This window comes from Acuticoccus sediminis (genome assembly GCF_003258595.1).
Taxonomy (GTDB): Bacteria; Pseudomonadota; Alphaproteobacteria; order Rhizobiales; family Amorphaceae; genus Acuticoccus; species Acuticoccus sediminis.
The window spans coordinates 1,318,812-1,374,147 of the sequence record NZ_QHHQ01000002.1 but is presented as its reverse complement, the minus strand read 5'-3'; the positions used below and the strand labels follow the sequence as shown (position 1 = coordinate 1,374,147).

The window sequence follows — 55,336 nt, the reverse complement described above, 5'->3', positions numbered from 1 at the left end:
GCGAAGGCGCGGGACTACAACTGGCACCACGTCTTCGGCGTCTGGGCGCTCGTTCCGCTCGTCCTCGTCGTCGTCTCCGGCACGGTCATCTCCTACCCCTGGGCGAGCGACCTCGTGTACCGGGTCTACGGGGAGGAGCCCGTGCGCGGTCGCGGCGCACCGGGTGCCGCGGTGTCCGGCGGCGCCGGGGCGGCGGCCCGGAGCGGCGATCCCGACGCCGCCGACCCGCTGCCGCTGGAGCGTGCGCTGGAAGCGGCGAGCGATGTCGACCCGTCCTGGCGGACGATGACCGTCACCCTGCCGAGGTCCACCGACGACACGATTACCGTCACGCTCGACCGCGGCAACGGCGCACAGGCGGCACTGCGGCAGACGGCCGTGATCTCGCGCGCCGATGGCGCGGTGCTGTCGCTGACCGGAAACGAGTCCGCCACCCCCGGCCGCCGGGCGCGCACCTGGATGCGCTTCGTCCACACCGGAGAGGTTTACGGGCTGGCCGGCCAGACGGTCGCCGCGCTCGCGTCCCTCGCGGCGTGCTTCCTGGTATGGACCGGTCTGGCGCTCGCCTGGCGCAGGCTCGTCCAGCCGCTGCTGCGGCGGAGCCGGGCCGCTCGCCCGGTCCCCACCCGCGAAGGCCGGATCTAGTCCGCCGCCGCGCGGCCGGGCGCCCGCCGCGACGGCAGGAGACCCGCAGGCCGGGGCCGTGCGGGTCTCGGCGGTGCATGCGGCAGGGTGCGCCGGACCGACGCCGTGCGTCAGTTGAGCGTGATGCCCTCGGAGCGGACGATCTCGCCCCACACGTCGAGATCGCTGGCGATCTGCTCGTTCACGGCCTCCGGCGGGCCGGACAGGGAGAGGAGACTGTTCTGCGCCATCAGCGTCTTGATCTCCTCGGACTGCGTCGCCGCGTTGAGCGCCTCGTTGAGGCGGGTGATCACCTCCTTGGGGGTGCCCTTCGGCACCATCAGCGAATCCCAGAACGAGGTCTCCAGCATCGCGAAGCCAGCTTCCGCGACGGTGGGCGTCTCGGGGAGGTTCGTCATACGCTCCTCGGTCGTCACCGCGAGCATCTTCACCTCGCCCGCCTTCTCATGCTCGATGAGTGACGCAGGGGTGGAGAAGTTCAGCTCGTTCTGGCCCGCCAGCAGGTCGAGGATCTGCGCGTTGTTGTTGCGGTAGGCGACGGGGATCGTCTCCACCCCGGTCGCCTTGCCCAGCAGGATGCCGAAGAGGTGCGTGACGCTGCCCGGGCCGAGCGTGCCGTAGCGCAGCGGGCGGTTCTCGGCCTTCGCCCAGTCGACGAGACCCTTCATGTCGGTCACCGGGGTGTCGACGTTGATCGTGACCGTCAGCGGGCCCTTCAGCATCATGCCGACGGGCTCGAAGTCCTCGATCTTGTAGGGAAGGTTAGGACGCAGCAGCGAGTTCAGCGAGAGCGTGCCGCTGGCGCCGACCAGCACCATCGTGCCGTCCTTCGGCCCCAGCGCGACCGACTGCGTCGCCACGATGCCGTTGCCGCCGGGCTTGTCCTCGACGACCACCGCCTGCCCGAGCGTGCCGGACATGTGCTCGGCGATCTTGCGGATGATGCCGTTGACGGTGCTGCCGCCCGCGTAGGGGTAGATGATGCGAATGGTCTCGCCCTGGGCTGCGGCCGTCTGCGGCAGCATCGCCATGGCCACGGCGCCGGCGGTGGCCGCCAGAATCGTCCGCCTCGTGAAAACGCTCATGAGCTGTCCTCCCATGTTTGATTTGGGTCCGGCATGCGCGTGCCCGCACGTTCGGACCAACCTCAGCGTAGAGTCTGACCGGACGGTCAGTCAATAACGCCCGACACCGCTTGCGGCAGGGTGCGTATTTTGTTAGCACTGACTGACCGACCGGTCAGACAGTCATGAGGCTGCACAGCACCGGCGCACGACAAGCGGAGGAAGCATGAGCCAAGGACCAGTCGAGCTGGAGGTGAGCGACTACGTCGCGCTCGTCACCCTGAACCGGCCGCCCGTCAATGCGCTGGACCGTGCCACCCGCCGCGCCATCGTCGCGACCTTCGACGAGATCTCCGACCGGGACGACATCCGCGTCGCCGTGCTCACCGGAGCCGGCAAGGTCTTCTGCGCCGGCGCAGACCTCAAGGACCGCCCCGACGCCGAGCTGAAGGGCGACTTCCTCGACCACAACCGCATCACGCGCGAGACGGCGAACTCGATCCGCGAGTGCGCCAAGCCGGTCATCGCCGCCGTCAACGGCGCGGCCCTCGGCGCCGGGCTCGGCCTGATGGCGGCCTGCGACATCTATTTCGCCGCCGAGGAGGCCACCTTCGGCATGCCGGAGATCGACGTCGGCCTCGCAGGCGGCGCCTCGATGCTGAAGACACTGTTCGGCCGCTCGACGATGCGGCGCATGTTCTTCACCGGCAAGCGCCTCACCGCCGCGGAGCTCCACGAGAAGAACATCATCGAGGCCGTGACCTCGCGAGCCGACCTTTTGCCGACGGCGATGGAGGTCGCCCGCAACATCGCCGCGAAGAGCCCGCTCGCCATCATGTATGCCAAGCAGGCCTGCAACATGGTGGACCTCATGCCCCAGCGCGACGCCTACCGGTTCGAACAGAACTTCACCGTCGCCCTGTCCCGCACGGAGGACGCCCGCGAGGCGCGCATGGCGTTCCTGGAGAAGCGCCAGCCGGTCTTCAAGGGACGCTGAGGTGGCTGCCGCGCTGCCACTGGGGCAGGGGCTCGACGCCGTATTCCGGCCGCGCTCGATCGCCGTCATCGGCGCCTCGCAGGACGCCACCAAGATCGGCGGACGGCCCGTCCAGTTCCTGCTGAAGTACGGCTACGCGGGCCGGGTCTTCCCGGTGAACCGCTCGGCCGAGACCGTCCAGGGCCTCACCGCCTACGCCTCGGTCGACGCGCTGCCGGAGGTGCCGGACCTTGCCGTCGTCGCCGTCCCGACCGGCGGCGTCGTCGCGGCGGTGCGCGACTGCGCGGCGCGCGGTGTCGGTGCGGCGGTGATCCTCACGGCGGGGTTCGTCGACGCCGGCGAGAGCGGCGCCGCCGCTCAGGCCGAGCTGACCGCCATCGCCCGCGACAGCGGGATGCGCATCCTCGGCCCGAACTGCCTCGGCGCGGTCTCCGTCGCGACCGGCGTGACGGCGACGTTCTCGGTCAACATCGAGACCGCGATGCCGGAGCCCGGCGCCATCGGCATCGTCTCCCAGAGCGGCAATCTCGGCAGCTACACGATGCGCCGGCTGAGCGACGCCGGCGTCGGCATCAGCACCTTCCTCGCCACCGGCAACGAGTGCGACCTCGACGTCGCCGACGGCATCGCCTGGATGGCCGCCGATCCGGCGACGCGGGTGATCCTGTGCTGCCTCGAGACCTGCCGTGACGCCGGCAAGCTGATCGCCGCAATGGACCTCGCGCGGGACGCGGGCAAGCCGCTCGTCGTCCTCAAGATCGGCACGTCCGAGACCGGCGTCATGGCGGCGGCCTCCCACACCGGCGCGCTTGCCGGCTCCGACGCGGTGTTCGACGCCGTGCTGCGCCGCGCCGGCGCGATCCGGGTGCACAGCATGGAGGCGCTGGTCGACCTCGCACAGGCCGCCGCCATCGTCGGGCCGGACCGCCTGCCGCGCGGCAACCGGGTGGCGATCCTCGCCGCGTCCGGCGGCTTCGGCGTCATGCTCGCGGACGCCGCGACCGCTGCCGGCCTCGCGATCCCCCGCCTGTCGGAGGCGACGCAGGCGCGGATCCTGACGGCGGTGCCGTTCGCCTCGCCCCTCAACCCGGTCGACACCACCGCCCAGGTGTCGAGCCGCCCCGAGCTCCTGGTCGAGATGCTCTCCGCGGTGCTCGAAGACGGCGGCTGCGAGACGACCATCCTCTTCAGTTCGGCCGGCTTCCACCTCGAGCGCCTCAGCGCGATCTATATCGAGGCGCTGACCGAGATCCGCCGCCGCTGGCCGGACAAGCTGCTCGTCCTGTGCTGCGGTGGCCCGCCCGAGACGCTGCGCAAGCTCAACGCGCTCGGCTACGTCACGATCGAGGGGATCGACGCCATGTGCCGCACGGTCGCCGGGCTCGCCCGCATGGGCCGTCCCGCGCCCGGTTGCCCGGTGCCGCAGGTGGAAAAGGCGGCGAGACCGCTCCCGCCGAGTGCCTTCGCCAACGAGAACGCGTCCAAGCAGGCACTGGCGGAGGCCGGGATCGGCGTGCTGGCCGAGCGTGTGGCGCGCAGCCGCGCGGCCGCCCTCGCCGCCGCCGAGGAGATCGGCTTCCCGGTCGTCCTCAAGATCCTCTCGCCCGACATCGGCCACAAGAGCGAGGTCGGCGGCGTCGCCGTCGGCATCGAAGACCCGTCCGGGCTCGCCGCGGCGTACGACATGATGATGGAGCGCGTGCGCGCGGCCGCCCCGTCGGCTCGCCTCGACGGCGTCCTCGTCGCGCAGATGGCGCCACGGGGCGTCGAGCTGATCGTCGGCACCAAGACCGATCCGATCTTCGGCCCCGTCGTGCTCGTCGGTCTCGGCGGCATCTTCGCGGAGATCGCGGAGGACGTGGCGGTGCAGGTCGCGCCGGTCGGCGACGGCGAGGCGGAGAGCATGCTGCGCGCGCTCAAGGCCTTCCCGCTGCTCGACGGCGCGCGCGGCCGACCGAAGGCCGACGTCGCTGCCGCGGCGGCCGCCGTCGCCGCCATCTCCCGGTTCGCCGTCCGCCACGCCGACACCGTCGCCGAGATCGACGTGAACCCGCTCCTCGTTCTGCCGGCCGGGGAGGGCGCGGTCGCGCTCGACGCGCTGATCGTCCCGTCGGCGCGCCTCAAGTCAGAGATTGCAGCATGACCGTCCATCCCACAGCGGCCGTCGGGGTGCCGACCTCGGAACTCTCAGGCGACAAGCTCCGCTCCTACGTCCGGCGCTGGCTCGACGAGAACCTGCCCGCGCACTTCCGCGTCGACCGCCTGTCCGACCGCGCGCCGACGCTGGAGGAATCGAAGGCGTTCGAGGCGGCGATGTACGAGGCCGGCCTCACCGGCGTCACCTGGCCGACGCAGTTCGGCGGACGCGGCCGGACGCTGCGCGAGCACCTCATCGTCAGCCAGGAGATCGGCCGCACGCCGATGCCCGAGAGCGTCAACTCCATCGGCAAGGAGCTGGTCGGCCCGATCGTGCTGGGAATCGGCACGCCGGAGCAGAAGGCCGCGCTCCTCCCGGCGATCCTCGAAATGCGCGAGGTCTGGTGCCAGGGCTTCTCCGAGCCGGGCGCCGGCTCCGACCTCGCCGGCCTGCGCACCCGCGCCTGGCGCGAGGGCAACGGCTGGCGTGTCGACGGCCAGAAGATCTGGACGAGCGGCGCGGCCCGCTCGCAGCGCTGCCTCCTCCTCGCCCGCACCGGCGTCCCCGAGGACCGGCACCGGGGCCTATGCCTCTTCGCCGTGCCGCTGGACCGGGCGGGGATCGAGGTGCGCACCATCCGCTCGATGGACGGCAAGGACAACTTCTGCGAGGTCTTCTTCGACAACGTCGAGCTGACCGAGGACGAGGCGCTCGGCGCTCCGGACGAGGGCTGGAGCGCGGCGCTGCGCGTCCTCGCCATCGAGCGCGCCACCAACCGCATGCACCGCGCCTGGCGCTTCGAGAACGAGCTGACCCACCTCGTCGACGCGGCGATGACGGATCCGGGCCTCCGCGCAGCGCTCGCCGACGGCGCAGTCGCCCGGCAGATCGGGACCACCCGGGTCGCGATCGAGGTGCTGAAGGCGCATGTCGAGGGTGCTGTGTCGGCGATCACCGAAGGCGAGACCGTCGGCGCGCGCGGCAGCCTCTCCAAGCTGCACTGGAGCGAGGCCCACCAGCGCTTCGCCGCCGACGCCATCGCGCTCCTCTCGAGGGCGGTCCTGCCGCACGGCGTTGCCGTCCGCGCCGCCCTCGAGCGCTTCCGCAGCATCTATCTGCAGGCCCGCGCCGAGACGATCTACGCTGGAACCACGGAGATTCAGCTCGGCATCATCGCCGACCGGGTCCTGCGGCTTCCGAAAGGCTGACCGCATGAGCTTCGACACCGAGACCCTCACCCCCGACGATTTCGCCGACAGCGCCGCCGCCGTGATGGACGCGTGCGCCGGGCGCGACCTCGGCGAGGCCGCCGCCGCACTGGGCGAGGCCGGCATGACGGGCATCCTCGCCGGCGAGGCGGTCGGCGGGCTCGGCCTGCCGATGCGCTACGCGGTGCCGGTCCTGACGACCGCCGGCGCCCGCCGGCTCGAGGTTCCGCTCCTCGAGGCGCTGCTTGTGGCCCGTGCCCTCGAGAGCGTCGACGCGGCGCTGGCGGCGGACGTGGTGACGGGCGGCACCGTCGCCACCGTCGCCTGGGACGGCGCTCTTTCGCTCCGGCCGGGCGGCGCGTTCCGCGTCGACGGATGCGTCGGCGGGGCGATCGCGGCGACCCGCTGCGGTGTCGTCCTCGCCGCGACCGAGGACGGGGCCGGTGTTCTCCTGCGAACCGGTCAGGCCGGCGTCACGGTGGAGGAGCACCCGTCGCTCGACGTCGACCGGCGGGCCTGCATCGTCACGTGCGACGGCGCGGACGTCCCCGCCGGGCGAATCGTTCCGGCCGAGGCGATGACACGCCTCGCCCTCGACGCCTCGATCGGGCGGGCGGCCATCGCCATCGGCTGCGCGGACGCCGCGATGGCGATGACCGTGGAGCACACGACGACGCGCAAGCAGTTCGGCAAGACCCTCGCCGCCAACCAGTCGCTCCGCCACGCCCTGGCCCGGCAGCTCATGAACATCGAGGGCGCGCGGGCGCTCCTGCGGATGGCCGCCGCGCGCGACGCCGCCGACCCGACCGAAGCGCGTGCCGCCGAGGTCGAGGCGCTGCGTGGCGCCGTCGAGACCGTCGAGAAGGCCATCCAGCTCCATGGCGGCATGGGCTTTACCTGGGAGGTGCCGCTCCACCGCTACCTGCGCTGGGTCCGGGACCTTCAGGCGCAGGGGAACGTCGACGCCGCGCTGCTGGCGCTCGGGACGGACTTCATCGCCGCGCGGGCCGCGGCCTCGGCAGCCGCTCCGGCGGCGCTCTAGAACGCAAGAATGAGGCTTGCCCGCGCGAAGGCGAGCCGACGTGAGGATACGCCATGTCGCTGAAACTGGACGGGAAGAACGCCTTCGTGACGGGTGCCGGCAACGGCATCGGTCGCGCGACGGCGCGCAAGCTCGCCGCCGCCGGGGCGACCGTCGCCGTCAACGACCTGAAGGAGGAGTTCGTCGCCGCGACCGTCGAGGAGATCCTGCGCGCGGGTGGCCGCGCCGTCCCGGTGGTGAAGAACATGGCGACGCGCGAAGGTGTCCACGAGGCGATCGCCGGCTTCGCCGAGACCGCCGGTCCGCTCGACGTCCTCGTCAACAACGCCGCCTGGGTGCGCTACCAGGCGGTGCCGGACATCGCGCCGGAGACCATGGACCGGATGCTCGACATCGGCTTCAAGGCCGTCGTCTGGGGCATCCAGGCCGCGGCGAGCGTGATGGAGGAGGCGCGCGGTGGCGCCATCGTCAACGTCGCGTCGACCGCCGGCTTCCGCTCGGCCCCGCGCAGCATCGTCTACAGCGGCATCAAGGCGGGCGTGATGGGCATCACCCGCGCCGCCGCCGCGGAGCTCGGACCCCGCGGCATCCGCGTCAACGCGGTCGCGCCGTCCGCCGTCCCGACCGAGGGCACCCAGCGCAACCGCAACGAGGAGCGCGACGCCAGGCGCATCGCATCGACGCCCCTCGGCCGCCTCGGCACCGTCGACGACATCGCCGACGCCATCGTGATGCTGTCCTCCGACTACGCGCGCTTCATCACCGCCGAGGTGCTCTACGTCGACGGCGGCATCACGCGGACGAACCTCTAGGCCGGCGGGAGGGCGTGACGATGACGCGCGCGGGGCAGGGTGTGCTCGTGACGGGAGCGGCGAGCGGAATCGGCTGGGCGACGGCCCGCCGCCTCGCCGCCTCCGGCGCGCGCGTCATGCTGGCCGATATCGACGGCGCCCGCGTCGAGGCGCGCGCCGCCGAACTCGGGCCCGGGCACAGTGCATTCGCCGTCGACCTCGCCGACACCGCCGCCGCGCGGTCGATGGTCGGTGCCTGCGTCGAGGCTTTCGGGCGCATCGACGTCCTCGTCAACAACGCCGGCGTCACCGACAGCAGCGGGCGCACCCTGGAGGAGCAGTCCCCGGCGGCGTTCGCCCGGCTGATGGCGATCAACCTCGAGGCCGCGCTCGCCGCGAGCCGCGAGGCGCTCGTGCGGATGGGCGCCACAGGCGGCGGGGCGATCGTCAACGTCGCCTCGGGCGCGGCCTTCCGGGCGATCCCCTATCGCAGCGCCTACAGCGCGTCGAAGGCGGGGGTGCTGGAGATGACCCGGCGCCTCGCATCCGTCGCGTCCGGCTCCGGCGTGCGCGTCAACGCCGTCGCGCCGGGCTTCATCCGTACGGAGCTGATCGCCGCGCTGATCGCGGAAGGGCGGCTCGACCCGGCGGCGGCCATCGCCAAGGTGCCGCTCGGCCGCATGGGCGAGACCGGGGAGATCGCCGCGGTGATCGACTTCCTGTCGTCGCCGCGCGCCCGGGGGCTGCTCGGAACGACGCTCGTCGCCGACGGCGGCTCACAGGCCTACGGCGGCAGCGGACCCGCCTGCCGCGTCACACCGCCCGCCCACGACCGAGACGACGGGCCGGGCACCGTCGCGGTCCTCGCCCGGCCCGGCGCGCTCGGCGACGCATCGGCCGCGGCGCTGGAGCGCGGCGGCGCGACCGTCGTCCGCCTCGACACCGGCGCGGCCGGTGCGGCGACACTGGCAGACCGTCTGGGCGGCTCGATCCCGGCCGGCACCCGCCTGTCCGGCGTCCTCCACCTGCGCGACGCGCACGATGACGGGCCGTCAGCGGTGCTGGCGGCGGCGCAGGCGTCCGGCCCGCTGCTTCGGCACGGCGGCGGCGCCTTCGTCACCCTGGTCTACGACTGGCCGGACGACGACGACGCCACCGACGCCGCCAGCCGCGAGGCCGGGGTCGCCATGCTGGCCCGCACCCTTGCATGCGAGTGGGGCGGCCGCGGCGTGCGCGCCAATACCATCACGCTGCCCGCCCGGGCGGACCCGGCGGCCGACGAGGTCGCGGACGTCGCCGCCTTCCTGCTGTCGCGCGACGCCGCCTTCGTCACCGGCGCGCAGTTGCCCGTCGCGGCGGAGACCGGCATGGTCACGGGAGACGCGCGATGATGGACGCCGACCTCACCCCGGACCAGCGCCGGCGCAAGGACGCCTTCATCGCCGCCCGCGGCTACTGGCGGCCCTGGACGGACGTGCTCCTGCGCACCCACCCGGAGTTCCTCGAGCGTTACGCCCGCTACGCGGCGCGGCCCGCCGAGGCGGGACCCCTCCCGGCCCGGACGGTGGAGCTCGTCTACGTCGCCCTCGACGCGTCGGCGACGCACCTCTTCGCCAGCGGCCTCGCCCTCCACATCGGCCTCGCGCTCGACAAGGGGGCGCGGGTCGCCGAGATCGCGGACGTCCTCCGCCTCGCGACCGCTCAGGGGCTCCACGGCACGTTCGGCGGGGTGCGCCTCCTCATGGACGAGCTCGCCGCCACCGGGGCGAGCCGCGAGACGGCGCTGACCCCGGAGCAGGCCGCCCTCAAAACGCGCTGCGGCGAGCTTCTCGGCGAGTGCCCCGACGCGCTGGACCTGCTCCTGCGCGACGATCCCGTCTACGTCGAGCGGCTGCTGGACCTTCTCGACTGTCCGGCGCCCGGCGAGGGGCTGGACGAGACGACGCGGGACCTTATCGACATTGCCCTCGCATGCTGCTTCACCGGCTACGACGAGGCGGCCGGACGGGCCGCCATTCGCCGGGCGCTCGCCCACGGCGTGGAGGTTCCGGCCATTCTGCAGGTGCTGAAGATGACCGCCCACCTCGGGGTGCACGCCTGCTCGGTCGGCCTGCCCGCGCTCGCCGCGGAGGCGAACGCCCGCGCCAGCCCCTGAGGAACCCAGTCCACCCATGCCGCGCTCAACACAACAAAACCAGGAGGAGGCGCCCGTGACATCACACCACGACATCGACGGTCGGCGGGCCGGAGACAGCGGATCGATCCTGCGCGACTTCGACTTCGCGCAGATGTCGAAGGTCGACATCGTCGCCGGCCTCTGCGTCATCGCGATCGGCGTGTTCGCGCTGGTGGAAGCGCTGAACTACCCGTTCGGCTCGACCCGCAACATGGGGCCGGGCTACTTCCCGACCGTGCTCAGCGTCGCCATGATCGCGATCGGCATCGGCATCATCCTCGTCGAGGCGCGCGCGCCGTCCGAGGGCGAGGAGAGCGCCGGCGGGTTCGACCTCACCACGCTCCGCTCGCTGATCACCAACATGGCCGGCTTCACCGCATTCGCGCTGCTGATCGAGCGGGCGGGCCTTCTCGTCGCCGCGGCCGTCGCGGTCTTCCTCGCCAGCCGGGCAAGCCCGGCGACGTCGCTGCTGCGTTCGCTCGTCCTCTCGGTGGCCGTGGCGGGGATGTGCGGCCTCGTCTTCGTCTACGGGCTGCACCTGCAGATGAGACTCCTGCCGTGATCGACCTGTCAGGCATTGCGAGCGGGCTGGCCATCGGCTTCAGCGTCGTCCTGACGCCGATGGGACTTCTGTACTGCTTCTTCGGCGTGTTCCTCGGCACCTTCATCGGCGTCCTGCCCGGCATCGGGCCGATGGCGACGATCGCGGTCCTGATGCCGGTGACGTTCCACCTCGACCCGACCTATGGCGTCATCATGCTGGCGGGGATCTACTACGGGGCGGCCTACGGCGGCTCCACCGCGTCGATCCTCCTCAATCTGCCGGGCACCGCCTCGAGTGCGGTGACGGCGATCGACGGCTATCCCATGGCGCAGAAGGGGCGGGCCGGCGTCGCGCTCTTCATCACCGCCATCGCCTCCTTCGTCGGCAGCATGACCGGGCTCGTCATCCTCATCGCGCTGTCGCAGCCGCTGTCGCGCCTCGCCATCGAGTTCAGCGCGCCGGAGTACTTCTCGCTGATGCTGCTGGGGCTGCTTGCGGCCTCGCTGCTGGCGAGCCGGCGGCCCTTCAAGGCGCTGGCGATGATCGTCTTCGGACTCCTGCTGGGTCTCGTCGGCATCGACCTCAACAGCGGCACCTCGCGCTACACCTTCGGCCTGCCGCAGCTCTTCGAGGGGCTGTCGCTGGTGGCGCTGGCGATGGGCCTCTTCGGACTGCCAGAGCTGATCGCCAATGCCGGGCGGGGGCCTCTGCGTCAGGTCGACCGCAGCTCGATCACCTTCCGCTCGATGCTGCCGACGCGCGAGGAATGGCGCCGCTCGTGGATGCCGATGGCCCGCGGGGCGGGTGTCGGCTCGGTGTTCGGCACGCTGCCTGGGACCGGCGGCCTCATCGCCTCGTTCATGTCCTACACGCTGGAAAAGCGGGTCGCGCGCGACCCGGAGGAGTTCGGCAAGGGGGCGATCGAGGGCGTCTGCGGTCCGGAGTCGGCCAACAACGCCGGCGTGCAGACGGGCTTCATCCCGACGCTCACGCTCGGCGTGCCGGGCGACGCGGTGATGGCGCTCATCCTCGGCGTCCTGATGATCCACGGCATCGCGCCCGGGCCGATGCTGATGGTCGATCAGCCGAACCTCTTCTGGGGGCTGATCGTCAGCTTCGGCGTCGGCAACATCCTGCTTCTCGTCCTCAACATCCCGCTGATCGGGCTGTGGGTACGGGTGCTGACGATCCCGTTCAACATCCTCTTCCCGACGATCGTCGTGCTGATCTGCATCGGTGTCTACACCGTCAACTATTCGACGACGGACATCTTCACGGTGATGGCCTTCGGGATCGTCGGCTTCGGCATGCGGCGGCTGGGCTTCGAGCCGGCGCCGGTGATCCTCGGCTGCGTTTTGGGGCCGTTGATGGAGGAGAACTTCCGCCGCTCGCTGGTCCTCTCCGGCGGCGACTTCAGCCACTTCGTCGAGCGGCCGATCAGCGCGACGCTGCTGGGGGCCTGCCTTCTCCTGGTGCTGTGGACCATCGCCAAGCGCGTCCTGCGCGGGCGGCGGTCCGAGCCCTACGAGGCGGTGAGCGACCCGAGCGCCTGAGGGTGGGCGCCCGGGTTCCCCGGCGCTCAGTCCCGCTGCTTGAGCCCCTCGAAGATCATGTCGAAGTAGCTCGCGACGATGTCGCGGGCCGGCGGCCCCTTGTGGGGGTCGTACCAGCGGTGCAGCCAGTTGATCGTCGACAGGACGAGACGCCCGGCCGTCGCGACGTCCACGTCGGCGCGGATCTGGCCGGCGTCGACGGCGTCCTGGATGATCGCGCGCAGCTTTCGTTCGAATGTGTCGCGCCGCAGGATCCGCGAGGTCTGCGCCTGCCGGTCGGGGTCGTTCCAGAACGTGCTGGCGGAGGCGACCCAGCCCGCGCGGTTGCGGTCGAAGAACTCCGCCGACGCCATCATGAAGGCGCGCAGCTTCTCCACAGGTTCGGTGACCGACGACACCTCGGCGTCGACGAATGCATGCAGACGGGCGCCGAACTCGTTCGTCACCCGCTCGTACATCGTCTCCTTGCTCTCGAAATGATGGTAGAGCAGGGCCTTCGAGATCTGGCACGCGTCGGCGATCTCGCGCATCGACGTGCCCTTGTAGCCTTTCTGGGCGAAGATCTCTACGGCCGTTGCCATGATCTGTTTGACGCGCGCCGAGGTTTCGGGCGTGTCGGAATCTTCAAGCACGTCTTTTGTCATATCCAAGTGGGTGAAGAGCCGCATACGCCGGCGCTGGAACGGTGACGTCCGGTGATCGAAAGGGTCCGAGACGCTGCTGCGAGTCACGTTCGGTCCACATTCGATTGTGGGCCGCGCGGACATCCATTCAACTGAGGCTAGCAGAATGAACGGCGAAATCCACCGCATTGGCACCACCGTTGACGGACTCGGTGAAAGTCCGGTCTGGGACGACGCGGCGCAGGCCCTCGTCTGGGTCGACGCCCTCGCCGGAACCGTCCGTCGGCTCGACCCGCGGTCGGGCGCACTGGAGGCGTTCGCGCTGCCGGCGCCGATCGGCTCCGTGGTGCTGGCGCGCGACGGCACGCTCGTCGCCGCGCTGAAGGACAGCCTCGCGCGCCTCGACCCCGTGACCGGCGAGGTGCGCCATGTGGCCGACATCGGCATCGGCCACCCCGACGTGCGGCTCAACGACGGCAAGGTGGACCGCACCGGCGCGTTCGTCTTCGGCAGCATGCACAGCCACCGCGCGGACGGCGAGGCGCCCGAAGGCGGGCTCTACCGCCTCGCCGTCGACGGCACGGTGGAACGGATCGGCGACCCCCTCGGCGTCGCCAACGGGCCGGCCTTCGCGCTCGACGGACGCACCCTCTACATCGCCGACAGCCCCCGCCGCGTGATCTGGCAGTTCGACTACGCCGGGGAGGGGCCGCTCACCAACCGGCAGGTCTTCGCCGACCTGTCGCCACTCTCCTCAGGCGGCGACGGCGCCACCATCGACGCGGCGGGCTTCCTCTGGACCGCGCTGGTGCGCGTCGGCAAGATCGCCCGGTTCGCGCCGGACGGGCGGCTGGACCGTCTCATCGACCTCCCCGTCACCCACCCGACGAGCCTCACCTTCGGCGGCGCGGACCTCGACGTCCTCTACGTGACCTCGATTTCCAGAAGCACCGGCCTCAGCGCGTCGGAGCCGTGGGCGGGGGCGCTGCTCGCCGTCACGGGCCTCGGCGTGCGCGGGCTGCCGGCTGACCGCTACGCCGGCGCCTGAGCGGCGGACGGGGCGAGCCGTTCCTTCAGGAAGTCCACGAAGACCTTGATCTTCAACGGGGTGTAGGTCGTCTCGCGGTAGGCGGCGAAGACCCCGCCCTCGAAGGTCGTGTTGGTCACCCGGTGGTCCGCCAGCAGCCGCACGAGACGCCCCTCGTCCATCTCCCGGCGCACCGTGAAGTCGTCGAGCAGCGCGATGCCGTGGCCGCCGAGCACCAGGCGCCGCAGCAGCTCGCCGCTGTCCACCTTCAGCGCCGTGTCGATCGTCAGTTCCTCGTACGCGGCGCCGTGCATGAAGCGCCAGACGATCGGCTCCCGGCCCATCAGGTAGCCGAGGCAGCGGTGCGCGTGCAGGTCCGCCGGCCGCACCGGCGACGGCCCCGCCTCGAGGTAGGCGGGCGAGGCGACCAGGATGCGCTCGCTCGGGAGTACGAGGTCCTGCACCAGGCCGGGATCGGGCGGCGTGCGAAAGCGCAGGTCCACGTCGAACGCGTCGTCGCGCAGCCGCGAGGACCGTTCCGACAGGCTGAGCTCCAGCATGATCTCCGGGTAGAGCGCCTGGAACTGCGGCAGCAGCGGCGCCAGCACCACGAGACCGAAGAGGTAGCGGGAGTGGACGTGCAGCGTCCCCGTCGGCGCCGCCTGGAGGGCGGTCGCCGCAGCGTCGGCGTCGGCGATGTCCTCCAGCACCTGGGCGACCCGCGCGAAATAGAGCGCGCCCGCCTCGGTGAGGTCGACAAAGCGCGTGCTGCGGTAGAGGAGCTGCGTGCCGAGCCCGGCCTCCAGCTCGGTGATCTGGCGTGACACGGAGGAGGGCGACAGGTTCTTCGCCCGCGCAGCGGCGGTGAAGCTGCGCGCCCGGGCCACGTCCACGAACAGCGCCATCGCCTTCAGCCGGTCCATCTTTGCCTCCCGTTATTGCGGATTTCGCAACAGACCGTTTCCAAGCCAACGGATTGTTTCGCCATCTTGCGGTTATTACGCTTCGGATCAACTCGAAGCCAATAATTCGATGGGAGGAACACATGGACTTTGGCGTCTTCATCCTGGCGCAGCAGCGCGGCTACCATCAGGCGCCGGACCAGGTCATCCGCAACTCCGTCGAGCAGACGATCGCGGCGGAGCAGGCCGGATTCAACAACGCCTGGTACGCCGAGCACCATTTCAACAACTACAGCCTCTCGCCCTCGCCGCTGATGATGGTCGCCCACTGCGCCGGCCTGACGAAGACGATCCGGCTCGGCACGGCGGTGTGCATCCTGCCGCTCTACCACCCCAACCGGCTGCTGGCGGAGATCGGCTTCGCCGACACGGTGTCCAACGGGCGACTCGATCTCGGTGTCGGCTCGGGCTATCAGGAGTTCGAGTTCGAGCGCTTCGGCGTCAGGCTCGAGGACGCCGGCGAGATCTACAGCGAGTACCTCGACATCATCGAGCGCGGCCTCTCCGAGCGCATCTTCTCCTACGACGGCAAGCACATCCAGATCCCGCCGACGTCGATCAGCGTGCGCACCCTGCAGACGCCGACGCCGCCGATCTGGATCGTCTCCGGCAACCCCCGCTCGCTCGGCCGTGCGGTGCGTGACGGGCACAACATGTTCGTCACCGCGCTGCTCAACGGCAAGGAGGCGCTGAAGGGGCTTCGGGGCAAGCTGGAGGCGGTCGCGGCCGACCACGGCAAGGACCTCGCCGACACGCCGTTCGGATTCCTGCGCTGCGCCTACGCCAGCGACAACGCGGCCGAGATCGACAGCTACCTCGACAATGCCCGCTTCCAGCGCCGCGTGTCGGAGAGCCTGAAATACCGCCGCGCCCAGACCGACGACGGCTACATGGTCAAGGAAGTGCCGGGCGAGAAGGACATGTCCCTCGACGAGATCCGGGCCAACCTGCCGGTGGGCAGCGTCAACCAGGTGATCGACCGGATGCTCGAGGAGATCGAGATCCTGAAGCCGACGCAGATCGCGCTGCAGACCCAGCTCGGCGACTTCGACCAGAAGACGATGCTGCGCCAGATCGAGCTCTGGGGGACCCGCATCATTCCCGCCATCCGCAGCGCCCTCGGCACCGGCGACGCCGAGCCGGTCCGGCTGCGCCAGACGGCCTGAGGCGCCCGATGCAGATCATTGTCACCGACGACGGCCATCTCCGCCTCGACGACCCGCGCGACTTCAAGCGCTTCTCCGTCGGCGTGCGCCGAAGGGGCGCCGGGGCCGAGCGGGCCCTACGTCCGGTCGCGCGGATCGAGGGCGAGCATGCGTGGGTCCGCCCGGATGATCTGCGCCGCCTCTCGCCCCACGCGGGCGAGGCGGACTGGGAGGCGGGCTTCGCGGCGATGATCGGCTTTGCCCGCAAGCACGGCTGGGTCGATTCCGATGGCAGCGTCCGGGCCCACATCGAGGAGCGCGCCGAAGCCGCCGCAGAGCCGGCGCCCGCCGTGCCGGTGGAGGCGGGGGCGTTCAAGTCGGCGATGCGCAACCTCGCCGGGGGCGTCACCGTCGTCGCCACCGGGGCGGGGCGCACGCGGCTCGGGCTGACGGCGACCGCCGTCACGTCCGTGTCGGCCGATCCCCCGTCGCTCCTCGTCTGCGTCAACAGCGCGTCCGGCTGCCATGACGCGATCCTCGCGAACGGCGTCTTCTCGGTGAATCTCCTGCGCGACTGCGACGACGAGCTCGCCCTGCGCTTCGCCGGCCTTTCGGGCCTGCACGGCGCCGACCGGTTCGACGACGCGCGGTGGCGCAGCGGCGCCGGGGACGTTCCGCTCCTCGCGGACGCGCTCTGCACGATGGCCTGCGCGCTGGTCTCCCACCACACGGTCGGAAGCCACGGCATCTTCATCGGCCGGGTCACCGAGACCACCGACCGGCCGGGCCACCCGCTGGTCAACTTCCAGGGCCGGCTGCTGCCGCTGGTCGCCTCGGCCCCGCCGGACCGCGTCCTCGTGGCAAGCAGCGCCTAGCGCGCGTCCCGCTCCGGCGGCCCCACTCGTGGCGGAACGAGGGGGCCCGCGACCCCCGACACGCCCTCGATGACGCAATGGTCATATACCTGACGTGCACTAGAGTGCATGGACGAAAACGGAAGTGTGAAGTTTAGGTTATTTGCAATTAGCTCCGCGTTGGTATTAATACAACCGGGGGCAAGCTCCCGTTCCTGACCCGTGGGGAGGGAGGGGGCGCATCTGCGCTCAGGGCTATGTTTCGCTCGGCGCATTTCCCTGTGTCGTGACGGTTTCGGCCGTCGCGGCGAAGGAAGACCGGTCCGTCGCCGATTGAAAACCTGAAGGCTAAGTGCCGGAACGGGGTGGCGACATGGACATGATGCGCATTGGATTTCTGGGCCCTGGGCTGATGGGCACCGGGATGGCCATGAGCCTCGCCCGCGCGCATCCCGTCATCACCACGCTGCACCGCAACCGGGCGCACGAGGGCAGGCTTCTCGGCGCGGGCATCACCGTCCTCGCCTCGGTCGAGGCCGTCGCCGAGCAGGCCGACGTCCTCTTCCTGTGCCTGCCGAACGCCGACGTGGTGCGCGATGTCGTCGAGCGGGTCCGCGGCGTGCTGACGCCCGGCGCGATGATCGTCGACACCAGCACCTCGCTCCCGTCCGTCACCCGCGAGATCGCCGTCGACCTCTCCCACTCGCGCATCGCCCTCATCGACGCGCCCGTCACCGGCGGGCCGGCCGAGTCGGAGGCGGGCACGCTCGTCTCGATGGTCGGCGCCTCGGAGACGGACTTCGCCCGCGTCGAGCCGTTCCTCCAGCTCACCTCGAAGACGATCGTGCGAATGGGACCGCCCGGAACCGGCCACGCGGCCAAGCTCATCAACAACTTCATCACCCAGGGGCAGGCGGCGCTGACCGTCGAGGCGATGCGCCGGTGCGACTCCGTCGGCGTCGACATGACCCGCATGGTGGAGGTCATCTCCGCGAGCGGCAGCCGCTCCGGCACGTTCATGGCGATCATGCCCCCGGTCGTCGCCGGCCACTACGACGGCCTCAAGTTCAGCCTTGAGAACGCCGCCAAGGACGTCCGCTACGCCCGCGCGATGTTCGCGGACGCCGGCGTCCCGAGCCGGCTGATCGAGGACGGCCTCGCCGCGTTCTTCGACGCCGAGACCAGGGACTGGCCGCCGGAGACCTACGTCTCCGGCCTCATGCGCAAGCGGCCATAGGAGCAGTTTGCCCGAGCTGGTCGGCGGGACCGCCTCCGGGCGGGGCGGCGCCTCAGCCCCAGTGAAAGGCCGCGGTGCGGACCGGCGCGTCCCACAGCGCCGTGCGCTCGGCGTCGAGGCGGGTCAGCGTGATCGAGGCGCCCGCCATCTCCAGCGAGGTGCAGTAGTTGCCGACCAGCGAGCGCGTGATCGTCAGGCCGTGCCCCTTCGCGACACGGGCGGCGGCGTCGTACAGGCCGTAGAGCTCCAGGAGCGGCGTGCCGCCCATGCCGTTCACGAGGAGCAGCACCTCCTCCCCCGAGGCGAGCTTCACGTCGTCGACGATCGCGCCGACGATCTCCTCGGCGATGGCGCTCGCCGTCATCATCGCGACGCGGCGCCGGCCGGGCTCGCCATGGATCCCGATGCCCATCTCCATCTCGTCCTCTGCGAGCGTGAAGGTGGGCAGCCCGGCGGCCGGAACGGTGCAGCTCGTCAGCGCGACGCCCATCGTGCCGGACGCCGCGTTGACGGCGTCGCCCAGTGCCTTCAGCGACGCGAGGTCGCCGCCGCGCTCGGCGGCCGCGCCGACGATCTTCTCCACGATCACCGTCGCCGCGACACCCCGCCGGCCCTGGCTGTGGGTCGATTCCTCGACCGCCTCGTCGTCATTGGTCAGCACCGTCTCGACCGGCCCGGACGCCATTTCGGCCGCCATCTCGAAGTTCATGACGTCACCGGCGTAGTTCTTGACGATCAGGAGGATGCCGGCGCCTCCATCGACCGCCTCCATCGCCGCGATCATCTGGTCCGGGGTCGGCGAGGTGAAGACCTGGCCGGGGCAGGCCGCGTCGAGCATCCCCATGCCGACGAACCCCGCGTGCATCGGCTCGTGCCCGGTGCCGCCGCCCGAAATCAGCGCGACCTTGCCGGCGCGCGGCGCGTCCTTGCGGGTGACGAACATCGGGTCGAGGTTCACGTTGACGATGTCCGCGTGCACCGCGCCGAACCCGGCGAGGCTTTCGGCCAGCAGCGTGTCGGGGCTGTTGATCAGTTTCTTCATGGGGTCCTCCTCGGGGGTCGTCCGCCCCGCGGCTTATTGCGGTTTCTGCGCGAGCGCGATCACCCGCTCGGCGAAGTCGCGGATCAGCTCCTCGACGTCGCGGCGGGTCGCGGGGTCGGAAAAATACGGCATCGGAATGCGAAGGACGTCCGCGTCGATCCGCGCCAGCTCCTCGATGGCGCCCGCCTGACCCGGGTGGGCGATGCGGTAGGCTTCGAGGAAGGCGCGCTTCTCCTCCGGCCCGAAGTGGCAGACGCGGAAGAGCGTCGGGATGTGCTGCGCGGGAAGCGGCACGCGGTAGGCCGGGTTCGTGACCTGGCTGATGAAGCTCTTGTGGGTGCCGATCGCCTCGGCGAGCTTCTGGCGCGTGCCCGAGGGCCGTCGCTCCAGCGCCGCCTTCAGGAGGCGCTTGTACTGGGCGACCGGGTCCGCGTCGGCCTCCTCGTCATCCACGGCCTGCCCCGTGGTCGGGTTGCCTCGTGCGCACTGGAGGCCGCCGCGTCGCGTCACGCATCGCCGCCGTCCTCCGGCGCGTTGGAGACCGAGGCGCGGATCGCCTGCTTCACCGCGCCCACCTCCGCCGGTGCCGCGCTGAAGACGCGCAGGCCCGTGGCGAGGAGCGCACCGGCGAGCGCCGGCGACGACGCCATGTCGCCGCACAGCGAGACCTCGACGCCCCGCGCCGCGCCCGCCGCGACGGTCCGCGCTATGAGCTCCAGGACGGCCGGGTTCAGCGGGTCGGCGAGCGAGGCGACGGCGGGATTGTCGCGCGCGCTCGCGGTCGCGTACTGGATGAGGTCGTTGGAGCCGATCGAGTAGAAGCCGGCATCGAACGTGCCCGCGGTCAGCGCCGCCGCCGGCACCTCGATCATCGTTCCGAGGATCGGCGTCGCGCAGGGCGTGCCGGCAGCTTCGAGCGCGGCGACTGCCTCGGCGAGCAGCGCCCGCACCCGTTCCAGCTCGTCCGGCACCGTCACCATCGGCACCATCACCTTCAGCGGGACGGGGGTCGTCGCGGCCGCCCGGGCGAGCGCGCGGAGCTGGGTGCGCAGGAGGTCCGGCCGGCCGAGCGACAGCCGCACGCCGCGCACACCCAGGAACGGGTTCGCCTCGCCGTCGAACGTCACGCCGGGGATCGGCTTGTCGCCGCCCGCGTCGAGGGTGCGGATCGTCACCGGCCGCCCGTCCGCCCACGCGAGGAGGCGGGCGTAGAAGGTGAACTGGGTGTCCTCGTCCGGCGCCCCGTCCGCGAACAGGAACTCGGTCCGGGTGAGGCCGACGCCGTCGCAGATCGCGGGGCCGATCAGGTCGAGGAGCGCCGGGTCGTCGATGTTGACCATCACCTTGACCGGCACGCCGTCGGCGGTGACGGCCGGGTCGGCCGCCCGCGCGTCCGCCGCGCTGCGCGCCGCGGCCCCGGCAGCGCGCCGCGCCTCCGCCTCGCCGAGGGTGACGGGCGCGGGGTTGGTGACGAGGGTGCCGTCGCTCGCGTCGAGGATCGCCGTCGCGCCCTCCAGCGTCTCGTCCGGCACCGTGTCGAGCCCGACGACGAGGTTCACCCCGCGTGCCTTCGCCAGGATCGAGACGTGGCTCGTCGGGCTCCCGCCGGTCGTGGCGACACCGGCGATGCGGGCGTGGTCCAGCGCCAGGAAGGAGGACGGCGTCATCTCCACGGCGAGGATGATGGCGCCGGCCGGCGTCGTACCACCTCCGCCCTCGCCGCCGGAGAGGGCGAGCAGTACGCGTGTCCTGAGGTCGGCGAGGTCGTCGGCGCGAGCGCTCAGCACCGGGTCGCCGTCCTCGCGGTACGCGGCGATCTCGGTGTCCATCGCCGCCGCCCACGCGTCGTGGGCGGGCGTTCCAAGGGCGATGGTCGCGGCGATCGGCTCGATGAGGTCCGGGTCGTCGAGGAGGGCGGCCTGGAACTCCAGGATGTCGCCCGCGAGCTCGTCCTCCGCTGCGAGCACGGCCTCGAGCGCCGCGGTGGCGGCGGCGAGGGCGGCGCGGAAGGCGCCCACCTCCTCCTGCGGCGTCGCGGCAGCCTCGCGCCGCGCGACCGCCACGCCCCTGAGGACGTGGAGGGGGCCGATCGCGACGCCGCCACACACGGCGGTGCCGCGGTGGACCGCCTCGCGCACGGCCTCCGCCGTCTCGCTAGGCATCGAAGTTGCGCTCCACCAGCGCGACCAGCGCCGCCACCGCGGCGTCCGCGTCCTCGCCGGAGGCGCGGATGTGGAGCGGGCTGCCGTGCGCGGCCTTCATCTTCATCACCGAGTTGGGCGACTTGGCGTTGGTCCACGTGGCGTCGGTGTCGGCGCGCACCTCCACGACGGCGCCGAACGTCTTGGCGAGCTTGGTCAGCTTCACGGCGGGGCGGGCGTGCAGGCCCGTCGGGTCGACGATCGTCGCCGCGCCCTCGATCCATTCGCCCATCGCGGACGCCGCTGCCGAACCGGTCATGCTCCAAAATCCTCTGCCGTCTGCCGCACTTCGTCGAGCGAGGAGCCGCCCGACGCCTCGGTCGCGGCCATCACCGCGCCCTCGACGACGGGCGCGTTCAGGATCGCGACGTGCGCGCCTTTGTCCTCGCCCAGCATCTCGATCGCCATCTCCGAGTTGGTCTCGGCGCCGCCGAGGTCCACGAGGACGGCGACGCCCTTCTCGGTCCAGACCTCCTCGATGGCGGCCATGATGGCGGCGACGTCGGTGCCGAGGCCGCCGTCGGCGGTGCCCCCGGCGCAGGCGACACGGACCTCCTCACCGACCATCTGGCGCACCATGTCCGCCGCGCCCTTCGCGACGTCCGCCGAGTGCGAGACGATCACGATCGAAACGTTGTCGCTCATGACTTCTCCAGCACCGCAGAAACCGCGTCGATCAACAGCGTCGAGGATCGTGCGCCGGGGTCGAGGTGCCCGGCGGAGCGCTCGCCGAGGAACGCCGCGCGGCCCTTCGTGGCGACCATGTCCCGCGTCGCCTCGAGGGCGGCCGCCGCGCTCTCGCGCGCGGTGCCGAGCGGCTCGGCCGGCCCGGCGCGCAGCGCATCGGCGACCGGGACCAGAACGTCGAGCATGGTCTTGGCGCCGACGTCGGACTTGCCGCGCTTCTTCACCGCGTCGACCGCCGCGTCGAGGAGCTCCACCACCTCGGCGAGCGTGGTCGGGGCCTCGTCGCGAACCTTCCCGGCCGCCATCAGCGCCGAGCCGTAGAGCGGCCCCGACGCGCCGCCGACCTTCATCACCAGCGTGGTGCCGGCCTTGGCGAGGGCCTTGCCGAAAGGGAGGGCCGTGATCTCGTCCGCCGCCGCGGCGACCGCGTCGAAGCCGCGGGCCATGTTGTGTCCGTGGTCGCCGTCGCCGATCGCCCGGTCGAGCTCGGAGAGTTCGTCGCGGTGGGTGGTGATGGTGTCGTGGGCGGCGGCGATGAGGGCGGCGATCAGGGCGGTGTCGCCGGCCGCCTCCGCCGGCGCCTCGGTCTCGGTACTCATGAAAGCCTCACTCCCGCGCTATCGAAGTACAGCGCCGCGCCGGGACGGACGGAGGCGACCACGGCCGTGCCGTGGGCAAAGTCCGCACGCGGTCCGACCAGCGCATGAACGTGCCGCCCCGCGATCTCGACGAGCGCAATCGTCTCTACACCAAAATGTTCGATGGTAAGTATCTGGCCGGTCACGCCGGTTCCGTTTGCCGCACCTTTGTGCAGGACGACGTCCTCCGGCCGGACGCCGACCGTCGCCGCGCCCGCCGGCGTTCCGCCGATCGCCAGCGTCCCCGGCGGCACGAGGTTGATCTGCGGGCTGCCGAGGCGCTGCGCGGCGTAGACGTCGGCGGGGGTCTCGTAGACGGCGCGCGGCGTGTCCACCTGCACCAGCCGGCCCGAGGCGAGGACGCCGATGCGGTCGGCGAGGGTCATCGCCTCGAGCTGGTCGTGGGTCACGTAGAGGATGGTCGCGCCGAGGTCGCGCTGGATGCGCTTCAGCTCCACCCTGAGGTCCTCGCGCAGCTTGGCGTCCAGCGAGGACAGCGGCTCGTCCATCAGGAAGAGGTTCGGCTCGCGAACCAGCGCCCGGCCGATGGAGACGCGCTGCATCTCGCCGCCCGACAGCGCCGTCACCCGGTTCCCGAGCTTGGATTCGATCCGCAGCAGCTCCGCGATCTCGGTGACGCGCCTGCGGATGGCGTCCGCGCTGACCCTGCGCCCGCCCGACGCCCGCCCCGGCGCCTTCAGCGGGAAGGCGAGGTTCTCGTAGACGGTGAGGTGCGGGTAGAGCGAGTACTGCTGGAAGACGAAGGCGACGTCCCGCTCGGCCGGGCCGAGGCGCGTGACGTCCTCGCCGGCGATGGTGACGCGTCCCTCCTCGGGCGTCTCTAGCCCTGCGAAGAGGCGCAGCGTGGTCGTCTTGCCCGCGCCCGTGGGGCCGAGCAGGACCACGAACTCGCCGTCCGCGACCTCGAGCGTCGCGTCGGCCACGGCGACCGTGTCGCCGAAGCGCTTCGTGGCGTTGTGGAGCGCGGCGGCGGTCATGCGGCCTCCATCTCGGCGGGCGCATCGAAGAGCGCGCTGGCGACGGCCCTGTCGCTGACCGGGTCGAAGACGATGAGCCGCTCGGCGTCGAACGCGAGGCCGACCGTCTCGCCGGCCGCCACGCGCACCGTGTTGGGCGTGCGCACGCGCAGCCTGCCGGCCTCGGTGTCGACGGTGACGAGCTGGCGGGCGCCCATGTACTCGACCGCGAAGACGCGGCCCCGGAGCGGCCCCTCGTCGGTGATGGCGATATGCTCCGGCCGCGCGCCGATGACCGCCTCCGGCCCGGCGAGCCCCTCGCGCACGGCCGGCATGGCGAGCGTCGCCCCGCCGACGCGGATCGACGTCGCCCCCACCGCGATCCGCCCCTCGGCGGGCAGGAAGTTCATGGACGGACTCCCCAGGAAGCCGGCGACGAAGCGTGTCGCGGGGCGGGCGTAGACCTCCATCGGCGGGCCGATCTGAAGCACCTCGCCCCGGTTCATGACGCAGATCCGGTCCGCCATCGCCATCGCCTCGATCTGGTCGTGGGTGACGTAGACGGTGGTGGCGCCGATCCGGTCGTGCAGCAGCCTAAGCTCCTCGCACATGGTCTCGCGGAACTCCGCGTCGAGCGCGCCGAGCGGCTCGTCCATCAGGAACGCCTTGGCGCGCCGCACGATCGCCCGGCCGAGCGCGACGCGCTGCCGGTCGCCGGCGGCAAGGCCCGAGACGCGGCGCTCGAGGATACCGTCGATCTGCAGCATCCTCGCCACCTCTTCGGTACGCGCGCGCACCTCGCGGCGGGGGAGGCGCTGGGTGCGCAGCGGAAAGGAGATGTTCTGCCGCACGTTCATGTGCGGGTAGAGCGCGAAGAGCTGGAAGACGAACGCGATGTCCCGCTGCGAGGCACGGTTGAAGGTCACGTCCTCGCCGTCGAGGAGGATGCGCCCCGAGGTCGGCAGCTCCAGTCCGGCGATCATCCGCAAGGTCGTGGTCTTGCCGCAGCCGGACGGGCCGAGCATCACGAAGAACTCGCCGTTCCGGATGGTGAAGGAGGACGAGCGGACCGCGGTGAAGTCCCCGAAGGCCTTGTGGACGTCCTGGAGGGCGATTTCGGCCATGTCAGCTCCTCTGCTCGGCGAGGCGGGGGATCGCGGCGATGGCGTCGAGCCAGTGGTGCCGCGTCGTGTCCCACACCGCCACCGTCGGGGCCGGGAAGGCGGGGTCGGCGAACCCGCCGATGGCGATGCCCACCTTGCCCGGAAGGTGCTCCCCCCGGAAGACGAGCGCCGAGCCGCAGGTCGGGCAGAACTCGTACGCGATCGTCCGTCCGCGCTCCGAGACGCGGGCGTAGCGCTGCGCCGTGCCGGTCACGGCGACGTCCGCCGCGTCCCACCATGCGAGGGTGCCGAACGGCGCGCCCGTGCGCCGCTGGCACGCGGTGCAGCTGCACATCGCGACGATCGCCGGCTCGCCCTTTGCCGTCGCCGAGAGCGCGCCGCAGCCGCAGCGGGCCGTTCGGGTGGCGGGGGCGGAAGCGGCGGTCATGGCCGGCACCGCGAGGCGGGAAGGGGCGTGCGCATGCTCATTCCGGGAAGTGACTGACGATGACGAAGCCGACGGTGCCGGCGAGGATCGTCGCGAAGGACCAGCCGTAGACCGAGAGCGAGAACGGCTGCATCAGCATCACGACGCCGACCGCGATGAGCACGGTGGCAAGGTTCTCCCACGGCCCGCGCCGGAACAGCCGCCGCTCCTCCGGCGGCACCTTGTAGTGCGCCATGGGCCGCTCGCCGGGCGTGGCGCCCGGCGGGTCGGTAAGGGTCGCCGCGGTGTGGTCGGGCGTCTTCATCGGCGGACCGCTCCGAAGGTGATGCCGCGCAGGAGCTGCTTCCTGAGGAGTACGGTGAACACAACCACCGGCACCAGGAAGAGCGTCGTCCCCGCCGCCACAGCCGGCCAGTCGAGCCCGCCTTCGCCGATGATGATCGGGATGAAGGGCGGCGCCGTCTGAGCCGTGCCGGACGTCAGCAGCAGCGCGAACGCGTACTCGTTCCACGCGAAGATGAGGCAGAAGATCGCCGTCGCGGCGATCCCGGCGCGCATCTGCGGCAGCACCACCTTCACGAACGCCTGGAAGCGCGTGTACCCGTCGACCACCGCCGCCTCCTCGTACTCGCGCGGGATCTCGTCGACGAACCCCTTCAGCAGCCAGACCGAGAGCGACAGGTTCACCGCCGTGTAGAGCAGGATCATGCCGAGGTGCGTGTCGTTGAGCCCCAGCTCGCGGTACATGAGGTAGATCGGGATCGCGACGGCGACCGGCGGCATCATCCGCGTCGACAGGATGAAGAAGAGGAGGTCGTCCTTCAGCGGCACCCTGAAGCGGGAGAACGCGTATGCCGCAAGGGTGCCGAGGAAGACCGCCAGGAAGGTCGACCCGAAACCGATGATCACCGAGTTCATGTACCGGCCCGCGAAGCGGGAGGGGCCGGTGATGATCATGTTCCGCTCGCGCACCAGCGCGTCGTACCAGGTCTTCGGCGGCCCCAGGCTCTCGATGTACTCCGGCGTCTGGCGCGAGCGGGTGGTGAAGAGGTTCACGTAGCCTTCCAGCGTCGGCTGGAAGATCACCTTCGGCGGGTAGGAGATCGAGTCCGGCGGCGACTTGAAGCTCGTCGCGACGATCCAGATCAGCGGGATCATCGTGATGAGCGCGTAGCCGATCACGAGGACCGCGGCGATGATCTTGCCCCGCGGCGTCGCGTCGACGACGGAGACGGCAGCGATGCTCATGGGTTCCTCCGCGCGGGGCGCTCTGCGGCGCCCGTCCGTCCGGCTGCCGGGCTCATTGCTTCACCCGGTTGAGCGCCTTGACGTAGATGTTGCCGAGACCGAAGACCGTGACGAAGAGGATCACCGCGAACGCGGACGCGTAGCCGGTTCGCCACTTCTCGAACGCCTCGCGCTTCAGGTTGATGGACGCGAGCTCCGTGGTGGACCCCGGCCCGCCGGACGTCAGCTCCACCACCATGTCGAACATCTTGAAGTTCTCGATGCCGCGGAACAGCACCGCCAGCATGAGGAAGGGCAGGATGCGGGGCAGGGTGATGTACCAGAAGGTCTGGAACGGACCGGCGCGGTCCACCTCCGCCGCCTCGTAGAGGTAATCGGGGATGGAGCGCAGCCCGGCGAGGCAGAGCAGCATGATGTAGGGCGTCCACATCCACGTATCGACGATGACGATCGCCCACGGCGCGAGCTTTACCGAACCGATCATGTCGATCGGGCCGAGGCCGGTGAAGAAGTCGACGATGTAGCTGAAGATGCCTGTCTGCGGCTGGTAGAGATAGGTCCAGAAGGTGCCGACGACGGCCGGCGAGAGCATCATCGGAATGAGGATGATCGTCGTCCAGACCGGCGCGCCCTTGAAGTTCTTGTTGACGAGGAGGGCGAGGCCGAGGCCGATCGCCACCTGGATCAGCATCGTCCAGACCACGAAGTGCGCCGTCGCCTGGAGGTAGGACCAGACGTCCTCCGACCCCAGGAGGCGTGCGTAGTTCTTCGTGCCGAGCCAGTTCACCTCCCGGCCCGGCTGGTTGGCGCGGAAGTTCGTGAACGACAGGTAGACGGTCCAGATCAGCGGGAAGATGTTGATCGCGAGGAGCAGGACGATCGACGGCGCGATGAAGAGCGTCGCGATCCACCGGTCCGAGAGGCCCCGGACGGCACGCGGCGGGCGGCGCCGCGCGGCGGATGCGGCCGGAACGCTCAGGCTATCGTCAACGTGGTCGGACATCGGCTCGCCGTTCGCAGAGGGAAAGGGGCCGGCGGTCGGGACCGCCGGCCGAGTCGCCCGAAGGCGTGCCGGCGGGAGGAGACCGGCGGGGCGGACCGCCGGCAGGGCGGCGGCCCGATCGGGAGGAGGGCGGCCCGGCGGGCCGGCCGCACCCTCAGAGCTTGCCGTCGTCCTCGAAGGAGACGGTCCAGTCCTCGATCAGCTTGTCGAGCGCTTCCTGCGCGGTGCCCTGGTCGGCGACCACGTAGTCGTGCATGCGCTTCTGCATCGCCAGCAGCAGCTCGGCGTAGATCGGCTCCTGCCAGAAGTCCTTCACGTTGCTCATCGCCTCGAGGAACTGGCCGGCGAACGGCGTCGACTCGGGGAAGGACGGGTCCTCGACCACCGCGTTGTGCACCGCGTAGCCGCCGAGCGACCACCACTTCTTCTGCACGTCCGGCTGGGCGAACCACTTGATGTACTCGAGCGCCTCGTCCTGCTTGTCGGAGTAGGCGACGACCGAGATGCCCTGGCCGCCGAGCACGGACGCCGCCACCTTCGCCGACGGGTTCACGAAGAAGCCGGACGTGTCGCCGCCCACGTTGGGGTCCTTGGCGATGCCGGGGAAGAAGGCGAAGAAGTTCATCTGCAGCGCCGTCTGGCCGGACTTGTAGGCGTCGAGGTCCTCGGTCATGTACGCGTCCGAGTGCCCCGGCGGGGTGCAGCACTCGTAGAGTTCCTTGTATTTCTCGAGGCCCGCGACCGCGTCAGGCGAGTTGACCGCGCCGTCCATGTCGTACTTGCCCGGCGTGTTCTCGTACTTGAAGCCGTAGGGGTAGAGCGCGTTCGTCACGCCCATCGTGATCCCCTCCGAGCCGCGCTCGGTGTAGATGGCGGCGCCGTAGCGCGTCTCGCCGTCGATCTCGCGGCCCTGGAAGAACCTGGCGACCTCGACCAGCTCGTCCCATGTCTTCGGCACGTCGAGCGGGCGTCCGACCTCGGCCTGGAACGCCTCGCGGATCTCCGGCCGCTCGAACCAGTCCTTGCGGTAGACCCAGCCGACGGCGTCGCCCATCGCGGGGAGGGCGTAGTAGTTGGTCGAGCCCTTCGGCCACGCCGCGTAGGCGTCCACCGCCGCCGGCAGGAAGTCATCCATCGTGATGCCTTCCTTGTCGAAGAAGTCGTTGAGCTTGACGTAGTGGCCGTACGTCGCGCCGCCGCCGATCCACTGGCTGTCGCCGATCATGAGGTCGCAGAGCTTGCCGCCGGAGTTCAGTTCGTTGAGCATGCGGTCGGCGAAGTTGGTCCACGGGACGAACTCGAAGTTCATCTTGACGCCGCTCTGGGCGGTGAAGTCCTTGGACAGCTCGACGAGGGCGTTGGCCGGGTCCCAGGCGGCCCAGCAGAGCGTCAGCTCCTTGTCCTGCGCCATGGCGGCAGGGGCGCAAAGAGCGGTGCCGGCCAGGAGCGCGGCAGCCATAGCGGCACGATGGATAGACATCATGGGCAATCCTCCTTCGGTGATCGGGCCGCCGTCCGAAGCGCGGACCCGTCGCGTTTCATCCCCTGTCCGCAGACGCTGACCCCTGTTTCGGCGGGGCTTCTGGTCGGCTGCGGAGCGCTGTCGTCGTCCGGTCCCCGTCACCGGGCCGGACTAAACTTTCTGTCGCTGAGGTTTAGTGGAAGTGAACTTTTCGGTCTTGTCAAGGCGTGCGTTCGGACACGATCTTGCGACCGGGCGCGAACCCGGCGGCGAACACGTTCACAGAAGGGTCCGAAGACCGGCCTCAGCGCACGAAGCAGGCGCCGTTCTGGCTCGACGCGAGGTCGTCGAAGTGCTGCTGCAGCAGCGGATCGTCCTCGACCACGCTCGCCGGGTAGTGATGGATGCCCGACTGCCGGCGTACGAAGAACGCGGCCCTCCAGGCGCCGAGCAGGCAGTCGTCCGCCGTGCGCAGCTCGATCCGGTGGCCCTGCAGCGCGCCGAGCCGGAAGCTGCCGACGTCGTTGTCCATCTCCGCGTGGAAGACGACCCGGCCGTTCTCGTAGAACCGCCAGCGCACCTCCTTCCAGGTGCACTCGCCGATCCGCGCCGGCTCGGTCCAGCGCCATTCGCGCCACGCCACCGGGCCGTGCTGGCCCCGCGCGGCGGTGGTGCCGGCGGTTCCGGCGTCGCTGAGGCGCCGCAGCAGCTTCTCGTGCGGGACATAGTGGTCGCGGTCGCGCGACAGGAAGGCGTGGTCCGGGTCGAGGCGCGCCTTGATGAGGCGCATGACCTCCTTGCGCCGGTCGCCCTTCTCCCCCGACATGATCGGGCGGAGCAGGAAGCCGGAGACGGTCGCAAGTATCGCCATGGTCGAAACGGTCCCGTACGAGGCTCCGCGCCGCCACTGTCGGCGAACGCGCGAGGCCGGATACTTGCGATTACCGTGGGCGGTGGAGACCGCCCCGAAAATCGCCCCGGCGATCGTCTCCGAAATCGCCACCGCCCGCAAGCAATCCCGCCGCCGGTCCCGCAGCGCCGGCTCGCCCGCCGCCGGACGCGCACCGCAAGGGGGAGGGCGGACCCCGTCTCTTGGCGGCGGGCGCGTTCGGCCCCAAAAGGGCGCTCCGACAGGCTGGGCACGCGCGGCAAGGGGAGCCGATGGAGACACTCTACGTCTATTTCGCCGAAGCGGCGCGGCAGGGCTCCATCCGCAAGGCGGCCGAGCGGCTCAACATCTCCGCCTCCTCGGTCAGCCGCCACATCGGCCGGCTCGAGCATACCCTCGGCGCCCCGCTGATCGAGCGGCGCACCCACGGCGTGAAGCTCACTCCCGCCGGCGACCTGCTCCTGCGCTTCATCGAGGACCACTCGCGCGAGCTCGCGCGGCTGCGCTCGGCCATCGACGAGCTGAAGCATCTGGAGCGGGGCCACGTCTCGATCTACACCGTCGAGGGAATGCTGGGCAGCGTGCTGCCCCAGGCGCTCACCCGCTTCTCCCGGAGCCACCCGAATCTCACCTACGAGGTGATCGTCGCCGGCACCGACAACGTCGTGCGCGCCGTCGCCGACGACCGCTGCGACATCGGCATCGCCTTCGAGCCGCAGCCGGTGCAGGGGATCGCCATGGTGGGGCGCATGAGCCAGCCCGTTCTCGCGGTGATGACCGCCCGCCACACGCTCGCGACGCGGCGGAGCCTCGCCCTCGCCGACCTCGTCGGCGTGCCGCTCGGCCTGCCGGACAAGAGCTTCGGCATCCGCCAGATCTTCGATCGCGCGCTCGGCCAGGCCGGCGGCCTCACGGTGCGCATGGAGACGAACTCCATCGACATGACGCGGCAGTTCGCGCTCGCGGGGATGGGCGTGACCTTCCTGCCGTTCTTCGCTTTCGAGCGGGAGGCGAAGGCGGGCGAACTCGTCGGCGTCGAGATCGACGACGCCGGATTCGCCTCGGCGATGGCGCAGCTCTGCATCCACGCCGAGCGCGACCTCACCTTCGCCGCGCGCCAGATGCTCACCGCCCTGCAGGACTCGTTCGCGCGCTGACGGATGGTGTTGCAGAATCTGCAACGCCCCGCGCCTCAAATAACCCTTCCGTAAAGCACTGGCGGTCGATAGCGTAATTTCTGAGCATGCACACGAATGGAGCGGTTCCTATGCGTCGAGCGTCCCTTCCGTCCCCGATCACTCGTCGCCTCGCGGCCGTTGCGCTCCTCGCAGCCACCGCTCTGACCGGCACCGCGTCGGCCGAGGCGGAGACCATCAAGGTCGGCGCGCCGCTCCCTCTCACCGGCGCCCTGTCGCCCGAAGGGCTGAAGCAGCAGCGCGGCTACGACCTGTGGGCCAAGACCGTGAACGCGGCCGGCGGCATCAAGGCGGGCGACACCACATACGACGTCGAGATCGTCTACGTGGACTACGAGTCGAACACCCCCCGCGCCGTGCAGTCGGCCGAGCGGCTGATCACCGAGGACGGCGTCAATTTCCTGTTCTCGCCGTTCGGTTCGGGCGCCGCGAAGGCCGCCTCCAGCGTGTCGGAGCGCTACCAGATCCCCACCATCGCCGCGACCGCATCCTCCGAGGCGGTCTACGACCAGGGGTACCAGTTCCTGTTCGGCACCTTCACGCCGAACTCGACCCTCACCACCCCGCTGACCGAGATCGTCACCAGCGCCGATCCGGACATCAAGACGATCGCGGTCTACGCGCGCAACGACCTCTTCCCCCTCGCCATCGCGCATGAGGCGGAGACGTCGGCCAAGGGGGCCGGCCTCGAGGTGCTCTCGTTCGACGAGTACGCCATCGGCACCATGGACCACGCCTCGGCGCTCACACTGATGCGCCAGCGCCAGCCGGACTGGGTGTTCGTGACCGGCTACATCAACGACCTCATCCTGATCCGCCGGCAGCTCGCCGACCTCGGTATCGCGCCGAAGGTGCTGACGATGATCGCCGGTCCCGCCTACAAGGAATTCACCGAGGCGACCGGCCCGCTCGCCGACAACGTCTCGAGCGCCGCCTGGTGGCACCCCGCCGTCGCCTACGACGGCGAGGACGTCTTCGGCACCACCGCCGACTACGTGAAGGCCTTCCAGGACGCCTACGGCGCGACGCCGGACTACGCCGAGGCCTCCGCCAGCGCCGCCGGCGCGATCCTCGGCCTCGCGATCGAGAAGGCCGGCAGCATCGAGCCGCAGGCCGTGCGCGACGCCCTCGCCGGCCTCGACGTCACCACCTTCTACGGCCCGGTGACGTTCGGCGAGACCGGACAGATCACCTCGCTGGAGCCGCCCGTCTTCCAGATCCAGGACGGCACGACGAAGGTCGTCTTCCCCGAGGCGGTGAAGCAGACCGACCTCGTCATTGGCGGTATCAAGTAACCACGCCGGACCTGTCGCACGCCCCATGCTCTACGCCCAGATCCTCGTCAACGGGCTCGTTCTCGGCGGGCTCTACGCCTGCATTGCCGTCGGCTTCAGCCTCGTCTGGGGCGTGCTCAACGTCATCAACATCCTGCACGGCTCGTTCGTCGTGCTCGGTTCGTACGTCGCCTATTTCGCCTACGTGCACCTCGGCCTGCACCCGTTCCTCTCGGTCTTCCTGTCGGGCGCGCTGCTCTTCGCGCTCGGCTATGCGGTCCAGGCCGGGCTCATCAACAAGGTGATCCGCGCCCCGGTCCTCACCACGCTGGTGCTGACCTTCGGGCTCGAGCTCATCCTCAACAACGGCGTGCTGCTCGCCTTCTCGGCGGACTACCGCACGGTGCAGCTCTCCAACCCGATGGGAAGCGTCGTCGTCGGCGGTATCGTCCTGCCGCTGGAGCGGGTGACGGCGACGCTGCTGGCCCTCGCCCTCACCGGGCTCCTCTACCTGATGCTGGTCAAGTCCCGCGTCGGGCGGGCCATCGTCGCGGTCCGCATGGACCCCGAGGCGGCCGCCCTCATGGGCGTGAAGGTCAAGAAGATCTACGCCATCACCTTCGGCGTCGGCGCGCTGATGGCGGGCGCGGCAGGATCGCTCCTGTCGGTCGTCTTCCCGATCTCCCCGCTCAACTCCACCGAGTTCCTCGGCATCGCCTTCGTGGTGTGCGTCCTCGGCGGCCTCGGATCCATCGCCGGCGCGATGGTGGGCGGGATTGCGCTCGGCGTGATCGAGAGCTTCGGCGCGCTCTTCATCGGTCCTGAGCACGGGCTCACCATCGCCTTCGTCCTCCTCATCCTCCTCCTGATCGTCCGCCCGACCGGGATCATGGGCCGTCGGGGCTACGAATGATGAACCGCGTCTGGACCGTCCTCACCGTCATCGCCATCGCGCTCGTCGCGGCGATGCCGGCGCTCGGCGACAACTATCTCCTGCGCCTCGGCACCATGGGCGCCATGTACGCCGTCCTGGCGCTCTCCTGGAACGTCATCGGCGGCTTCGCGGGTTATCCGTCGTTCGCGACCGCGGCGTTCTTCGGCCTCGGCGCCTACACCGGCGGCATCCTTCAGGGCGCGGGACTGCCGATGCCGCTCGCGTGGGGCGCGGCGTGCGTCGTCGCGGCCGCCTTCGCGGCGCTCCTCGGCCTTGCGATCCTGCACCTCAAGGGGCACTACTTCGCCATCGCGAGCCTCGTGGTGGGCGAGGTCCTGCTCGAGATCGCCACCTCCTGGACCAGCCTCACCGGCGGCGGCATGGGCCTCAACCTCCCCATCATCCGTATCTCCATCGACGCGCAGGCTCGGCTGTTCTTCTGGTCGATGCTGACCTTCGCCGTCCTCGCCCTGTTGATGAACTACCTCGTCGCGCGCCACCGGCTCGGCTTCGGCCTCGACTGCATCCGCCAGAACGAGGATGCCGCCTCGATGGTCGGCATCGACACCACGCGCTACAAGATCATCGCCTTCGCCCTCTCGGCGCTCTTCGTCGGCGGGGCGGGCGCGCTCTACGCCTCGTGGGTGTTCTACATCGAGCCGCCGGACGTCTTCGCCACGCTGACCTCGGTGAAACCCATCGTCATGGCGATGCTGGGCGGCGCGGGCACGGTGCTCGGCCCGGCCGTCGGCGCGGTGATCTTCCTCACCATGGAAGAGCTCGTCTGGCGCAACCTCCTGTCGATCCACGCGGCGGCCCTCGGGCTCCTCATCGTCGGCCTGATCTTCTTCCTGCCCGGCGGGCTCATCGGCCTTCTCACCGGCAGGCGCCGGCGCGCGGCGCCCAAGGCGAAGGGAGGCGCGGCATGAGCCCGATCCTGCAGCTTTCCGGCGTGTCGCAGCGCTTCGGCGGCCTCACCGCGCTCGACAATGTCGACCTCGCGGTGGAGCCCGGCGAGGTGGTCGGCCTGATCGGCCCCAACGGTGCCGGCAAGACCACGCTCGTCAACGTCGTCACCGGCGTCTACCGCGGCACCGGCGCGATCACCTTCGACGGGCAGCGGATCGAGACCCTGAAGCCCTTCCAGATCAGCCGTCTGGGCGTCGCGCGCACCTACCAGGTCGTCCAGCCCTTTCCGGAGATGACGGCGCTCCAGAACGTCACCGCCCCGGCCGTCTTCGCCCATCAGGGCGTGACGCTCGCCGAGGCGCGCGAAAAGGCGGCCGAGGCGCTCGACTTCGTCGGCCTCGGCGCGTCGGCCGACATGCGCGCCTCCGCGCTGACGCTCGCCGGCCGCAAGCGGCTGGAACTTGCCAAGAGCCTCGCCATGGAGCCCAAGGTGCTCCTGCTCGACGAGGTGAACGCCGGGCTCAATCCCGCCGAGATCGATGTCGCGGTGGACCTGATCCGCCGGATCGCCGCGCGCGGCGTCACCATCATCATCATCGAGCATCTGATGAAGGTCGTGATGAACCTTTGCACCCGCATCGTCGTCCTGCACCACGGCGCCAAGATCGCGGAGGGCACGCCCGGCGAGATCACCTCCGACCCGCGCGTCATCGAGGCCTACCTCGGCAACCGCTACGCCCGCCACGCCGCCCAGCGCGGCGGGGCCGGCCGGGGAGGGGCGGCCGATGTCTGATCCGACGCCGGTATCCGCGCCCGGCGGCGGCCCCGTGCCGTCCGCCGAACCGATCCTGAAGGTCGCCGGACTCGAGGCGGGCTACGGCGACATCCAGATTCTCTGGGGCGTCGACCTCGACGTGATGGCCGGCGAGATCGTCTGCCTCGTCGGCTCCAACGGCGCCGGCAAGACGACCCTCCTGAAGACCATTTCCGGCCTCGTCCCCGCCACCGCCGGTTCCGTCCGGCTCGACGGGGCGGAACTCGCGGGCGCCGCACCGGACGCCGTCCTCGCCGCCGGTATTGCCCACGTCCCGGAAGGGCGCCGCCTGTTCCGCACCATGAGCGTGCGCGACAACCTCTTGATGGGCGCCTACCTGCGCCCGCACGACGCCGACCTCGACGCCGATCTCGACCGCGTCATGACGATGTTCCCCCGCCTCGCCGAGCGTGCCCGCCAGGATGCCGGCACCCTGTCGGGCGGCGAGCAGCAGATGTGCGCGATCGGACGCGGCATCATGAGCCGCCCCAAGGTGCTGATGATCGACGAGCTGTCGCTCGGCCTCGCCCCGCGTGCCGTGGAGCTCCTCTCCGAGACGCTGGTGGAGGTCAACCGCGCCGGCACGACGATCCTCCTCATCGAACAGGACGTCATGACCGCGCTCGAGATCTCGGATCGCGGCTTCGTCCTCGACCGCGGGCGCGTCGTGATGTCCGGCACCCCCGACGTCCTCGCCGAGGCGCCGGAGGTGCGCGAGGCCTATATCGGCGCCTGACCCGCGCCGCCCCGCGCCTCATGGCGGCGGCCGTACCGCCGCCGGGCGCATCCCTGTTGGCGCCGTGCCGGCGCCCCATCCCAGTCGCGCCGGATGCGGCGCCTTAGGAGACCCACGATGTCAGACACCGTCGAGATGCCCGAGGGCGGCTACGCCTACATGCCGGGCGTCTTCCAGTATTCCTGCGGCGTCGGCGCGCTGCCCGGCTTCGAGATCCGCCGCGTGCGCTTCGACGCGCCGGTCCCGCTCGCGGACGGCTTCGAGCGCATCAAGGCGCACCTCGAGGGCGAGAGCCGGCCCCTCGCATCGTTCTGCGCCTGCGAGCTGCGCTCCCCCGGCCAGTTCTCCGAGGAGGGCTTCCGTGCCTTCAACGAGCTCTACTGCGGAACGCTCGAGGCCTGGGGGATCTACAAGGACGGCATCAACCCCGTCGCCCGCAGCAACGTGTGTCCGGAGCTGGGGGCGCCCGCGACCCCGAGCTTCCACGCCTTCTCCTACACGGTGCCGTCCGGCGTCGAGGGGACCTTCGTGATCGCCGGCAGCGGCGAGGTCCCCGAGGGCATGAACAACTACTTCGACCACGTCGTTGCCCGCGGCGACCAGAGCCCCGAGGGTATGCGCGCCAAGGCCCGCCACGTGCTCGGCGAGATGGAGCGGCGCATGGCGCCGTTCGGCAAGGGCTGGGCCGACACCACCGCGGCGCAGATCTACACCGTGTTCCCGATCCACTCCTTCCTCGCCGAGGAGCTCGTCGCTCGGGGCGCCGCCCGCCACGGCGCAACCTGGCACTTCGCCCGCCCGCCGATCGTGGCCCTCGACTACGAGATGGACACCCGCCGCGTCGTCGACGAGCGCGTCATCGTTTAGCACGAACGCGCTTCGGCGGCGTCGTTCGAGCGGGATACGCGTCCTTGCTCGATGAGCGACGGAGCGTCCCGAGTCCGGCCATGCCCGGGGCGCTCCGGCTCGCTGTTCCGGCGCCGCCGGTCACGGTGGGAGAGGCCGGGGGCCTCCGGCGGGCTCGGGACCCATCAGCGATCAGGCTCCCGCCCGGGATTGCGCGGGCGCCGCGCGAAAGAGGGGGAGAGAGTCGTGCCTGTCCGGTTGCGGGCGGTCAGCCTCCGGCGCTCGCCTCGACGACGCCGGCGGCCTCGAGGCTGTGGCACGTGGCCTCGTCGTAGCCGAGCACGTCCCGCAAGACGTCGAAGCTGTGCTCGCCGAGAAGGGGCGGGGGAAGGCGCGGCTCCAGACCCTCCCCGTCGAAGCGGATGGGGCCCTTCACCATCCGCAGCCGCCCTGCCGACGGGTGATCCATCGCCGCGACCAGCCCGCGCGCGGCGACGTGCTCCTGCTCCAGCGCCTCGCCGACGTCGAGGATCGGCGCGTTGGGCACGTCGAACGCGTCGAGCCGCTCCAGCCAATGCTCCGTGGTCGCGGTGCGCATGCGCGCCTCGATCAGCCCCTCCAGCGCCTCGCGGTGGGCGAGGCGCTGCGTGTACTCGGCGAAGCGCGGGTCCGCGAGGAGCTCCGGCATGTCGAGGCACCGGGCGAACGACTTCCAGAACCCCTCGGTGAGACAGGCGACGATGACGTGCCCGTCCGCCGTCGGGAACGCCCCGTAGGGAACGATGCTGGCGTGCTTCGTCCCGACCGCCTTCGGCGGCGCGCCGGACACGAAGTAGATCTGCGACAGGTACCCCAGCATGCCGATGAGGCTGTCCAGCATCGCCACGTCCAGCCGCTTCCCGCGCCCGGTCACCGACCGCTCGTGGAGGGCCGCGAGGACGCCGAAGACGCAGAAGATGCTGCCCGCCATGTCCCCCATCGGCAGGCCCAGCCGGTTGGGCGCCGCGCCCGGCTCGCTGTTGACGCTCATCAGGCCGGACAGCGCCTGGGTGACGATGTCGAACGCCGGCTTGCCGGCGAGCGGACTCCCTGCGCCGAACCCGGAGATCGAGCAGTAGATCAGCTCCGGATGATCCGCCGAAAGGACGTCGTAGCCGAGCCCGAGCCGGTCCATCACGCCGGGGCGGAAGTTCTCGATGACGATGTCGGAGGAGGCGGCCAGCGCCTTCGCGATCTCCTTGCCCTTCTCCGTCTTGAGGTTGAGCGCGATGCTCCGCTTGTTGCGGTTGAGCGCGATGAAATAGTGGCTCAGCGGCCCCTGCATCGGCGGAAAGGCGCGCACGTCGTCCCCCTTGCCGACCTCCTCGATCTTGACGACGTCGGCGCCGAGATCGGCGAGGACCATCGTCGCGTAGGGCCCGGACAGGATGCGCGAGAAGTCGAGCACCCGGATCCCGGCGAGCGGCCCGGCGCGCGCTTCCGTGTGGTTGGTCATTCCTTCCCCCCGGTTCCTGTTCGTTTCATGATGACGGAGGCGTCCGCGACCGGCTCGCCGCCGGCCGAAATCGCCGCCTCCAGGAAGATCAGCGAGCGCGTGACCTTCGTGAGCCGTCCCTCGCCCACGAGGAGGTCGCCGAGGCGGCCGGCGCCGAGGAAACGCGTCGTCATCGAGATCGTCACGATCGACCGTTCCCTGGTGCGCCACACAGCCTCCAGCGTGGCCGTCTGGTCGAGGAGCGTCATCAGCGTGCCGCCGTGGACGATGCCGAGGACGTTGGTGTGCATCGGCTCGACCACGAGGCCGTAGCGCCACCCGTCGCCGTTGCGCTGCGACAGCAGCGGCCCCAGCCGCCCGATCAGGCCGGGAAACTCCATCGCCTTCCACCCCTCGGGCGGCACCGGCCGGTCCATCAGCGGCCCACCGGCGTGCGCTCGCCCTGCCGCGCCGCGAGGTCGTCGCGAAGCTCCAGCAGCGCATTGGCGAGCCTGCCCAGCCCGACCTTGTCCACTCGCTCCTTGATGCCGATGGCGACGATCGAGTGCGCCATCCGCCCGCCCGCATCGAACACCGGCACCGCGACCACCGTCACGCCGGAGATGTAGTTGCCCCGGTCCACCGCGTAGCCGCTGCGCCTCGCCTCCTCGACCTCCTCGCGCCAGGTGTCGAAGGTCGGTGGAACGTCCCATTTCTGCCGGTCGAACATCCCCTTCAGCGTCTTGCGGTCGACGTCCGTGAACGCGGCGACGCAGCGGCCGGTGGCGCTCGTCAGCGTCGGAAAGCGGCTGCCGAGCTCCACGTGCAGCCGGAACGCCATCCGCGCCTCGGACAGCGCCACGACCACCATGTGCTGCATCTCGAGAAGGGTCGTCGCGACGCAGGTCGTGTCGAACCGCGCCGCGATGTCGTCGAGCCCGGCCTGCACCAGCGTCGCGAACGTGTTCTTGCGCAGCGCCGCATTGGCGATCGGCAGGATCCCGACGTCGATCGAATAGCCGCGCCGCCGCGCGTCCGAGGACACGAAGCCTTCCTCCTGCAGCACCCGCAGAATGTGCAGGCACGTACTTGGCACCATGTCGAGCTCGCGCGCCAGCTCGTTCACGCCCAGCGGCTCGTCCGCCCGGGCCAGCCGGCGCAGAATCGCGATCGCGCGGGTCACCGCGGGCACCTGGCGCCGCCTCACGTCGTTGTCGGTCTTCGTCAAAGCACCCTCGTCACGGCTATTCGTTGTATCTGTACAATAATCATTGTGTATTGACAATGATTGGTTCCGTTTTTAATTCTCCCACACAACGACAGGAGACGCTCGCGAGAGGCGAGCCGGTGACAACGCGGGAGGACATGGCGCGTGCCGTCTTTGACTGAGTTCACCGCCTACGGGGACGCCCGGGCCCACTTCTCGAACGCCGCCCTCTGGGCGCTGTTCGACGGGACGCGCGAGGCGATCAACATCGCCCACGAATGCGTCGACCGGCACGCGGCGGACGACGGCCGGGCCGGTGACGGCGTCGCCCTGCGCATCGCCCACGCCGACGGGCGCGACGAGATCGTCACGTTCGCCGAACTCTCCGCCCGCTCCGCCCAGTTCGCCCACGCCCTCAGGGCGCGCGGGATCGCGAAGGGCGACCGCGTCGCGGTCATGCTGGAGCCGTCGATGCCGTTCTACGTCGCCCTCTTCGGCGCGATGAAGGCGGGCGCGGTGGCGGTGCCGATGTTCACCCTCTTCGGCCCCGACGGCATCCGCCTGCGCGTCGACGACTGCGCGCCCCGGCTCCTCTTTACCAACGCGGAGAAGCGCGCCGACGCGGAGGCTGCCGGCGGGACCGAAGTGGTGGTCTGCGACCGCGCGTTCCTGGACGGCCTGTCGGACCTGCCGCGGTCCTTCGCGTGCGACACCGCGGGCGACGACCTCGCCGTGCTGCAGTACACCTCCGGCACGACGCGGCTCCTGCCTGCGGCTGTGCGCCACTCGCACCGCTCCATCGTCACGCTGATGGTGGCCGCGCTCTACGCCACCGGGGTCCGGCCGGGCGACCGCTTCTTCTGCCCGTCCTCGCCGGCCTGGGGGCACGGCCTGTGGCACGGCACCCTGGCGCCCCTCGCGCTCGGCGTCTCGACCGGCACCTTCAGCGGCAGGTTCGACCCCGTCCGTCTGCTCCAGGCGCTCCAGGACTTTTCGATCACCAACCTCTCCGCCGCGGCAACGCACTACCGGATGATGAGGAACTCCGGCCGCGCCGGGGACTTCCGCCTCGCGATCGAGAAGCTCTCCTTTACCGGCGAGCCGCTCGACAGCGAGACGGCCGAGTTCTGCGAGGCGCTCTTCGGCACCCCCGTCTGCAGCATGTACGGCACGACCGAGATCGGCGTGATCCTCGCCAACTACCCGGGCGCCGCCGACTTCGCGGTGCGCCCCGGCTCGCTCGGCAAGCCCGTCCCCGGCGTGACCGTCGAGGTCCACCGGCCGGACGGAACGCCCGCACCCCCAGGCGAGATCGGTGAGCTGATGGTCGAGCGGCGGGGGACGTGGTTCCCCACCAAGGACCTCGGCCGCGTCGACGCCGACGGCTATTTCTACCACGCCGGGCGCGCCGACGACGTCATCATCTCCGCCGGGTGGACCATGAGCGCCGTCGAGATCGAGGACGCGATCCTGAAACATCCCCGCGTCATGGAGGCCGCCGCCATCGGCGTTCCCGACGCGGTGCGCGGCCAGGTGGTCAAGGCCTTCGTCGTCGCGAGGGGGGAGACCACCGAGGCGCTCGCCGGCGAGATCCAGGACCTCGTTCGCACCAACCTCAGCCGCCACGAATATCCGCGCCAGGTCGCCTTCGTCGACGCCCTGCCCAAGACCCCCGCCGGCAAGGTCAACCGCAAGGTCCTGCGCGACAACGAACAACAACATGCCGTCGGCGCGGCCTGACCGCCCGCCACCGCCAGGAGGAATGCCCGATGAACGAGACCGTCCATAGCCGTTTCCCCAAGATCACCCCGGAGGGAATGGACGACCTGCGCGCACGGATCGGCGTCAAGATCGAGAAGACGGTCGAGCCCTGGTGCTACGAGGCGACGCGAGACAACATCCGCCACTACGCGCACGGCATCGGCGACGACAACCCGCTCTGGTGCGACCCCGCCTATGCCCGCACCACGAGGTACGGCGACGTCATCGCCCTGCCGAGCTTCCTCTTCGCGACGAGCCGCATCATCTCCGGCTACGTCGGCGGTCTCGCCGGCGTTCACGCCATGTGGTCCGGGGCCGACTGGACCTGGCACGCGCCCATCCGCCGCAACACCGAGATCCGCACCGAGGCCTGGCTCAAGGACCTCGTCGAGCACGACACCCGCTTCGCCGGCCGTGCCGTCCAGCAGATCTACCACGTCAACTTCTACGACCCGGAGGGCACGCTCCTCGCCGAGGCCGACAGCTGGTGCTTCCGCACCGACCGCGACTACGCCCGCGAGAAGGGGACCAAGTACTCGGCGGTCCGCGCCCGCGAGGCCCGCGTCTATACCGAGGAGGAGCTCGCCGCCTACTACAGGCTCTACGAGGAGGAGACGATCCGCGGCGCCGAGACCCGCTACTGGGACGACGTCGTCGAGGGCGAGCCGCTGCCGACCATGGTCAAGGGGCCGATGACCGTCACCGGCTTCATTGCCTACGCGCAGGGCTGGGGGGGCCTCTACATCCGCGCCAACAAGCTCGCCTGGCGCCAGCAGGCGAACCACCCGGGGCTCGGCATCAAGAACCGCTTCGGCATCCCCGACTGCCCCGAGCGCGTCCACTGGGAGGAGGACTTCGCCCTCGCGGTCGGCGCTCCCGGCGCCTACGACTACGGCCCGGAGCGCTGCTCCTGGCTCACCCACCACGTCACCAACTGGATGGGCGACGACGGCTTCCTCGCCCGCGCCAAGTGCCAGGTGCGCCGCCACAACCCGGAGGGCGACATCGTCCTCATCCACGGCGAGGTCGCACGCAAGTACGAGGAGAACGGCCGCTACCTCGTCGAGATCAGCCAGCGCGCCTCAAACCAGGACGACGAGACGTCCGCCATCGGATCGGCCATCGTCGCGCTGCCGAAGCGCTGAGGCGAGCGCGAATGGCCGCGGGGGCTCGGGCTTCACCAAGGAACAGGGGCGGGCGCCTGTTCCTCGAAGCCACCCGTCGCTGAAGAGAAGCCCGGAGCCGGAGACCGGTTCCGTCAAGGGTTCGCTCCGCCCGGCAAGCCGGCCCTTGACGGAACCGGCCTCCGTCTCTTTTCGGGCTTCAGCGACGGCTGGCTCCGAGGAACAGGCTGAGGGACCGCCTTGCCGTGGCGCGGGGGCGGGGACGCCGTGCCGTTGAGGCGGGCGGGACCGCGCCTCAGGCGAGCGAGACGCGGACCTGTATGCCCTGCGTCTCGGCCGAGCCGGCCGACGTGCGGGCCACCCACTCCTCGAAGCGTTCGCGCAGGTCCGTCAGGAGCCAGCGTGCCGCCGGGCCCGGCCAGTGGTCGCGCTTGTAGGCGGCATAGAGCGGGAACTTCAGCATCCGCCCCCGGTGGATCGCGAGGTCGAGCTCCACCAGCGTGCCGTTGTCGAGGTGCTCGCGCGCGAGGTGCGTCGGCATCGTGCACCAGCCGAGGCCGTTGACCACGAAGTCGAGCCGGTTGAGCTGGTCGATGAACCGCCAGTGCCGTGAGCCGATGACGACGCCGCGATACTTGCGCGTGCGGTCCGTCAGGAGAAGCTGCACGTGCTCGTCCAGCTCGGCCTGGCTGATCGGCCCCTCGATCCGCGCCAGCGGGTGGCTCGCCGCCGCCACCACCGAGATCGGCACGTCCCCGAAGAACTCGCACTCGATCCCGGGCTGCCCGTCATGGGGCGGGGAATAGATCGCGAGCTTGGCGATGTCGTCCTTGAGCGACTGCTCCGGCGCGCCGAGACCCTCGGCGAGGAGCGTCACCGAGACCGACGGATAGCGCCGCTGGAACTCGCTCAGCGAGGCGATGAGCGCCTCCGCCGGGAACACCTGCTCGATGGCGATGGAGATCTCCGGTTCGGCCTCCGACGAGATGCTCGTCGCCCGCGCCTGCAACGCCTCGACGCTGGAGACCACCCGCCTAGCGTCCGCCAGGATGGCGACCCCGGCGTCGGTGAGGCGCGGCAGCTTCTTGGACCGGTCGAAGAGCTGCAGCCCCAGCGCGTCCTCGAGGCCCTGAACCGACTGGCTGACCGCCGACTGGGCGCGGTTCAGCTTGCGCGCGCCTGCCGAGAAGCTTCCCGTCTCGACGACGGTGATCAGGATCTGAAGCTGATCGAGCGAGATCCGGCCCAGCATGACGTCCTCCCGCGGCCGCGCTCTTCCGGCACGTCACCGCGGGGGCAATTCTCGCGGTCCCGCCCGCGGGTGGCAAGCGGCCGCCGCGTCAGAAGCCGTAGAGTTTCGCCGGCGTGTCCACCAGGATGGTCTTGCGCGCCGCCTCGTCCGGGGCCGCCGCGGCGAGGAAGTCGAGGAGCGCGGCGTCGTCCGGCATCTCGTCGTCGGACTTCGTCGGGTGCGGCCAGTCCGAGCCCCACAGCACGCGGCCCTCGGCCGCCCCGGCGAGCGCCGCCGCGAGCGGGCGCATGTCGGCATAGTCGGGCTCGCCGGTCGCGGAGATGTAGTAGACGCCCGACATCTTCACGTAGACGTTCGGCCGCCGCACGAGGCGCAGCAGCGCCTGCACCGCCTCGTGGTCGAGGCCCACCGGCTCGGAGAAGCGGCCCATGTGGTCGAGGACGACCGTCGTCGGGAGATCGGCGAGGAGCGCCTCGTATTGCGGCAGCTCCAGTCCGTCGAGCTGGACCTGGACGTGCCACGGCGATCCGGCGATGCGGCCGGCCATCGTCTTCAGCTCGTCCCAGGAGAGCATGCCGCCCCGCATCTGGTGGAAACGGAAGCCGCGCGCACCCTTCCGCCACAGCGCGTCGAGCTCGGCCTCCGGAATGTCGACCGGCACCGTCACCACCGCCCGTGCCGTGTCGCCGAGGTCGGCGACGGCGTCCATCGTGCAGGAATTGTCGAAGCCGTAGGTCACGGGCTGCACGATCACCGTCCGCTCGAGGCCGAGGCGTGCCTGCACCTTGCGGTAGTCGGCCACCGTGCGGTCGGGCGGGAAGAGGTAGGCCTTCTCCGACGTCGGGTAGCGGTTGTCGTAGATGTGCATGTGCGTGTCGCACGCCCCCGCCGGCACCGCGATGCGCGGGCGGGAGAGGGCGTCGGTGGTATCTGGCGCGGCCATGGCGGTTCTCGTCGGTTCTCGTCAGTTGAGGAGGGTGTCTTTGAAGGTGTGGCCGTCGTATTCCGTCCGGAACACGCCGCGCCGCTGGAGGATCGGCACGACCTGGTCGACGAAGTCCTCCACGCTCCTGAGGTTCGTCGTCGGCGTCACGTTGAAGCCGTGGCAGCCGCTCGCGCGCCAGATGGTCTCCAGCCGCTCGGCCACCTGCTCGGGCGTGCCGACGATCTGCGCCATCCCGGTCGAGGCGCCGAAGATGCGGGCGGCGTCGCGGATCGTCGCCTCGCGGTCGCCCGCCATCGAGGCGAGCGCCATCAGCATGCCGCGCGAGGCGTCGGTGGTCTGCTCGGCGAGCGGGGTGTCCATGTCGAGGGTGCTGAAGTCGATGCCGAGCGTGCCGGACATGCGGCAGAGCGCGGCGTCGAGAGGCACGCGCTCGGCAATCTCCACCTGCCGCGCGCGCGCCTCGGCCTCGGTGCCGCCGAGGACGCACTGGACGCCGAAGGTGACGCCGGGCGCGTCGCGCCGGCCCGCCGCGGCCGCCGCCTCGTTGAAGGACTTCACGAACTTCACCATGCCCTCCTCGCGCGGCTGGATGGAGAAGACGACGTCGGCGTGCTTCATCGCGAACTGCTGGCCCCGGCCGGAGGTGCCTGCCTGGAAGAGCACCGGGCGACCCTGGCGCGAGGGGAGCGTCGGCGGAACCGCGTGGCAGCGGAAATGCTCGCCGTCGAAGTCGACGACGTCGACATGGGCGGGGTCGGCGTAGATGCCGCCGTCCCGGTCGGCGAGGACGGCCGCCTGGTCGACGCCGTTCCAGAGGCGGTAGCAGACCTCCATGTACTCGTCGGCGTGGTCGTAGCGGGCGTCGTGCTCGAGCTGGGGGATGCCGAGCGCGCGGTGCTCGCCCCTGAGGTGTCCCGAGACGATGTTCCAGCCCATCCGCCCGCCGCTCATGTAGTCGAGCGTCGAGATCCGCCGGACCGTCGTGTACGGGTGGCTGCCGGAGGTCGATGCGGTGACGGCGAGGCCGAGGTGCTCGGTCTCCGCGAGCATCACGCTCACCGGGGCCATCGGGTCGTAGCACGGCCAGGTGACGCCGTAGCGCACGTAGTCGTCGAGGCTGTCGCGGTAGCGGTCGAAGCCGCCGGGCGTGTCGGCGAAGAAGGCGCCGTCGAAGCAGCCGCGCTCCAGCGTCCGGGCGAGCCGCTTCCAGTGCTCGAAGGTCGCCAACCCGTCGACGCGGTCGTCCTCCGGATCGGTCCAGCTCATGATGGAGTGGTTGATCGGGCTGTGCATGTAGAACCCGATCAGATGCATTTGTTTCGTCACGGCATGGCTACTTTCTTGAGGTGGCCGGGCGCGGGCTCGGGGGCCGTCGCCGCGCGGCGCATCGGCTGGTCGGGTGAGCGGGTGTCGATCAGGCATTCGGGGCGCGCGGCGGAGAGGTCCGGCCACCCCATCTGCCCCATGAGAAGGTCGATCTCCTGGCGGAGAATCCTGAAGACGTGGGCGACGCCCGGCTCGCCCGCCGCCGCCGCGCCGAACATCGCCGGCCGCCCGACGAGCGCCGCCCTGGCGCCGAGGCACAGGAGCTTGCCGATGTCGGAGCCGCGCCGGACGCCGCTGTCGACGAGGATCTCCATTCGCCCGCCGGTCGCCTCGACGATCGCCGGCAGCATCTCGATCGGCGCCGGCGCCGAGTCGAGCTGGCGGCCGCCATGGTTGGAGACGACGAGGCCGTCGGCACCGATGGCCTGCGCCCGCCGCGCGTCGTCCGGGTGGAGGACGCCCTTCACGGCGAGCGGGCCCGGCCATGCGGCGCGCACCGCCTCCAGGATCTCCCAGGTCTGGCCGGGCGCGGGTGTCTCGGTGCCGTAGAGGTCGGCGACGTCGTCGGCGCTGGCGCCGGCGGCGGCGTAGGGCTGCCAGTTCTGCATCATCGGGATGCCGCCCTCGCGCAGGTAGGCGAGGGTCCACGCCGGGCGCGAGAGGCCCTGCAGGATGACGTCCGGCGTCATCTTCATGGGGCGGCGGAAGCCGTTGCGCATGTTGCGTTCGCGCTTGCCGATGACGGGGGTGTCGATGGTCATCACGAGGACCGGGACGTCGAGCGCCGTGGCGCGTCGCACGAGGTCCATCGTGATGTCGGGATTGCGCGTCCCGTAGATCTGGAACCACGTCGTGCCGGGCGCTTCCTTCACCGCCGCCTCGATGGAATCGCAGCTCGCGCTCGACATGATGTAGGGAACGCCCGCCTTCGCCGCGGCGCGCGCGATCATGAGGTCGGCGCCCTTGCGGAAGAAACCGGCGAGGCCCATCGGCGAGACGCCGAACGGGGCGGTGTACTCGCGCCCGAAGAGCGTCACCGTCTGCGGCCGGCTGGCGACGTCGACGAGGTAGCGCGGCAGGAGCTTGTAGCGGTCGAACTCGGAGCGGTTTCGGGCGAGGCCGACCTCGCCCTCGACGCCGCCGTCGATGAAGTCGTACGCGATGCGCGGCAGCGCCTGCCGGGCGAGGCGTGCCATGTCTTCCACACAGACGGCTTGTTCGAGTTTCATGGCGTTGATGTCCGGAAAAGGGGTCGGGAGACGACCCCGGCCGCGCGGGCGGCCGGAGCCGGAAGAGCGGTTACTTGCCGAGCGCGTCGCGGATCCGGGCGAGCGCCTCGGCACCGTCGGGACCGGCGTCCTTGGCCCAGTTCTCCCAGTAGCCGACGAAATCGCTCTCGTAGCGCTTGATGTCCTCGGCCGACGCGTCGACGATCTCGAGTTCCTCGCGCAGCGTCGACAGCGACTCGTCGTTCGCCGCCTTCAGCGCGTCGGCCATGGCCGGGCGGATCTCCGCGACGGTGGCCTCGAGGATGCCGCGCATGTCCTCCGGGAGCTCGTCGTACATCTCGGCGTTGACGAGGGTGTACTCGGGCGCGCCGTGCAGGTCGCAGATGTACCCCCAGTCGAGGAACTCGGTCCATTTGGAGCCGGTGATGTTGGCCGCGCCGGTGAACACCGCGTCGATGACGCCCCGGTTCATCGCCTCCGGCACCTCCGGCGTCGTCAGGGTGACGGGGGCGCCGCCGAAGTGACGGATGACGTCGCTCTGCTCCGGACTGGAGCCGCGGGCGCTCTGGTTGTCGAGGTCCTCGAGCTTCGTCATCGGCGTGCCGCGGCCGTAGAGGTTCTGCGGCCAGTTCTCGCCGTTCCACATCAGCACCCTGGCGCCGAACCTGCCGACGGCGGCCTCGACGTAGGGAAGGAGCACCTCCATGCCCTTCAGCGTCTCCTCGCGGTTGCGCATCAGGAAGGGAAGGCCCGGCATCGCCGCGATCTTGGTGGTGCCGGCGATGAAGCCCTGGTAGCCGAGCGCCATCGCCACCTGGCCCTGGCCGGCGACCGTGACGGCCTCGGTCGCGCTGAACGGCATCTCGCCCGCGGTCCTGACGGTGATGTCGAGCTCGCCGTTGGTGCGCTTGCCGACCTCCTCGGCGAACCTGGTGTAGAGCCTGGTGTAGGCGTGGCCGGGGCCGTAGTAGATCGTGAAGTCCCACCGGATGGGGCCGGCGAAGGCCCGGGGCCCGGTCGCCGTGACGATGGCGAGCGCGCCGATCCCTTTCAGAACCGACCGCCGCGCTGGACGAACTCGGATCATAGTTGTCCTCCCTTATGTTTTTATTGGTCTTTCATCGGCCGCCCACATGCGCGGGGAGCCAGAGCGCGAGGTCCGGCACCAGCCACAGCAGCATGAGGAAGGCGAACATCAGCACGACGTAGGGAAGCGCCCCGCGGGCGACGGCCGCGTAGGGCGTGCCGCCGCTCATGCCGTGGAGCACGAAGAGGTTGAGGCCGATCGGCGGCGTGATCATCCCGATCTCGATCAGGATCACCACCACCACGCCGAACCAGACGAGGTCGAACCCGGCACCCACCACGATCGGGAAGAGGACCGGGAGCGTCAGCAGCATCATCGACGCCCCGTCGATCAGGCAGCCGAGCAGGATGTAGAGCGCGACGATCGCCAGGAAGAGGACGAAGGTCGGCAGCTGCAGCGAGATCACGTACTCGGTCAGGGAGCGGCTGACGCCGGAGTAGACGAGGCAGTGCGAGAAGATCTGCGCCGCCACCACGATGACGAGCACCATGCAGGTGGTGCGCACCGCCTCCATGTGCGCCTGCTTCAGGTTGGCCCAGCTGAGCCCGCCGTAGAGCGCCGCGATGACGAGGCTGGCCAGCACGCCGATGGCCGCCGCCTCCGTCGCCGTCGCCCAGCCGAGGTAGATCGAGCCCATGACGGCGAGGATCAGCGAGACGAGCGGCAGCACGTCGAGGAGCGAGCGCAGGCTCGGCCGTTCCGTCGTCTCCTCCACCGGCGCCAGTTCGCGCCGGGCGGTGCAGCGCACGGCGATGTAGCCCATGAAAACGAGCGCCAGGAGGATGCCCGGAACGACGCCCGCCATGAAGAGCTTGGCGACCGACACGTCCACGAGCGAGGCGTAGATGATCATCACGATGCTGGGCGGGATGAGGATGCCGAGCGTCCCGCCCGCCGCCAGCGAGCCGAAGATCATGCCGGGATCGTAACCGCGCCGCTTCAGCTCCGGGATCGTCACCGTGCCGATGGTCCCGGCGGTCGCGACGCTCGACCCGGAGGCGGCGGCGAACACGCTGCAGGCGACGATGTTGGACTGGAGGAGCCCGCCCGGCAGGACGCGCATCCAGGTGGCGAGGGCGGCGTAGAACCGCTCGGCGACGCCGCACCGCAGGATGACGGCGCCCATCACGATGAACATCGGGACGGGGCTGAGGGTGAAGCTGTTGATGGAGTTCCAGCTGATCGAGCCGAGCGCCAGGAAGGTGCGCGTGCCGCCTTCCAGGTAGAGCCCGGTCATGCCCGTCGTCATCAGCGCGATGGCGATCCAGACGCCCGACGCCAGCAGCGCGAAGAGCGTGACGATGGCGAAGACGGAGAAGCCGACCCAGGTCATAGCGGGCCCGCCGCCTGCTCGGCCGCGAAGTGCGCGGCCTTGTCCTCCGCCGCGGCGAAGCCGAGGAGGAGGGCGGCCGAACGCACCGTGTGGGCGGCCATGGTCAGGGTGAGGAGCCCGGCGCCGAGCGGCATCGCGAGCTGCGGGATCCACAGCGGCGTGCGCGAGACGTAGATCGACGTCACGCCCGTCGCCATGTTCTGCGAGACGAAGCGGACGAGATAGTAGGAGTAGACGAGCAGCGTCGCCGTCGCGATCGCCGCGATGACCACGTTGACGAGGCGCAGGAGCGTCCCCTTCAGCGCGCCGTGGACCACCTCCACGCGGATGAAGCCGCCGCAGCGGAACGTCCAGGCGAGGCCGAGGTAGACGGTGCTGACGAGGAGGTAGCCCGCGAACTCCGAGGCGATCAGCGTCGAGGCGCCGAGCGTCGCGCGCAAGATCACCTCGAGGCTGACGAGCGCCGTCATCGCGACGATGGAGAGCGCCGAGACCGCCATCGCGGCGGTGTCCAGTGTGCGCAGGACGCGGTCCGCGCCCTCGGCGAGGCGCATCGCGTCCGACGGTTCGGGTGCGAGGACCCGGTCGTGCTGGTCGTTACGAGATCCCAGAGCCAACTTTCAGCCTCTGCCCATCCGATCCCGGCCACTCGGCCGGCCGGTCATGTCCTTGAACTGCGCGCCGATCGACTTGTCCGTCCGCATGGGGCGGCGGTAATTGTTGTCTGTCGACCGGAGAGCGCGTCTCCCGTGGGCGGCGACCCCGAATTGCCGGGCGATCGCAGTCCATTGCAGCGATTGTGACGGGTGGGCCGCACGAGCAAAAGCCATCTTCTTCTGATGACATCCATCGGCAAAAGTGATGGTTCGCATGCTTGAGCCCGCGCCTGTGGCGATTGGTTCACGTCTGCCATTGACGATCGCGATGACGACGCGTTCCGGCCTCGAAGTCACTTGATCCCGGCGGCGATCCCGGTAGCCTGTCCGTGGCGCCGCCCGAGCCGCCGGCATGGCGGGGACGGCGGCGCTGCGGCAATGGCCGCTTCTTCGAGGACCGCAATCCCGTGCTCCGTATCGCCGTCTCATCCCTCGCCGGGCGTGGGACGGGTGTGCGGGCATCCCGGACGCCGGAGCGCGGCCGGAGCGTTGCGGACCCCTCCGACCCGGAAACACGAACCCTGCCCGTCGTGGCGGAACAAAGGTGAGCAATCCATGCGGATCATCGTTTACGGCGTGGGCGCCATCGGCGGCGCGGTCGCTGCGGCGCTGACGCTGGCGGGACGCGACGTCGTGGGCATCGCGCGGGGCAAGCGTCTCGCGGCCCTCAAGGAGAACGGGCTGAACTTCCGCACGCCCGAGTGGGAGAAGCGGGTCCACTTCCCCTGCGTCGCCGACCCGACCGAGATCGAGTTCGGCCCGGACGACGCCATCCTGCTGACGATGAAGACCCAGGACACCATCGCCGCGCTCGACCGGCTGCGCGCCGCCGGCGTCACCGCGCAGCCGATCTTCTGCCTGCAGAACGGCGTCACCAACGAGCGCCTCGTGCTGCGCCGCTTCCCGGAGGTGCACGGCGTCACCGTCCGCATGCCGGCCTTCATCGCCGATCCGGACGATGCCTGCGCCTTCTCCGGCCCCAAGCACGGCATCTTCGACGTCGGCCGCTATCCCAAGGGCTCCAACCGCCACGACGAGGCGCTGGCCGAGGCCCTCAACGCGGCCAACATCGCCACCGACGTCAACGACGACGTGATGCCGTCGAAGTACGGCAAGCTGTTCGTCAACCTCAACAACATCCTGGAGGCGACGCTCGGGCGCGGGGTGAAGTGCGAGCGGCTCTACAGCCACGTCTGCGCCGAGGCGGAGGCCGTGCTGAAGGCCGCCGGAATCGCCTGGCAGGACGTCGGCGAAGACGACGAGCGGCGCAAGAAGTTCATGAAGTTCAGCCCCATCGAGGGCGTGACCTACGACGGCGGCTCCACCACGCAGAGCCTCATGCGCGGCGCCGGCTCCGTCGAGACGGACTTCATGAACGGCGAGATCGTGCTCATGGCGCGCCTCAACGGGATGGAGGCTCCGGCCAACGCCTTCCTCGTCGACCTCGCCGCCCGCCTCGCCCGCGAGGGGCTGAAGCCGGGGGCCATCACCGTGGAAGACCTCGAGGCGCAGATGGCGGCTGCCGGCGCCCTCGTCGACGCCTGACCCGCTGCACGGCCCCGCACACGACCGCGAGGCCGCGCCCGCCCGTTCCACGATCGGGAGGGGCGGGCTGGAGGGCGGGCCGGACGGAGGCGGCGTGCGTCCGCTCTCCCGCCCGGGCTCTCGCCGCGTGAGTCGCGGCCCGGGCCCGGACCGCGTCATCCGCGGCCCAGCATCAGGCCGGGGAGCCATAGCGTGATCTGCGGGAAGGCGATCAGGAGCGTCAGCACGACGAGCTCCATGATGATGAACGGCGTCAGTCCGCGGAACACCTCGCCGAGCCGAACACCCGACTGGCCCGCCGCCACGTAGGCGTTGAGGCCGAGCGGCGGCGTGATCAGCCCGATCTCCACCGTCTTGGTGACGACGATGCCGAACCAGACCGGGTCGAAGTCCAGCGCCATCGCGGCCGGGAAGGCGAGGGGCATCGCCAGCGACAGGATCGCCAGCTGGTCCATGAACATGCCCATCACCAGGAGGACGAGGACCATCATCGACAGGATGGCGTATGCCGGCAGGCCGCTCCCTTCGATGGCCGACAGGAGATCCTGGGTGACGCGCGTGAAGGACAGGTAGTTGGCGAAGATGTGCGAGCAGGCGATGATGGTAACGATCATCACGGTCGCCCGCACCGCCGTGCTCACCGACGGCGCGAGGGACGCCAGCCGCAGCGAGCGCTGCGCGAGGCCGAGGACAAGCGCCCCCATCACCCCGAACGCGGCCGCCTCCGACGGCGAGGCGATGCCGCCGTAGATGACGCCGATCACTGCCACGATGAGGAGCACCATCGGCACCACGTGCCGCGACGCGCGCAGCGCGTGGCCGAGCCGGAAGGGTTCGCCCCGCGGCGCGTAGTCCGTGGTGTGCGAGACGATCTTGATGACGGTCGAGATGCCCAGGGCCGTCATCAGCCCCGGCACGATGCCGGCGATGAAGAGCTTGCCGATGGAGGTCTCCGTCAGCACCCCGTAGACGACGAGGACGATGGAGGGCGGCACCACCACCGCCAGCGTGCCGCCGACGCTGACGACCGCCGTCGCGAGGCGGTCGTTGTACTTGTGGCGGCGCATCTCGGGGTAGGCGGAGGTCGCCATCGCCGCCGTGGAGGCGGTGCTGGAGCCGATCAGCGCCGCGAGCAGCACCGAGGCGCCGACGGTCGCCACCGCGAGTCCGCCCCGCACATGGCCGACCCAGGCCTGGCAGGCGAGGATGGCGCGGCGTGTGACCTGGCCGGCGGTCAGGAGCTCGGCCATCAGGATGAAGAGCGGGATCGCCACCAGGATGAACGAGGCGGTGGTGTCGATGAACACCCGCTCCAGCACGGCGAGCGCCGGGCGGGTGCCGATCTGGATGGCGAGTCCCGCCGTCCCGGCGATGCCCATGGCGAACGCCACGGGCATGCGCACCAGCATCAGGACGGCGAGGACGATGACGAGGATGGCTAGGGACAGCATCGTCGCTCAGGGGCTACGGAACAGGAGGATGGACGATCGCGCGCCTCAGTTCGCCGATAGGCTCGTGTAGCGCTCCATGGTCGGCGCGGCGTCCTTGTTGCGGCCGCCGATCCGGTCCAGCCAGTCCTGCCGGACGGCGCCCATCGCCTCGTTCAGCGTGTCGAGTTCGGCGTCGCTGAAGGTGTAGATGTCGATCCCGGCGGCGGCCCATTCGTCGGCGAGCTTGGCCTGGGCGTCGTCCTGCACCTTGGCGGCGTGTCTCGCGGTCTCGGCGCCGAGCTCGAGGAGGACCTTCTGCTCGTCCTCCGGCAGGCCCTCGAAGACGTCCTTGTTCATGACGAGCATGAGGAGCGAGCCGCCGAACGAGCCGTTCGTGGAGATGTGCTGCGTCACCTCCTGCAGGTTGTAGCCGGGCACGGAGGGGAGCGGGAAGAGGACCGCGTCGAGGCGGCCGCGCTCCACTCCGGTATAGACCTCGGGGCCGGGCATCGACACGCCGGCGCCGCCGAGGCTGCGGGCGATCAGCGCCTGAGCCGCGCCGCTGGTGCGGATGTTCTTGTTGGTCCACGCGTCGAGCGCGCCCATCCGCTCGGCCTTGGAGAGCACCTGGTAGGGCGGCAGCGCGACGGCGAAGATGGGCACGACGCCGGCCTCGAGGAGCTCGTCGCGGGTGGCGCCCTCGTCGATCATCGCCTGCAGCGCCTCGGTGCCCCTGTCGGCGGTGTCGTAGAAGCCGGGCAGGCCGACGATGGACCACAGCGGCAGCTTTTCGGACGTGTAGAAGGGCTGGATCAGCGCGACGTCGAGGATGCCGTTGGCGACCGCGTCCAGCAGCGCGTCGGCCTTGGCGCCCTGCTCGGACGGGAAGTGGGTGAACGTCACGGCGCCTTCGGTGGCGGCCTCGACGTCCTTCATCCACTTCTGCGTCCCGTTCACCGAGACGATGTGGGTGGTGGACTGGAAGTCGCCGAGGCGCAGGTCGGTGGCCTGCGCGGGGAGGCTGAACGCCCCGGCGGAGAGGACGGCGGCGGTCGCGGCGGCGGCGAGGGTGGCCTTAAATTTCATTGATGTCTCCTCCTGTGTTGGTGGCAAGGGCGCTTGGCGCGCCTCGTTTTACGAGCTCCACGAGGAGCCGGACGGCGAGAAGGCCGGTGCCGACGGGGACCGGCAGGTACGCCCACCCCAGCGGCCAGTCGATGACGCCGAACTCGATGGATCCCTTGGCGAACGCCTCGACCGCATGCCGGCCCGAGACGTAGGCGACCGTCAGGAAGAAGGCGGCGGACGCGGCGAGCACGAGCCGTCTGACGACGGGCCAGAGGGGGCCGAGGAGGGAGGGCGTGTCGACCTCGAGGGCGAGGTGCCCGCCGTCGCGGAACACGCGTGCGAGCGAGAGCGTCGCCAGGGACGGCATCAGGTAGAGCTCGGTCAGCTCGAACTGCATCTCCAGCGGGCGCAGGCCCACGACACGCGAGATGATGTCGGCGTTGATGAGCACGGCGACGACGACGAGCGCTGTGCAGCCGAGGGCGTGCAACAGGTCTTCGACGCGGCGCAGCATCGCTTCGGCACGCGGCATGGCCTTCTCCGGCGCTTCCTCATGTCACCGGCGCCGAGTGCGATTTCCGGGTGCGCCGATGCCGCCCGCACGGGGGTCCCGGCGGGCCACTTTTTCTTGTTGGGGGCATCGAACCATCGCCCCTCAACGTTGTCAATACGCAACGTTTATTGTACAGGTACAATTATTGCCGGGCGAGCGGGTGGACCGGAAGGGACCGGCCCGGGCTGACGCCGTCGCAGAAGAATCTCCTCCACATTCGCATCGTGCCCAGCACACGCTTTCGACAATGCGCACCGACACTCACGAAATGGGCTGGATCTCCTAAGGCGCTATTGGTATACTAGAAGGATACCAGTCGTCAAATCCAGGCGACTCGCGGCCCTCCGCCGGCGCCGGGCCCTCTCGCAAAGGAGGGCCGGGCCGCACGGGAGGCGGGCCGGCGCAACAACAAGAACGACCGGAGGACGGGCGATGGCCCACATGCATCTCGTGCACATGTTCTTCCACTCGCCGATCACCCACACGGCGCTGAGCTGGGCCAGTCCCGAGGACGGCCAGCTCGCCGGCATGGGCAGCTTCGGCTACTGGCAGGACCTGGCGCGCACGCTGGAGCGGGGCGGTTTCGACGCGGCCTTCTTCGCCGACACGCCCGCCGCCTCCGACCAGTACAAGGACGGTCCCGAGACGCCGATCACCTACGGCGTCGTCTGGCCGACCCACGACCCGATGCCGGTCGCGGCGGTGATGCTGGCGGCCACCACGCACCTCGGCGTCGGCGTCACCCTGTCGATCACCGGCAACCCGCCCTTCCTCGCCTACCGCCGCCTGTCGACGCTCGACTACATGAGCGGCGGGCGGCTCGGCTGGAACGTCGTCACCGGCCACATGCGGGCCGAGCACAGGGCCGTGGGGCAGGACCTCGTCGGCCATGACGAGCGCTACGACGTCGCCGACGAGTTCATGGAGATCTGC

55 protein-coding genes (2 of these 55 only partly in view) are annotated in these 55,336 nt (G+C 70.4%); 25 read left to right on the top strand and 30 right to left on the bottom strand.

Annotation, left to right across the window (positions count from 1 at the left end):
- A protein-coding gene (locus DLJ53_RS14090) for a PepSY-associated TM helix domain-containing protein (RefSeq protein ID WP_111346103.1) crosses the window boundary here: on the top strand, positions 1-645 show its 3' portion. Its footprint begins 543 nt before the window's first position; the window shows 645 of its 1,188 coding nt (coding positions 544-1,188); its start codon lies beyond the left edge, outside the window; its stop codon occupies positions 643-645.
- 110 nt (positions 646-755) lie between these two features.
- Here the strand turns inward: DLJ53_RS14090 and DLJ53_RS14085 are convergent, their stop codons facing one another.
- Complete coding sequence (locus tag DLJ53_RS14085; protein WP_162409185.1) at positions 756-1,730, bottom strand: Bug family tripartite tricarboxylate transporter substrate binding protein; 975 nt, start codon at positions 1,728-1,730, stop codon at positions 756-758.
- Between the two features lie 205 nt (positions 1,731-1,935).
- On the opposite strand from DLJ53_RS14085, the gene DLJ53_RS14080 reads away from it, so the two are divergent.
- Genes DLJ53_RS14080 through DLJ53_RS14040 form a run of 9 tightly spaced genes read left to right on the top strand, consistent with a single transcriptional unit; the run spans position 1,936 to position 12,157 of the window.
- Positions 1,936-2,706 carry an enoyl-CoA hydratase/isomerase family protein gene (locus DLJ53_RS14080; RefSeq protein ID WP_111346100.1) on the top strand — a complete coding sequence of 257 codons (771 nt, stop codon included), beginning with the start codon at positions 1,936-1,938 and terminating at the stop codon, positions 2,704-2,706.
- A gap of 1 nt (position 2,707) precedes the next feature.
- On the top strand, positions 2,708-4,849 hold the full coding sequence (locus DLJ53_RS14075) for an acetate--CoA ligase family protein (RefSeq protein WP_244935066.1): 2,142 nt from the start codon (positions 2,708-2,710) through the stop codon (positions 4,847-4,849).
- Positions 4,846-6,051 carry an acyl-CoA dehydrogenase family protein gene (locus DLJ53_RS14070; protein WP_111346099.1) on the top strand — a complete coding sequence of 402 codons (1,206 nt, stop codon included), beginning with the start codon at positions 4,846-4,848 and terminating at the stop codon, positions 6,049-6,051. The genes DLJ53_RS14075 and DLJ53_RS14070 overlap by 4 nt, the downstream gene beginning before the upstream one ends.
- Before the next feature lie 4 nt (positions 6,052-6,055).
- On the top strand, positions 6,056-7,093 hold the full coding sequence (locus DLJ53_RS14065; protein WP_111346097.1) for an acyl-CoA dehydrogenase family protein: 1,038 nt from the start codon (positions 6,056-6,058) through the stop codon (positions 7,091-7,093).
- 53 nt (positions 7,094-7,146) lie between these two features.
- Positions 7,147-7,905 (top strand): SDR family NAD(P)-dependent oxidoreductase, encoded by a 759-nt coding sequence (locus DLJ53_RS14060; RefSeq protein WP_111346096.1) that lies wholly within the window; start codon positions 7,147-7,149, stop codon positions 7,903-7,905.
- 20 nt (positions 7,906-7,925) lie between these two features.
- Positions 7,926-9,275, top strand: a complete 1,350-nt coding sequence (locus tag DLJ53_RS14055) for an SDR family oxidoreductase (protein ID WP_111346094.1) — start codon at positions 7,926-7,928, stop codon at positions 9,273-9,275.
- Positions 9,272-10,039 (top strand): carboxymuconolactone decarboxylase family protein, encoded by a 768-nt coding sequence (locus DLJ53_RS14050; protein WP_202913132.1) that lies wholly within the window; start codon positions 9,272-9,274, stop codon positions 10,037-10,039. Before DLJ53_RS14055 ends, DLJ53_RS14050 begins: the two co-directional genes overlap by 4 nt.
- A 55-nt stretch (positions 10,040-10,094) precedes the next feature.
- Positions 10,095-10,622 (top strand): tripartite tricarboxylate transporter TctB family protein, encoded by a 528-nt coding sequence (locus DLJ53_RS14045; protein WP_162409183.1) that lies wholly within the window; start codon positions 10,095-10,097, stop codon positions 10,620-10,622.
- Positions 10,619-12,157, top strand: a complete 1,539-nt coding sequence (locus tag DLJ53_RS14040) for a tripartite tricarboxylate transporter permease (RefSeq protein WP_244935065.1) — start codon at positions 10,619-10,621, stop codon at positions 12,155-12,157. Before DLJ53_RS14045 ends, DLJ53_RS14040 begins: the two co-directional genes overlap by 4 nt.
- Before the next feature lie 26 nt (positions 12,158-12,183).
- Here DLJ53_RS14040 and DLJ53_RS14035 read toward each other — a convergent pair whose 3' ends face one another.
- Positions 12,184-12,738 (bottom strand): TetR/AcrR family transcriptional regulator, encoded by a 555-nt coding sequence (locus tag DLJ53_RS14035; RefSeq protein WP_162409182.1) that lies wholly within the window; start codon positions 12,736-12,738, stop codon positions 12,184-12,186.
- A 208-nt stretch (positions 12,739-12,946) separates the two neighbouring features.
- Here DLJ53_RS14035 and DLJ53_RS14030 point away from each other — a divergent pair, with 208 nt between their 5' ends.
- Positions 12,947-13,828: an SMP-30/gluconolactonase/LRE family protein gene (locus tag DLJ53_RS14030; protein WP_111346091.1), complete on the top strand. Its 882-nt coding sequence runs from the start codon at positions 12,947-12,949 to the stop codon at positions 13,826-13,828.
- Here DLJ53_RS14030 and DLJ53_RS14025 read toward each other — a convergent pair.
- Positions 13,813-14,730 carry a LysR family transcriptional regulator gene (locus DLJ53_RS14025; protein ID WP_111346089.1) on the bottom strand — a complete coding sequence of 306 codons (918 nt, stop codon included), beginning with the start codon at positions 14,728-14,730 and terminating at the stop codon, positions 13,813-13,815. The genes DLJ53_RS14030 and DLJ53_RS14025 overlap by 16 nt on opposite strands.
- A 122-nt stretch (positions 14,731-14,852) precedes the next feature.
- On the opposite strand from DLJ53_RS14025, the gene DLJ53_RS14020 reads away from it, so the two are divergent.
- The 3 genes from DLJ53_RS14020 to DLJ53_RS14010 all read left to right on the top strand — a co-directional run bounded on the left by DLJ53_RS14020 (position 14,853) and on the right by DLJ53_RS14010 (position 18,005).
- On the top strand, positions 14,853-15,935 hold the full coding sequence (locus DLJ53_RS14020) for an LLM class flavin-dependent oxidoreductase (protein ID WP_111346087.1): 1,083 nt from the start codon (positions 14,853-14,855) through the stop codon (positions 15,933-15,935).
- Positions 15,936-15,943: 8 nt separating this feature from the next.
- Entirely contained in the window at positions 15,944-16,789 is an 846-nt protein-coding gene (locus DLJ53_RS14015; RefSeq protein ID WP_202913131.1) for a flavin reductase family protein, read from the top strand.
- A 358-nt stretch (positions 16,790-17,147) separates the two neighbouring features.
- Complete coding sequence (locus DLJ53_RS14010; RefSeq protein ID WP_211100589.1) at positions 17,148-18,005, top strand: NAD(P)-dependent oxidoreductase; 858 nt, start codon at positions 17,148-17,150, stop codon at positions 18,003-18,005.
- Between the two features lie 52 nt (positions 18,006-18,057).
- On the opposite strand, the gene dhaK is transcribed toward DLJ53_RS14010, so the two are convergent.
- From dhaK to DLJ53_RS13940, 14 genes are all read right to left on the bottom strand, one after another.
- Positions 18,058-19,047: a dihydroxyacetone kinase subunit DhaK gene (gene dhaK / locus DLJ53_RS14005; protein WP_111346084.1), complete on the bottom strand. Its 990-nt coding sequence runs from the start codon at positions 19,045-19,047 to the stop codon at positions 18,058-18,060.
- Positions 19,048-19,080: 33 nt separating this feature from the next.
- The gene (locus tag DLJ53_RS14000; RefSeq protein ID WP_111346083.1) at positions 19,081-19,500 is read right to left on the bottom strand and encodes a hypothetical protein; all 420 of its coding nucleotides are present in this window, start codon (positions 19,498-19,500) and stop codon (positions 19,081-19,083) included.
- 53 nt (positions 19,501-19,553) lie between these two features.
- Positions 19,554-21,209 carry a putative PEP-binding protein gene (locus DLJ53_RS13995; RefSeq protein WP_111346081.1) on the bottom strand — a complete coding sequence of 552 codons (1,656 nt, stop codon included), beginning with the start codon at positions 21,207-21,209 and terminating at the stop codon, positions 19,554-19,556.
- Positions 21,202-21,507 carry an HPr family phosphocarrier protein gene (locus tag DLJ53_RS13990; RefSeq protein WP_202913130.1) on the bottom strand — a complete coding sequence of 102 codons (306 nt, stop codon included), beginning with the start codon at positions 21,505-21,507 and terminating at the stop codon, positions 21,202-21,204. Before DLJ53_RS13990 ends, DLJ53_RS13995 begins: the two co-directional genes overlap by 8 nt.
- Complete coding sequence (dhaM, locus tag DLJ53_RS13985) at positions 21,504-21,893, bottom strand: dihydroxyacetone kinase phosphoryl donor subunit DhaM (protein ID WP_111346079.1); 390 nt, start codon at positions 21,891-21,893, stop codon at positions 21,504-21,506. The genes DLJ53_RS13990 and dhaM overlap by 4 nt, the downstream gene beginning before the upstream one ends.
- Entirely contained in the window at positions 21,890-22,534 is a 645-nt protein-coding gene (gene dhaL, locus DLJ53_RS13980; protein WP_111346077.1) for a dihydroxyacetone kinase subunit DhaL, read from the bottom strand. Before dhaL ends, dhaM begins: the two co-directional genes overlap by 4 nt.
- Positions 22,531-23,571, bottom strand: a complete 1,041-nt coding sequence (locus DLJ53_RS13975; protein ID WP_111346075.1) for an ABC transporter ATP-binding protein — start codon at positions 23,569-23,571, stop codon at positions 22,531-22,533. Before DLJ53_RS13975 ends, dhaL begins: the two co-directional genes overlap by 4 nt.
- The gene (locus DLJ53_RS13970) at positions 23,568-24,674 is read right to left on the bottom strand and encodes an ABC transporter ATP-binding protein (protein WP_111346073.1); all 1,107 of its coding nucleotides are present in this window, start codon (positions 24,672-24,674) and stop codon (positions 23,568-23,570) included. The genes DLJ53_RS13975 and DLJ53_RS13970 overlap by 4 nt, the downstream gene beginning before the upstream one ends.
- Position 24,675: 1 nt before the next feature.
- On the bottom strand, positions 24,676-25,101 hold the full coding sequence (locus DLJ53_RS13965) for a GFA family protein (protein WP_146619950.1): 426 nt from the start codon (positions 25,099-25,101) through the stop codon (positions 24,676-24,678).
- A gap of 37 nt (positions 25,102-25,138) precedes the next feature.
- The gene (locus tag DLJ53_RS13960) at positions 25,139-25,336 is read right to left on the bottom strand and encodes a hypothetical protein (protein ID WP_111346320.1); all 198 of its coding nucleotides are present in this window, start codon (positions 25,334-25,336) and stop codon (positions 25,139-25,141) included.
- A 65-nt stretch (positions 25,337-25,401) separates the two neighbouring features.
- Positions 25,402-26,349, bottom strand: coding sequence for a carbohydrate ABC transporter permease (locus DLJ53_RS13955; RefSeq protein WP_111346070.1), 948 nt, complete (start codon positions 26,347-26,349; stop codon positions 25,402-25,404).
- A gap of 52 nt (positions 26,350-26,401) precedes the next feature.
- A complete protein-coding gene (locus DLJ53_RS13950) occupies positions 26,402-27,352 on the bottom strand; it encodes a carbohydrate ABC transporter permease (protein ID WP_111346068.1) in 951 nt (316 codons plus the stop codon).
- Between the two features lie 154 nt (positions 27,353-27,506).
- Positions 27,507-28,835, bottom strand: coding sequence for an ABC transporter substrate-binding protein (locus DLJ53_RS13945; RefSeq protein WP_211100588.1), 1,329 nt, complete (start codon positions 28,833-28,835; stop codon positions 27,507-27,509).
- A gap of 283 nt (positions 28,836-29,118) precedes the next feature.
- Positions 29,119-29,685 (bottom strand): hypothetical protein, encoded by a 567-nt coding sequence (locus DLJ53_RS13940; protein ID WP_111346066.1) that lies wholly within the window; start codon positions 29,683-29,685, stop codon positions 29,119-29,121.
- A gap of 290 nt (positions 29,686-29,975) precedes the next feature.
- Here DLJ53_RS13940 and DLJ53_RS13935 point away from each other — a divergent pair, with 290 nt between their 5' ends.
- The 7 genes from DLJ53_RS13935 to cnbZ all read left to right on the top strand — a co-directional run bounded on the left by DLJ53_RS13935 (position 29,976) and on the right by cnbZ (position 36,433).
- Positions 29,976-30,860, top strand: coding sequence for a LysR family transcriptional regulator (locus DLJ53_RS13935; protein ID WP_111346064.1), 885 nt, complete (start codon positions 29,976-29,978; stop codon positions 30,858-30,860).
- Between the two features lie 110 nt (positions 30,861-30,970).
- On the top strand, positions 30,971-32,194 hold the full coding sequence (locus DLJ53_RS13930; protein ID WP_111346063.1) for an amino acid ABC transporter substrate-binding protein: 1,224 nt from the start codon (positions 30,971-30,973) through the stop codon (positions 32,192-32,194).
- 25 nt (positions 32,195-32,219) lie between these two features.
- The gene (locus tag DLJ53_RS13925) at positions 32,220-33,086 is read left to right on the top strand and encodes a branched-chain amino acid ABC transporter permease (protein WP_111346061.1); all 867 of its coding nucleotides are present in this window, start codon (positions 32,220-32,222) and stop codon (positions 33,084-33,086) included.
- Entirely contained in the window at positions 33,083-34,036 is a 954-nt protein-coding gene (locus tag DLJ53_RS13920; protein ID WP_202913129.1) for a branched-chain amino acid ABC transporter permease, read from the top strand. Before DLJ53_RS13925 ends, DLJ53_RS13920 begins: the two co-directional genes overlap by 4 nt.
- Positions 34,033-34,809 carry an ABC transporter ATP-binding protein gene (locus tag DLJ53_RS13915; RefSeq protein ID WP_111346057.1) on the top strand — a complete coding sequence of 259 codons (777 nt, stop codon included), beginning with the start codon at positions 34,033-34,035 and terminating at the stop codon, positions 34,807-34,809. The genes DLJ53_RS13920 and DLJ53_RS13915 overlap by 4 nt, the downstream gene beginning before the upstream one ends.
- Complete coding sequence (locus tag DLJ53_RS13910; protein WP_111346056.1) at positions 34,802-35,566, top strand: ABC transporter ATP-binding protein; 765 nt, start codon at positions 34,802-34,804, stop codon at positions 35,564-35,566. Before DLJ53_RS13915 ends, DLJ53_RS13910 begins: the two co-directional genes overlap by 8 nt.
- A 117-nt stretch (positions 35,567-35,683) precedes the next feature.
- On the top strand, positions 35,684-36,433 hold the full coding sequence (cnbZ, locus tag DLJ53_RS13905; RefSeq protein ID WP_111346054.1) for a 2-amino-5-chloromuconate deaminase CnbZ: 750 nt from the start codon (positions 35,684-35,686) through the stop codon (positions 36,431-36,433).
- 247 nt (positions 36,434-36,680) lie between these two features.
- On the opposite strand, the gene DLJ53_RS13900 is transcribed toward cnbZ, so the two are convergent.
- The 3 genes from DLJ53_RS13900 to DLJ53_RS13890 are packed head-to-tail and all read right to left on the bottom strand — an operon-like array spanning position 36,681 to position 39,114.
- Positions 36,681-37,907 (bottom strand): CaiB/BaiF CoA transferase family protein, encoded by a 1,227-nt coding sequence (locus DLJ53_RS13900; RefSeq protein ID WP_111346053.1) that lies wholly within the window; start codon positions 37,905-37,907, stop codon positions 36,681-36,683.
- Positions 37,904-38,323 (bottom strand): PaaI family thioesterase, encoded by a 420-nt coding sequence (locus DLJ53_RS13895; protein WP_111346051.1) that lies wholly within the window; start codon positions 38,321-38,323, stop codon positions 37,904-37,906. The genes DLJ53_RS13900 and DLJ53_RS13895 overlap by 4 nt, the downstream gene beginning before the upstream one ends.
- On the bottom strand, positions 38,323-39,114 hold the full coding sequence (locus tag DLJ53_RS13890; protein ID WP_111346050.1) for an IclR family transcriptional regulator: 792 nt from the start codon (positions 39,112-39,114) through the stop codon (positions 38,323-38,325). Before DLJ53_RS13890 ends, DLJ53_RS13895 begins: the two co-directional genes overlap by 1 nt.
- Before the next feature lie 144 nt (positions 39,115-39,258).
- On the opposite strand from DLJ53_RS13890, the gene DLJ53_RS13885 reads away from it, so the two are divergent.
- Both DLJ53_RS13885 and DLJ53_RS13880 read left to right on the top strand, forming a co-directional pair.
- On the top strand, positions 39,259-40,833 hold the full coding sequence (locus tag DLJ53_RS13885) for an acetate--CoA ligase (protein WP_111346048.1): 1,575 nt from the start codon (positions 39,259-39,261) through the stop codon (positions 40,831-40,833).
- A gap of 29 nt (positions 40,834-40,862) precedes the next feature.
- Positions 40,863-41,999, top strand: a complete 1,137-nt coding sequence (locus tag DLJ53_RS13880; protein WP_111346047.1) for an FAS1-like dehydratase domain-containing protein — start codon at positions 40,863-40,865, stop codon at positions 41,997-41,999.
- Positions 42,000-42,273: 274 nt separating this feature from the next.
- Here DLJ53_RS13880 and DLJ53_RS13875 read toward each other — a convergent pair whose 3' ends face one another.
- The 7 genes from DLJ53_RS13875 to DLJ53_RS13845 all read right to left on the bottom strand — a co-directional run bounded on the left by DLJ53_RS13875 (position 42,274) and on the right by DLJ53_RS13845 (position 49,768).
- Complete coding sequence (locus DLJ53_RS13875; RefSeq protein WP_111346045.1) at positions 42,274-43,230, bottom strand: LysR family transcriptional regulator; 957 nt, start codon at positions 43,228-43,230, stop codon at positions 42,274-42,276.
- Between the two features lie 88 nt (positions 43,231-43,318).
- Positions 43,319-44,173 carry an amidohydrolase family protein gene (locus DLJ53_RS13870; RefSeq protein WP_111346044.1) on the bottom strand — a complete coding sequence of 285 codons (855 nt, stop codon included), beginning with the start codon at positions 44,171-44,173 and terminating at the stop codon, positions 43,319-43,321.
- A gap of 21 nt (positions 44,174-44,194) precedes the next feature.
- Positions 44,195-45,490 (bottom strand): NtaA/DmoA family FMN-dependent monooxygenase, encoded by a 1,296-nt coding sequence (locus tag DLJ53_RS13865; RefSeq protein WP_202913128.1) that lies wholly within the window; start codon positions 45,488-45,490, stop codon positions 44,195-44,197.
- An 8-nt stretch (positions 45,491-45,498) separates the two neighbouring features.
- On the bottom strand, positions 45,499-46,731 hold the full coding sequence (locus DLJ53_RS13860; protein WP_111346041.1) for an alpha-hydroxy acid oxidase: 1,233 nt from the start codon (positions 46,729-46,731) through the stop codon (positions 45,499-45,501).
- Positions 46,732-46,801: 70 nt separating this feature from the next.
- Positions 46,802-47,818, bottom strand: coding sequence for a TRAP transporter substrate-binding protein (locus DLJ53_RS13855; RefSeq protein WP_111346039.1), 1,017 nt, complete (start codon positions 47,816-47,818; stop codon positions 46,802-46,804).
- A gap of 31 nt (positions 47,819-47,849) precedes the next feature.
- Entirely contained in the window at positions 47,850-49,151 is a 1,302-nt protein-coding gene (locus DLJ53_RS13850) for a TRAP transporter large permease (RefSeq protein ID WP_111346038.1), read from the bottom strand.
- On the bottom strand, positions 49,148-49,768 hold the full coding sequence (locus DLJ53_RS13845) for a TRAP transporter small permease (RefSeq protein ID WP_146619949.1): 621 nt from the start codon (positions 49,766-49,768) through the stop codon (positions 49,148-49,150). The genes DLJ53_RS13850 and DLJ53_RS13845 overlap by 4 nt, the downstream gene beginning before the upstream one ends.
- A gap of 594 nt (positions 49,769-50,362) precedes the next feature.
- Here DLJ53_RS13845 and DLJ53_RS13840 point away from each other — a divergent pair.
- Positions 50,363-51,352: a ketopantoate reductase family protein gene (locus DLJ53_RS13840; protein WP_111346034.1), complete on the top strand. Its 990-nt coding sequence runs from the start codon at positions 50,363-50,365 to the stop codon at positions 51,350-51,352.
- Between the two features lie 155 nt (positions 51,353-51,507).
- Here the strand turns inward: DLJ53_RS13840 and DLJ53_RS13835 are convergent, their stop codons facing one another.
- From DLJ53_RS13835 to DLJ53_RS13825, 3 genes are read right to left on the bottom strand one after another with little or no spacing between them, the layout of a single operon-like run.
- Positions 51,508-52,803, bottom strand: coding sequence for a TRAP transporter large permease (locus tag DLJ53_RS13835; RefSeq protein ID WP_111346032.1), 1,296 nt, complete (start codon positions 52,801-52,803; stop codon positions 51,508-51,510).
- 45 nt (positions 52,804-52,848) lie between these two features.
- The gene (locus tag DLJ53_RS13830) at positions 52,849-53,868 is read right to left on the bottom strand and encodes a TRAP transporter substrate-binding protein (protein ID WP_111346030.1); all 1,020 of its coding nucleotides are present in this window, start codon (positions 53,866-53,868) and stop codon (positions 52,849-52,851) included.
- A complete protein-coding gene (locus tag DLJ53_RS13825; protein WP_111346028.1) occupies positions 53,858-54,382 on the bottom strand; it encodes a TRAP transporter small permease in 525 nt (174 codons plus the stop codon). The genes DLJ53_RS13830 and DLJ53_RS13825 overlap by 11 nt, the downstream gene beginning before the upstream one ends.
- 453 nt (positions 54,383-54,835) lie before the next feature.
- On the opposite strand from DLJ53_RS13825, the gene DLJ53_RS13820 reads away from it, so the two are divergent.
- On the top strand, positions 54,836-55,336 hold the start of the coding sequence (locus tag DLJ53_RS13820) for an NtaA/DmoA family FMN-dependent monooxygenase (protein WP_111346027.1). It continues 810 nt past the right edge of the window; the window shows 501 of its 1,311 coding nt (coding positions 1-501); it begins with the start codon at positions 54,836-54,838; the stop codon falls past the right edge of the window.

Coding starts and splice junctions, on each gene's coding strand:
- DLJ53_RS14085 (WP_162409185.1), bottom strand. CDS start 1,730: ATGAGCGTTTTCACGAGGCGGACGATTCTGGCGGCCACCGCCGGCGCC.
- DLJ53_RS14080 (WP_111346100.1), top strand. CDS start 1,936: ATGAGCCAAGGACCAGTCGAGCTGGAGGTGAGCGACTACGTCGCGCTC.
- DLJ53_RS14070 (WP_111346099.1), top strand. CDS start 4,846: ATGACCGTCCATCCCACAGCGGCCGTCGGGGTGCCGACCTCGGAACTC.
- DLJ53_RS14065 (WP_111346097.1), top strand. CDS start 6,056: ATGAGCTTCGACACCGAGACCCTCACCCCCGACGATTTCGCCGACAGC.
- DLJ53_RS14060 (WP_111346096.1), top strand. CDS start 7,147: ATGTCGCTGAAACTGGACGGGAAGAACGCCTTCGTGACGGGTGCCGGC.
- DLJ53_RS14055 (WP_111346094.1), top strand. CDS start 7,926: ATGACGCGCGCGGGGCAGGGTGTGCTCGTGACGGGAGCGGCGAGCGGA.
- DLJ53_RS14050 (WP_202913132.1), top strand. CDS start 9,272: ATGATGGACGCCGACCTCACCCCGGACCAGCGCCGGCGCAAGGACGCC.
- DLJ53_RS14035 (WP_162409182.1), bottom strand. CDS start 12,738: ATGGCAACGGCCGTAGAGATCTTCGCCCAGAAAGGCTACAAGGGCACG.
- DLJ53_RS14030 (WP_111346091.1), top strand. CDS start 12,947: ATGAACGGCGAAATCCACCGCATTGGCACCACCGTTGACGGACTCGGT.
- DLJ53_RS14025 (WP_111346089.1), bottom strand. CDS start 14,730: ATGGACCGGCTGAAGGCGATGGCGCTGTTCGTGGACGTGGCCCGGGCG.
- DLJ53_RS14020 (WP_111346087.1), top strand. CDS start 14,853: ATGGACTTTGGCGTCTTCATCCTGGCGCAGCAGCGCGGCTACCATCAG.
- DLJ53_RS14015 (WP_202913131.1), top strand. CDS start 15,944: ATGCAGATCATTGTCACCGACGACGGCCATCTCCGCCTCGACGACCCG.
- DLJ53_RS14010 (WP_211100589.1), top strand. CDS start 17,148: ATGATGCGCATTGGATTTCTGGGCCCTGGGCTGATGGGCACCGGGATG.
- dhaK (WP_111346084.1), bottom strand. CDS start 19,047: ATGAAGAAACTGATCAACAGCCCCGACACGCTGCTGGCCGAAAGCCTC.
- DLJ53_RS13995 (WP_111346081.1), bottom strand. CDS start 21,209: ATGCCTAGCGAGACGGCGGAGGCCGTGCGCGAGGCGGTCCACCGCGGC.
- DLJ53_RS13990 (WP_202913130.1), bottom strand. CDS start 21,507: ATGACCGGTTCGGCAGCGGCGTCCGCGATGGGCGAATGGATCGAGGGC.
- dhaM (WP_111346079.1), bottom strand. CDS start 21,893: ATGAGCGACAACGTTTCGATCGTGATCGTCTCGCACTCGGCGGACGTC.
- dhaL (WP_111346077.1), bottom strand. CDS start 22,534: ATGAGTACCGAGACCGAGGCGCCGGCGGAGGCGGCCGGCGACACCGCC.
- DLJ53_RS13975 (WP_111346075.1), bottom strand. CDS start 23,571: ATGACCGCCGCCGCGCTCCACAACGCCACGAAGCGCTTCGGCGACACG.
- DLJ53_RS13970 (WP_111346073.1), bottom strand. CDS start 24,674: ATGGCCGAAATCGCCCTCCAGGACGTCCACAAGGCCTTCGGGGACTTC.
- DLJ53_RS13965 (WP_146619950.1), bottom strand. CDS start 25,101: ATGACCGCCGCTTCCGCCCCCGCCACCCGAACGGCCCGCTGCGGCTGC.
- DLJ53_RS13960 (WP_111346320.1), bottom strand. CDS start 25,336: ATGGCGCACTACAAGGTGCCGCCGGAGGAGCGGCGGCTGTTCCGGCGC.
- DLJ53_RS13955 (WP_111346070.1), bottom strand. CDS start 26,349: ATGAGCATCGCTGCCGTCTCCGTCGTCGACGCGACGCCGCGGGGCAAG.
- DLJ53_RS13950 (WP_111346068.1), bottom strand. CDS start 27,352: ATGTCCGACCACGTTGACGATAGCCTGAGCGTTCCGGCCGCATCCGCC.
- DLJ53_RS13945 (WP_211100588.1), bottom strand. CDS start 28,835: ATGATGTCTATCCATCGTGCCGCTATGGCTGCCGCGCTCCTGGCCGGC.
- DLJ53_RS13940 (WP_111346066.1), bottom strand. CDS start 29,685: ATGGCGATACTTGCGACCGTCTCCGGCTTCCTGCTCCGCCCGATCATG.
- DLJ53_RS13935 (WP_111346064.1), top strand. CDS start 29,976: ATGGAGACACTCTACGTCTATTTCGCCGAAGCGGCGCGGCAGGGCTCC.
- DLJ53_RS13930 (WP_111346063.1), top strand. CDS start 30,971: ATGCGTCGAGCGTCCCTTCCGTCCCCGATCACTCGTCGCCTCGCGGCC.
- DLJ53_RS13925 (WP_111346061.1), top strand. CDS start 32,220: ATGCTCTACGCCCAGATCCTCGTCAACGGGCTCGTTCTCGGCGGGCTC.
- DLJ53_RS13920 (WP_202913129.1), top strand. CDS start 33,083: ATGATGAACCGCGTCTGGACCGTCCTCACCGTCATCGCCATCGCGCTC.
- DLJ53_RS13915 (WP_111346057.1), top strand. CDS start 34,033: ATGAGCCCGATCCTGCAGCTTTCCGGCGTGTCGCAGCGCTTCGGCGGC.
- DLJ53_RS13910 (WP_111346056.1), top strand. CDS start 34,802: ATGTCTGATCCGACGCCGGTATCCGCGCCCGGCGGCGGCCCCGTGCCG.
- cnbZ (WP_111346054.1), top strand. CDS start 35,684: ATGTCAGACACCGTCGAGATGCCCGAGGGCGGCTACGCCTACATGCCG.
- DLJ53_RS13900 (WP_111346053.1), bottom strand. CDS start 37,907: ATGACCAACCACACGGAAGCGCGCGCCGGGCCGCTCGCCGGGATCCGG.
- DLJ53_RS13895 (WP_111346051.1), bottom strand. CDS start 38,323: ATGGACCGGCCGGTGCCGCCCGAGGGGTGGAAGGCGATGGAGTTTCCC.
- DLJ53_RS13880 (WP_111346047.1), top strand. CDS start 40,863: ATGAACGAGACCGTCCATAGCCGTTTCCCCAAGATCACCCCGGAGGGA.
- DLJ53_RS13875 (WP_111346045.1), bottom strand. CDS start 43,230: ATGCTGGGCCGGATCTCGCTCGATCAGCTTCAGATCCTGATCACCGTC.
- DLJ53_RS13870 (WP_111346044.1), bottom strand. CDS start 44,173: ATGGCCGCGCCAGATACCACCGACGCCCTCTCCCGCCCGCGCATCGCG.
- DLJ53_RS13865 (WP_202913128.1), bottom strand. CDS start 45,490: ATGCATCTGATCGGGTTCTACATGCACAGCCCGATCAACCACTCCATC.
- DLJ53_RS13860 (WP_111346041.1), bottom strand. CDS start 46,731: ATGAAACTCGAACAAGCCGTCTGTGTGGAAGACATGGCACGCCTCGCC.
- DLJ53_RS13855 (WP_111346039.1), bottom strand. CDS start 47,818: ATGATCCGAGTTCGTCCAGCGCGGCGGTCGGTTCTGAAAGGGATCGGC.
- DLJ53_RS13850 (WP_111346038.1), bottom strand. CDS start 49,151: ATGACCTGGGTCGGCTTCTCCGTCTTCGCCATCGTCACGCTCTTCGCG.
- DLJ53_RS13840 (WP_111346034.1), top strand. CDS start 50,363: ATGCGGATCATCGTTTACGGCGTGGGCGCCATCGGCGGCGCGGTCGCT.
- DLJ53_RS13835 (WP_111346032.1), bottom strand. CDS start 52,803: ATGCTGTCCCTAGCCATCCTCGTCATCGTCCTCGCCGTCCTGATGCTG.
- DLJ53_RS13830 (WP_111346030.1), bottom strand. CDS start 53,868: ATGAAATTTAAGGCCACCCTCGCCGCCGCCGCGACCGCCGCCGTCCTC.
- DLJ53_RS13825 (WP_111346028.1), bottom strand. CDS start 54,382: ATGCCGCGTGCCGAAGCGATGCTGCGCCGCGTCGAAGACCTGTTGCAC.